The sequence below is a fragment of the Nocardioides sp. NBC_00850 genome, assembly GCF_045207335.1.
Classification (GTDB): domain Bacteria; phylum Actinomycetota; class Actinomycetes; order Propionibacteriales; family Nocardioidaceae; genus Nocardioides.
Map to the genome: position 1 here is coordinate 1,574,275 of NZ_CP108845.1, position 56,753 is coordinate 1,631,027.

General features: G+C 69.5%; 50 protein-coding genes and 3 tRNA genes (2 of these 53 only partly in view). 30 read left to right on the forward strand and 23 right to left on the reverse strand.

Annotation, left to right across the window (positions count from 1 at the left end; translation table 11 throughout):
- A protein-coding gene (locus OH802_RS07685) for a hypothetical protein (RefSeq protein WP_406026679.1) crosses the window boundary here: on the forward strand, positions 1 to 155 show its final stretch. 742 nt of this gene lie to the left of the window's left edge; 155 of the gene's 897 nt are visible here — the last part of the coding sequence; the start codon falls outside the window, past its left edge; it ends in the stop codon at positions 153 to 155.
- Here the strand turns inward: OH802_RS07685 and OH802_RS07690 are convergent.
- Positions 139 to 1,125 carry a sulfotransferase family protein gene (locus OH802_RS07690; RefSeq protein ID WP_406026681.1) on the reverse strand — a complete coding sequence of 329 codons (987 nt, stop codon included), beginning with the start codon at positions 1,123 to 1,125 and terminating at the stop codon, positions 139 to 141. The two genes, OH802_RS07685 and OH802_RS07690, sit on opposite strands and share 17 nt — an antisense overlap.
- Before the next feature lie 83 nt (positions 1,126 to 1,208).
- Here OH802_RS07690 and OH802_RS07695 point away from each other — a divergent pair, with 83 nt between their 5' ends.
- Both OH802_RS07695 and OH802_RS07700 read left to right on the forward strand, forming a co-directional pair.
- Entirely contained in the window at positions 1,209 to 2,117 is a 909-nt protein-coding gene (locus tag OH802_RS07695) for a phosphoribosylaminoimidazolesuccinocarboxamide synthase (protein ID WP_406026683.1), read from the forward strand.
- A gap of 117 nt (positions 2,118 to 2,234) precedes the next feature.
- Positions 2,235 to 3,797, forward strand: a complete 1,563-nt coding sequence (locus tag OH802_RS07700; RefSeq protein WP_406026685.1) for a long-chain-fatty-acid--CoA ligase — start codon at positions 2,235 to 2,237, stop codon at positions 3,795 to 3,797.
- 43 nt (positions 3,798 to 3,840) lie between these two features.
- Here OH802_RS07700 and OH802_RS07705 read toward each other — a convergent pair whose 3' ends face one another.
- On the reverse strand, positions 3,841 to 5,091 hold the full coding sequence (locus OH802_RS07705; RefSeq protein ID WP_406026687.1) for an MFS transporter: 1,251 nt from the start codon (positions 5,089 to 5,091) through the stop codon (positions 3,841 to 3,843).
- Between the two features lie 80 nt (positions 5,092 to 5,171).
- Between OH802_RS07705 and purS the strand changes: the two genes are divergently transcribed.
- Positions 5,172 to 5,423 (forward strand): phosphoribosylformylglycinamidine synthase subunit PurS, encoded by a 252-nt coding sequence (gene purS / locus OH802_RS07710; RefSeq protein ID WP_160026681.1) that lies wholly within the window; start codon positions 5,172 to 5,174, stop codon positions 5,421 to 5,423.
- Complete coding sequence (purQ, locus tag OH802_RS07715) at positions 5,420 to 6,088, forward strand: phosphoribosylformylglycinamidine synthase subunit PurQ (protein ID WP_406026690.1); 669 nt, start codon at positions 5,420 to 5,422, stop codon at positions 6,086 to 6,088. Before purS ends, purQ begins: the two co-directional genes overlap by 4 nt.
- A gap of 182 nt (positions 6,089 to 6,270) precedes the next feature.
- Here the strand turns inward: purQ and OH802_RS07720 are convergent, their stop codons facing one another.
- Positions 6,271 to 7,713, reverse strand: coding sequence for an MFS transporter (locus OH802_RS07720; RefSeq protein WP_406026692.1), 1,443 nt, complete (start codon positions 7,711 to 7,713; stop codon positions 6,271 to 6,273).
- A gap of 187 nt (positions 7,714 to 7,900) precedes the next feature.
- Here OH802_RS07720 and OH802_RS07725 point away from each other — a divergent pair, with 187 nt between their 5' ends.
- The 5 genes from OH802_RS07725 to OH802_RS07745 all read left to right on the forward strand — a co-directional run bounded on the left by OH802_RS07725 (position 7,901) and on the right by OH802_RS07745 (position 11,911).
- On the forward strand, positions 7,901 to 8,452 hold the full coding sequence (locus OH802_RS07725; protein ID WP_378830207.1) for a TetR/AcrR family transcriptional regulator: 552 nt from the start codon (positions 7,901 to 7,903) through the stop codon (positions 8,450 to 8,452).
- Positions 8,453 to 8,476: 24 nt separating this feature from the next.
- Complete coding sequence (locus OH802_RS07730) at positions 8,477 to 8,983, forward strand: general stress protein (protein WP_350661163.1); 507 nt, start codon at positions 8,477 to 8,479, stop codon at positions 8,981 to 8,983.
- A gap of 102 nt (positions 8,984 to 9,085) precedes the next feature.
- Positions 9,086 to 9,505 (forward strand): hypothetical protein, encoded by a 420-nt coding sequence (locus OH802_RS07735; protein ID WP_406026695.1) that lies wholly within the window; start codon positions 9,086 to 9,088, stop codon positions 9,503 to 9,505.
- Positions 9,506 to 9,516: 11 nt separating this feature from the next.
- Positions 9,517 to 11,313 carry a M91 family zinc metallopeptidase gene (locus tag OH802_RS07740; protein ID WP_406026697.1) on the forward strand — a complete coding sequence of 599 codons (1,797 nt, stop codon included), beginning with the start codon at positions 9,517 to 9,519 and terminating at the stop codon, positions 11,311 to 11,313.
- A 4-nt stretch (positions 11,314 to 11,317) separates the two neighbouring features.
- Positions 11,318 to 11,911, forward strand: coding sequence for a hypothetical protein (locus OH802_RS07745; protein WP_406026699.1), 594 nt, complete (start codon positions 11,318 to 11,320; stop codon positions 11,909 to 11,911).
- On the opposite strand, the gene OH802_RS07750 is transcribed toward OH802_RS07745, so the two are convergent.
- Both OH802_RS07750 and OH802_RS07755 read right to left on the reverse strand, forming a co-directional pair.
- Positions 11,894 to 13,246, reverse strand: coding sequence for a glycoside hydrolase domain-containing protein (locus OH802_RS07750; RefSeq protein WP_406026701.1), 1,353 nt, complete (start codon positions 13,244 to 13,246; stop codon positions 11,894 to 11,896). The two genes, OH802_RS07745 and OH802_RS07750, sit on opposite strands and share 18 nt — an antisense overlap.
- A gap of 59 nt (positions 13,247 to 13,305) precedes the next feature.
- Complete coding sequence (locus tag OH802_RS07755) at positions 13,306 to 14,697, reverse strand: sulfatase-like hydrolase/transferase (RefSeq protein ID WP_406026703.1); 1,392 nt, start codon at positions 14,695 to 14,697, stop codon at positions 13,306 to 13,308.
- Positions 14,698 to 14,879: 182 nt separating this feature from the next.
- On the opposite strand from OH802_RS07755, the gene OH802_RS07760 reads away from it, so the two are divergent.
- Together OH802_RS07760 and purL are read left to right on the forward strand one after the other, a co-directional pair.
- Positions 14,880 to 15,524, forward strand: a complete 645-nt coding sequence (locus tag OH802_RS07760) for a hypothetical protein (protein ID WP_406026705.1) — start codon at positions 14,880 to 14,882, stop codon at positions 15,522 to 15,524.
- A 41-nt stretch (positions 15,525 to 15,565) separates the two neighbouring features.
- Positions 15,566 to 17,854, forward strand: a complete 2,289-nt coding sequence (gene purL, locus OH802_RS07765) for a phosphoribosylformylglycinamidine synthase subunit PurL (RefSeq protein WP_406026707.1) — start codon at positions 15,566 to 15,568, stop codon at positions 17,852 to 17,854.
- Here the strand turns inward: purL and OH802_RS07770 are convergent.
- Complete coding sequence (locus OH802_RS07770; protein ID WP_406026709.1) at positions 17,773 to 18,522, reverse strand: DUF2306 domain-containing protein; 750 nt, start codon at positions 18,520 to 18,522, stop codon at positions 17,773 to 17,775. The genes purL and OH802_RS07770 overlap by 82 nt on opposite strands.
- A gap of 103 nt (positions 18,523 to 18,625) precedes the next feature.
- Between OH802_RS07770 and OH802_RS07775 the strand changes: the two genes are divergently transcribed.
- Positions 18,626 to 19,357 carry a TetR/AcrR family transcriptional regulator gene (locus OH802_RS07775; RefSeq protein ID WP_406026712.1) on the forward strand — a complete coding sequence of 244 codons (732 nt, stop codon included), beginning with the start codon at positions 18,626 to 18,628 and terminating at the stop codon, positions 19,355 to 19,357.
- Between the two features lie 20 nt (positions 19,358 to 19,377).
- Positions 19,378 to 20,418 (forward strand): CAP domain-containing protein, encoded by a 1,041-nt coding sequence (locus tag OH802_RS07780; protein WP_406026714.1) that lies wholly within the window; start codon positions 19,378 to 19,380, stop codon positions 20,416 to 20,418.
- Positions 20,419 to 20,421: 3 nt separating this feature from the next.
- On the opposite strand, the gene OH802_RS07785 is transcribed toward OH802_RS07780, so the two are convergent.
- The 3 genes from OH802_RS07785 to OH802_RS07795 are packed head-to-tail and all read right to left on the reverse strand — an operon-like array spanning position 20,422 to position 23,807.
- Positions 20,422 to 21,924 (reverse strand): DHA2 family efflux MFS transporter permease subunit, encoded by a 1,503-nt coding sequence (locus OH802_RS07785; protein WP_406026716.1) that lies wholly within the window; start codon positions 21,922 to 21,924, stop codon positions 20,422 to 20,424.
- A gap of 54 nt (positions 21,925 to 21,978) precedes the next feature.
- The gene (locus OH802_RS07790) at positions 21,979 to 22,785 is read right to left on the reverse strand and encodes an ABC transporter permease (RefSeq protein WP_406026718.1); all 807 of its coding nucleotides are present in this window, start codon (positions 22,783 to 22,785) and stop codon (positions 21,979 to 21,981) included.
- A complete protein-coding gene (locus tag OH802_RS07795) occupies positions 22,782 to 23,807 on the reverse strand; it encodes an ATP-binding cassette domain-containing protein (protein WP_406026721.1) in 1,026 nt (341 codons plus the stop codon). The genes OH802_RS07790 and OH802_RS07795 overlap by 4 nt, the downstream gene beginning before the upstream one ends.
- A 209-nt stretch (positions 23,808 to 24,016) precedes the next feature.
- On the opposite strand from OH802_RS07795, the gene OH802_RS07800 reads away from it, so the two are divergent.
- On the forward strand, positions 24,017 to 24,973 hold the full coding sequence (locus OH802_RS07800) for a helix-turn-helix transcriptional regulator (protein WP_406026723.1): 957 nt from the start codon (positions 24,017 to 24,019) through the stop codon (positions 24,971 to 24,973).
- Here the strand turns inward: OH802_RS07800 and OH802_RS07805 are convergent.
- The 3 genes from OH802_RS07805 to OH802_RS07815 are packed head-to-tail and all read right to left on the reverse strand — an operon-like array spanning position 24,953 to position 27,048.
- On the reverse strand, positions 24,953 to 25,513 hold the full coding sequence (locus tag OH802_RS07805; protein WP_406026725.1) for a GNAT family N-acetyltransferase: 561 nt from the start codon (positions 25,511 to 25,513) through the stop codon (positions 24,953 to 24,955). The two genes, OH802_RS07800 and OH802_RS07805, sit on opposite strands and share 21 nt — an antisense overlap.
- 8 nt (positions 25,514 to 25,521) lie before the next feature.
- Complete coding sequence (locus OH802_RS07810) at positions 25,522 to 26,310, reverse strand: serine hydrolase (RefSeq protein ID WP_406026727.1); 789 nt, start codon at positions 26,308 to 26,310, stop codon at positions 25,522 to 25,524.
- Positions 26,311 to 26,319: 9 nt separating this feature from the next.
- Positions 26,320 to 27,048, reverse strand: a complete 729-nt coding sequence (locus tag OH802_RS07815; protein ID WP_406026729.1) for a hypothetical protein — start codon at positions 27,046 to 27,048, stop codon at positions 26,320 to 26,322.
- A gap of 63 nt (positions 27,049 to 27,111) precedes the next feature.
- Here OH802_RS07815 and OH802_RS07820 point away from each other — a divergent pair, with 63 nt between their 5' ends.
- Complete coding sequence (locus tag OH802_RS07820; protein ID WP_378819404.1) at positions 27,112 to 27,468, forward strand: sterol carrier family protein; 357 nt, start codon at positions 27,112 to 27,114, stop codon at positions 27,466 to 27,468.
- A 9-nt stretch (positions 27,469 to 27,477) separates the two neighbouring features.
- Positions 27,478 to 28,842, forward strand: a complete 1,365-nt coding sequence (locus OH802_RS07825) for a dipeptidase (protein ID WP_406026731.1) — start codon at positions 27,478 to 27,480, stop codon at positions 28,840 to 28,842.
- Between the two features lie 99 nt (positions 28,843 to 28,941).
- Here the strand turns inward: OH802_RS07825 and OH802_RS07830 are convergent, their stop codons facing one another.
- The 3 genes from OH802_RS07830 to OH802_RS07840 form a co-directional block, all read right to left on the reverse strand.
- The gene (locus tag OH802_RS07830) at positions 28,942 to 30,714 is read right to left on the reverse strand and encodes a sensor histidine kinase (RefSeq protein ID WP_406026733.1); all 1,773 of its coding nucleotides are present in this window, start codon (positions 30,712 to 30,714) and stop codon (positions 28,942 to 28,944) included.
- Positions 30,715 to 30,887: 173 nt separating this feature from the next.
- The gene (locus OH802_RS07835; RefSeq protein WP_406026735.1) at positions 30,888 to 32,729 is read right to left on the reverse strand and encodes an ATP-binding protein; all 1,842 of its coding nucleotides are present in this window, start codon (positions 32,727 to 32,729) and stop codon (positions 30,888 to 30,890) included.
- A 47-nt stretch (positions 32,730 to 32,776) separates the two neighbouring features.
- Positions 32,777 to 34,666, reverse strand: coding sequence for an ATP-binding protein (locus tag OH802_RS07840; protein WP_406026737.1), 1,890 nt, complete (start codon positions 34,664 to 34,666; stop codon positions 32,777 to 32,779).
- A 179-nt stretch (positions 34,667 to 34,845) separates the two neighbouring features.
- Between OH802_RS07840 and purF the strand changes: the two genes are divergently transcribed.
- Both purF and purM read left to right on the forward strand, forming a co-directional pair.
- Positions 34,846 to 36,363: an amidophosphoribosyltransferase gene (gene purF, locus OH802_RS07845; protein WP_350661121.1), complete on the forward strand. Its 1,518-nt coding sequence runs from the start codon at positions 34,846 to 34,848 to the stop codon at positions 36,361 to 36,363.
- 14 nt (positions 36,364 to 36,377) lie between these two features.
- Positions 36,378 to 37,439, forward strand: a complete 1,062-nt coding sequence (gene purM, locus OH802_RS07850) for a phosphoribosylformylglycinamidine cyclo-ligase (protein WP_406026740.1) — start codon at positions 36,378 to 36,380, stop codon at positions 37,437 to 37,439.
- A 108-nt stretch (positions 37,440 to 37,547) separates the two neighbouring features.
- On the opposite strand, the gene OH802_RS07855 is transcribed toward purM, so the two are convergent.
- Positions 37,548 to 39,680, reverse strand: a complete 2,133-nt coding sequence (locus OH802_RS07855; protein ID WP_406026742.1) for a PhoX family protein — start codon at positions 39,678 to 39,680, stop codon at positions 37,548 to 37,550.
- Between the two features lie 288 nt (positions 39,681 to 39,968).
- On the opposite strand from OH802_RS07855, the gene OH802_RS07860 reads away from it, so the two are divergent.
- On the forward strand, positions 39,969 to 40,160 hold the full coding sequence (locus tag OH802_RS07860; protein ID WP_160026710.1) for a DUF3073 family protein: 192 nt from the start codon (positions 39,969 to 39,971) through the stop codon (positions 40,158 to 40,160).
- Positions 40,161 to 40,202: 42 nt separating this feature from the next.
- Here the strand turns inward: OH802_RS07860 and OH802_RS07865 are convergent, their stop codons facing one another.
- The 3 genes from OH802_RS07865 to OH802_RS07875 form a co-directional block, all read right to left on the reverse strand.
- Positions 40,203 to 41,582, reverse strand: coding sequence for a hypothetical protein (locus OH802_RS07865; protein ID WP_406026745.1), 1,380 nt, complete (start codon positions 41,580 to 41,582; stop codon positions 40,203 to 40,205).
- A 33-nt stretch (positions 41,583 to 41,615) separates the two neighbouring features.
- Positions 41,616 to 45,035 carry an SCO7613 C-terminal domain-containing membrane protein gene (locus OH802_RS07870; protein ID WP_406026747.1) on the reverse strand — a complete coding sequence of 1,140 codons (3,420 nt, stop codon included), beginning with the start codon at positions 45,033 to 45,035 and terminating at the stop codon, positions 41,616 to 41,618.
- Between the two features lie 125 nt (positions 45,036 to 45,160).
- Positions 45,161 to 45,234, reverse strand: a tRNA-Phe gene (locus OH802_RS07875).
- 115 nt (positions 45,235 to 45,349) lie between these two features.
- On the opposite strand from OH802_RS07875, the gene OH802_RS07880 reads away from it, so the two are divergent.
- The 6 genes from OH802_RS07880 to OH802_RS07905 all read left to right on the forward strand — a co-directional run bounded on the left by OH802_RS07880 (position 45,350) and on the right by OH802_RS07905 (position 50,556).
- Positions 45,350 to 45,422 (forward strand) — tRNA-Glu (locus tag OH802_RS07880).
- 108 nt (positions 45,423 to 45,530) lie between these two features.
- On the forward strand, positions 45,531 to 46,664 hold the full coding sequence (macS, locus tag OH802_RS07885; protein ID WP_406026749.1) for a MacS family sensor histidine kinase: 1,134 nt from the start codon (positions 45,531 to 45,533) through the stop codon (positions 46,662 to 46,664).
- Positions 46,661 to 47,302 (forward strand): response regulator, encoded by a 642-nt coding sequence (locus OH802_RS07890; RefSeq protein WP_406026751.1) that lies wholly within the window; start codon positions 46,661 to 46,663, stop codon positions 47,300 to 47,302. Before macS ends, OH802_RS07890 begins: the two co-directional genes overlap by 4 nt.
- Positions 47,303 to 47,336: 34 nt before the next feature.
- Positions 47,337 to 49,148 carry a hypothetical protein gene (locus OH802_RS07895; RefSeq protein ID WP_406026753.1) on the forward strand — a complete coding sequence of 604 codons (1,812 nt, stop codon included), beginning with the start codon at positions 47,337 to 47,339 and terminating at the stop codon, positions 49,146 to 49,148.
- Between the two features lie 77 nt (positions 49,149 to 49,225).
- Positions 49,226 to 49,299: transfer RNA gene (locus OH802_RS07900), tRNA-Asp, on the forward strand.
- A 522-nt stretch (positions 49,300 to 49,821) separates the two neighbouring features.
- Positions 49,822 to 50,556, forward strand: a complete 735-nt coding sequence (locus tag OH802_RS07905; RefSeq protein ID WP_355019591.1) for a hypothetical protein — start codon at positions 49,822 to 49,824, stop codon at positions 50,554 to 50,556.
- Positions 50,557 to 50,740: 184 nt separating this feature from the next.
- On the opposite strand, the gene OH802_RS07910 is transcribed toward OH802_RS07905, so the two are convergent.
- Positions 50,741 to 51,787, reverse strand: a complete 1,047-nt coding sequence (locus OH802_RS07910) for a hypothetical protein (protein WP_406026756.1) — start codon at positions 51,785 to 51,787, stop codon at positions 50,741 to 50,743.
- Positions 51,788 to 52,084: 297 nt separating this feature from the next.
- Between OH802_RS07910 and OH802_RS07915 the strand changes: the two genes are divergently transcribed.
- On the forward strand, positions 52,085 to 52,417 hold the full coding sequence (locus tag OH802_RS07915) for a WhiB family transcriptional regulator (RefSeq protein WP_406026758.1): 333 nt from the start codon (positions 52,085 to 52,087) through the stop codon (positions 52,415 to 52,417).
- 21 nt (positions 52,418 to 52,438) lie between these two features.
- Positions 52,439 to 52,804 carry a metallopeptidase family protein gene (locus OH802_RS07920; protein WP_406026760.1) on the forward strand — a complete coding sequence of 122 codons (366 nt, stop codon included), beginning with the start codon at positions 52,439 to 52,441 and terminating at the stop codon, positions 52,802 to 52,804.
- Here OH802_RS07920 and crcB read toward each other — a convergent pair.
- From crcB to OH802_RS07935, 3 genes are read right to left on the reverse strand one after another with little or no spacing between them, the layout of a single operon-like run.
- Entirely contained in the window at positions 52,801 to 53,169 is a 369-nt protein-coding gene (crcB, locus tag OH802_RS07925; RefSeq protein ID WP_406026762.1) for a fluoride efflux transporter CrcB, read from the reverse strand. The two genes, OH802_RS07920 and crcB, sit on opposite strands and share 4 nt — an antisense overlap.
- The gene (locus tag OH802_RS07930; protein ID WP_406026764.1) at positions 53,166 to 53,666 is read right to left on the reverse strand and encodes a fluoride efflux transporter FluC; all 501 of its coding nucleotides are present in this window, start codon (positions 53,664 to 53,666) and stop codon (positions 53,166 to 53,168) included. The genes crcB and OH802_RS07930 overlap by 4 nt, the downstream gene beginning before the upstream one ends.
- 18 nt (positions 53,667 to 53,684) lie before the next feature.
- Positions 53,685 to 54,626, reverse strand: a complete 942-nt coding sequence (locus OH802_RS07935) for an ATP-binding protein (protein WP_406026766.1) — start codon at positions 54,624 to 54,626, stop codon at positions 53,685 to 53,687.
- 313 nt (positions 54,627 to 54,939) lie between these two features.
- Between OH802_RS07935 and OH802_RS07940 the strand changes: the two genes are divergently transcribed.
- Both OH802_RS07940 and OH802_RS07945 read left to right on the forward strand, forming a co-directional pair.
- Positions 54,940 to 56,382, forward strand: coding sequence for an NAD(P)/FAD-dependent oxidoreductase (locus tag OH802_RS07940; protein ID WP_406026768.1), 1,443 nt, complete (start codon positions 54,940 to 54,942; stop codon positions 56,380 to 56,382).
- Positions 56,383 to 56,611: 229 nt separating this feature from the next.
- Positions 56,612 to 56,753, forward strand: the 5' portion of a protein-coding gene (locus OH802_RS07945; RefSeq protein WP_406026770.1) for an alpha/beta fold hydrolase. 689 nt of this gene lie beyond the right edge of the window; only the first 142 of its 831 coding nucleotides appear in the window; the start codon lies at positions 56,612 to 56,614; its stop codon lies off the right edge, out of view.

Consider the following 56,753-nt stretch of genomic DNA (forward strand, 5'->3'; position numbering starts at 1 on the left):
TCGCCGATCCCGACGCGGCCCCGGTCGCCAGCCCCCACTCCGACGGCGCCTTCCGCTACGCCAGCGCGGTGGTGCTGCCCGACGGCCGGATCCGCTACTACGTGGAGGCCGCCCGTGAGGACGGCGCCCACGACCTGATCACGCTGGTTCGCTGAGGTTCTCCGCGAGTCTCGCGCGCTCCTGGAACGATCCCCGGCTCGAGGTGGACAGCCAGTCGGAGAAGTCCTGCCCGCTCACCTTGGTGAGCAGCTCGATGTCCTCGGCGAAGGCGGGCAGGAGCTGCTCGCGCTGCTCCGGAGTCAGCCGGGGCCGGTGGTGGTCGCCCGGTCCCGCCAGCTGGCGCAGCAACGGCGGGTAGCTCCTGCGCCAGACCTCCGGCGGCGCGAACTGGGCGAGCCAGGCGCCGCCCCTGACCACGGGACCGAGCACCTTCGGGCGCCAGCCGGGTTCGACGTACGTCCTGCTGTTGTCCTTCGGGATGTGATCGACATGGCCCTGCTCGATGCCGAGGAAGCGGCAGGCGCGGTCGACGGTCGCGGCGGGTTCGTCGACGATGTCTCGGTAGCGCACCACCAGCACACGGTCCTCGCCGACCAGCCCGTAGAGGTGGTCGAGCTGCCGGCCGTAGAGCCCGAGCTCGCGGTAGCGCCAGAACGGCGCCCAGCCGTCGTGGGCGCGCCGGTCCTGGAGCCGGAACGCCGTGGGGAAGTCGGCGACCGGCTCCAGCCCGTCGCACCACAGATGCATCCAGTTGGAGTAGGCGCGGTCGATCGGGTCGCGCACGACCGCGATCAGCTTCACGTCCGGAAGCTCCTGGGCGATCCGCCGCTGGGCGCTGGTGGACCAGAGGTAGAACGGCGTGCTCTCGCCCCTGATCGCGTGCTCGGGGGCGGCGGCGAAGAGCCGGTCGTAGTCCGTACGCCGCCAGACCCACTCCTGCTGGGAGTGCTTGTCCCCGGGGCCGCGCCAGTGCGGCGGCGGAGCGTCGTCGCAGAGCCAGTACTTCGGCTCCTTCGGTGTGGTGGCGAACACCTGCGGGTGCCTCGCCAGTGCCGAGTGCAGTGCCGTGGTCCCGGCCTTCGGTGCCCCGATGATCAAGAAGTCTGGCTGTGGTCGTCGCTCCATGGGCGGCCCTTCCGCTTAAATCGCTCGAAACAGTCTACTTAAGCGAGAAACGGTTCGGGAGGACTATCTCTTAGGCTGATCCCGTGGCTGAACTCAACATCCCGCCGGCGCCGGCGATCCCGGGCGCGAAGCACCTCCACTCCGGCAAGGTGCGCGACCTCTACGAGCTGGAGGAGGGTCCGTACGCCGGCCAGCTCCTGATGGTCGCCAGCGACCGCATCTCGGCCTTCGACCACGTCTTCGACACGGTCATCCCGGACAAGGGCGAGATCCTCACCCGGCTGTCGCTGTGGTGGTTCGAGCAGTTCGAGGACCTGGTGCCGACCCATGTGCTCTCGACCGACGTCCCGGAGTCGGTGGCCGGTCGGGCGGTGGTCGCTCAGAAGCTCCACATGCTGCCCGTCGAGTGCGTCGCGCGCGGCTACCTGACCGGGTCGGGCCTGCGTGAGTACGAGACCACCGGCGAGGTCTGCGGCATCCGGCTGCCGGCCGGTCTGGTCGACGGCTCCCGGCTCACCCCGCCGATCTTCACCCCGGCCACGAAGGCGGAGCTCGGTGACCACGACGAGAACGTCACCTACGAATACATCTCCAAGCTGATCGGCGAGGACGACGCCGCCGCGGTGCGCCGGCTGACCCTGGCGGTCTACCAGCGCGCCGACGAGATCGCCCGTGGCTGTGGCCTCATCCTGGCCGACACGAAGTTCGAGTTCGGCGTACGCCAGGACGACCTGGGCATCCGCACCATCGTGCTCGCCGACGAGGTGCTCACCCCGGACTCCTCCCGCTACTGGGATGCGAGCCAGTGGCACCCCGGCGCCGCGATCCCCAGCTTCGACAAGGACGTGATCCGGCGCTGGCTGCTCTCGCCCGAGTCCGGCTGGGACCGCGCCGCCGGTGGTCCGCCGCCGGAGCTGCCCGAGGAGATCGTCGCGCGCACGCGGGCGAAGTACGTCGAGGCGTACGAGAAGCTCACCGGCCACCGCTTCTGATCGAACTCCAGGCGAAGTTTCAGGGACACGTGTCGCAGTAAAAACCGAGACCGTGTTCCGCGAGAAGCTACGCGCGGGTAGGTTGTGACGCGTAACACGCACACCACTGGAGGCCATGTGTCCACGTACAACCTCGCTTCGCTGCTCGAAGACTCCGCGGCGAACTTTCCCGAGCGCACCGCGATCGTGCTGGGAGACATCCGTCTGAACTACGCCCAGATCAACGGTGCCGCCAACCAGGTCGCGAACCTGCTGGCGAGCAAGGGCATCGGCGCGGGTGACCGGGTCGCTCTGATGAGCCCGAACCTGCCCTACTTCACGATGGTCTACTTCGGCATCCTCAAGGCCGGCGCCACCGTCGTGCCGCTCAACGTGCTGCTCAAGGGGCGCGAGGTGGCCTACCACCTCAAGGACTCCGACGCGAAGGCCCTCTTCGCCTTCGAGGGCACGCCGGAGCTCGCCATCGGCGCCGAGGCGCACGCCGGCGCGCAGGAGGCGGGGGTTGAGAACCTCTTCCTGATCACCGCCGACCCGACCGCCGCGTCGCCGATCGAGGGCGTGACCACGCTCGGCCAGGGCATCGGGACCCAGCCGCCGACCTTCGAGACCGTGGCCACCGACGAGGACGACACCGCGGTCATCCTCTACACCTCCGGCACCACCGGGCAGCCCAAGGGCGCCGAGCTGCGTCACCGCAACATGCGCGACAACGCGCTGGCCGGCGCCGACCTCTTCGGTGCCTCGGCCGAGCGGCCCGACACCTATCTCGCCGTGCTGCCCCTCTTCCACGCCTTCGGCCAGACCGTTGTGCAGAACGGCGCGATCGCCTTCGGTGGCACCATCGTGCTGCTGCCCCGCTTCGACGCCGCTGCCGCGCTGGCGACGATGCTCAAGGAGAGCGTCACGTTCTTCGCCGGCGTGCCGACGATGTACTGGGGCCTGCTCGGTGCCCTCTCCGAGGACACCGACGTGGACACGCTCGCCAAGAACCTGCGCGTCGCCGCCGCCGGTGGCTCGGCCCTCCCGGTCGAGATCCACAAGGAGTTCGAGAAGCGCTTCGGGGTCACCATCCTCGAGGGCTACGGCCTCTCCGAGACCTCGCCGGTCGCGTCGTTCTCGCTCTACGGCCAGCCGGTGCGCCCGGGCTCGATCGGTGTCCCGATCCCCGGTGTCGAGATGCGCCTGATCGACCCGGCGTCGTGGGACGACATCGAGTGGACCGCCGACGCGATCGGCGAGATCGCGATCAAGGGCCACAACATCTTCAAGGGCTACTACAACCGCCCCGAGGCCACCGCCGAGGTGCTCACCTCGGAAGGCTGGTTCCGCTCGGGCGACCTCGCCAAGCGCGACGAGGACGGGTGGTACTACATCGTCGACCGCGCCAAGGAGCTCATCATCCGCGGCGGCTTCAACGTCTACCCGCGCGAGATCGAAGAGGTCCTGCTGACCCATCCTTCGGTTTCTCTCGCTGCGGTGATCGGCGTCCCGCACGACTCGCACGGTGAGGAGATCAAGGCGGTCCTCGTGCTCAAGCCCGGCGCCTCCGCGACCTCCGAGGAGATCGTCGCCTGGAGCAAGGAGCAGATGGCGGCCTACAAGTACCCGCGCATCGTCGAGATCGTCGACGCCCTCCCGATGACCGCCACCGGCAAGATCCTCAAGCGCGAGCTCAAGTAGCCGATTCTGTACGCCGGCAGCAGCCGTAGCTCGAAGATCGCAGTCACTGGGTGGCTGCGATCTTCGAGTTTGTGGGCCCCGTCCGGAAGGTGAGCATCTGCCGGGAGGTGGCGCCGACGGCGGCAAGGGCGAGCAGGCAGGTGATGCCCCCGCTGACCAGGGCGAACGAGCCCGAGGTGAGCTGGGCGACGGCGCCGCCGCGGAGGTTGCCGACCTCCGGGCCGCCGGCGCCGACGATCATCTCGATCGCGGCGGTCCGGCCGCGCAGGTCGTCGGGCACGGCGAGCTGGATCAGCGTCCCGCGGGTGACGACGCTGACCGAGTCGGCGGCTCCGGCGACGGCGAGCAGGGCGAGGCACAGCCAGGGTGAGGTGACGAGCCCGACGGCACCCAGGCTGGCGCCCCACACGGCTGCGGCGCCGATCGTGATCGGGCCCGGGCGGCTGCGTCTGGTGAACGAGCCCGAGACGAGCGAGGCCGTTACGCCGCCGACCGCGATCGCGGTCAGGAACAGCCCGAGGGTGCGTGGGTCGCCGCCGAAGCGGGCCTCGTTGACCAGCGGAAACAGGCTCACGGGCATGGCCAGGACGGTGGCCGCCAGATCGATGAGGAGCACACCGCGTACGACCGGCTGGGTGGCCGCGAAGCGCAGGCCTTCGAGGACGCCGCCGCCGCTCGTCCTCGTCGCGGGCGCGAGAGCCGGGAGGCCGACGACCCCGAGGAACCCGGCGGCGAAGGAGGCCGCGTCGACGGCGTACGCGATCTCGAGACCGGCATAGCCGATGATCAGCCCGCCCAGCGCCGGGCCGAGGAGCATCGATCCCTGGAAGCTCAGCCGGTTGAGGGCGAGCCCGGCGGCGACCTGGTCGGTGGCGAGGAGCCGCGGGATCACGCCCATGCCCGCAGGGGCGGCGACCGAGCCCGCGGCGGCCATCAGCGCGACCAGCACCAGGACGAGCCCGATCGAGGACGGCGAGGTTCCCAGCCAGAGGGCCTGCACCATCAGCAGCAGCGCCAGCACGAGCTGGGTGAGGGTGGTGGCCAGCAGGATCGAGCGGCGGTCCGCGCGGTCCGCGACCGCGCCGCCCCAGAGCCCGATCGTGAGCATCGGGACGAGCTGCGCGAGCGCGACGCTGCCGGACCAGAACGGGCTGTGGGTCGCCTCCCAGACCTGGTACATGACCGCGACCACCGAGATCTGCCCACCGAGCCCCGACACCGCCCGCCCGATGAAGAACCGGCGGAAAGCAGGAGACGTACGCAGCGGGGTGATGTCGATCAGCAGATGGCGCACGAGGAGCGATCGTAAAGACCGGGCCGGGAGGGGTGCCAACGGTTTAGGTGAGCGGCGTATGGCCCACCTAGACTGCAGCCATGCCTCGCGTTGTCGTCGACGTCATGCCCAAGCCCGAGATTCTCGACCCGCAGGGGAAAGCCGTACTCGGCGCCCTGCCGCGGCTCGGGTTCACCGGGGTCACCGAGGTCCGTCAGGGCAAGCGGTTCGAGCTGGAGATCCCCGAGGTCACCGACGACGCGCTCGCCCAGATCGAGAAGCTGGCCGAGACCTTCCTGGCCAACACGGTGATCGAGAACTACGTCGTGCGCGTGGAAGAGACCGCCAAGTGAAGATCGGCGTCATCACCTTCCCGGGCACGCTCGACGACGTCGACGCGCAGCGCGCCGTCCGTGTCGGCGGCAACGAGGCCGTGGCGCTGTGGCACGGCGACCACGACCTGCAGGGTGTCGACGCGGTGATCCTGCCGGGCGGCTTCTCCTACGGCGACTACCTGCGCTGCGGTGCCATCTCCCGCTTCGCGCCGATCATGACCGAGGTCATCGAGGGCGCCCAGAAGGGCCTTCCGGTGCTCGGCATCTGCAACGGCTTCCAGATGCTCGTCGAGTCCCACCTGCTCCCCGGCGGCCTGCTGCGCAACGACCACCTCAAGTTCATCTGCCGCGACCAGAAGCTGCGCATCGAGAACGCCTCGACCGCCTGGACCTCCGCCTTCACCCAGGACCAGGAGATCGTGGTCCCGCTGAAGAACGGTGAGGGGCAGTACGTCGCCGACGCCGACACGATCAAGCGGCTCGAGGACGACGGCCGCGTCGTCGCGCGCTACCTCGACGTGAACCCCAACGGCTCGGTCAACGACATCGCCGGCATCACCAACGAGGCCGGCAACGTCGTCGGCCTGATGCCCCACCCCGAGCACGCCGTGGAGACCCTCACCGGCTCCGGCACGGACGGGCTCGGCTTCTTCACCTCGCTGGCCGAGAAGGCCTTCGCCTGACCCAGGCGTACGAATCGGCCCGGCTCGTGCTCGCGAGCCGGGCCGTTCTCGTTCGGGGCGGGTCCTCCGTCAAGGAGATGCCCTGAGCTTGTCGAAGGGTATGCAGGTCAGCGCACGCATCCCGTGCGGAACTCCGCTAGGGATGTGTTCCTTCGGCTGCATACCTTGACGGAGGAACACACTCACTTCGCGCTGGGTGCGACCTGCCCGGCAGCGTACGAACGCATCCCGGACGGTCGCCGGAGCACCACGCTCAGCGAGGCGATGATGCCGAGCGCGCCCAAGGCGGCCGCGGCGTAGAAGGCCTCGCGCATTCCCGGGACGACCTCGCCCGGGGTGCCGTTGGCGACATAGACCGAGGCGATCACGGCCAGCCCGATCGAGCCGCCGAGCTGCTGCATGGTCTGCACCAGACCCGAGGCCGAGCCGGCGTGGGCGGCGTCGACACCCTCCAGGCCGAGAGCCGTGGTGGAGGTGAAGACGAGCGAGGCGAAGGCGCCGTTGAGCAGGAACGGAGCCAGGACGGCGCCGGCGTACGTGTTGCTCTCCGAGAGCGTGCTCAGCCACAGGAACGACACCGTGAGGCCGGTGGCACCCAGGACCAGCACCCGCGACATCCCGATCCGGGCCGCGATCCGAGGCGCCACCCGGGACATCGCGAAGATCATCAGGGTGAGCGGCAGGAACGCTAGTCCGGAGGCGAGCGGCCCCATGCCCAGCACGCCCTGCAGGTAGATCACGGTCAGATAGAAGGTCGCGAACTGAGCCCCCACCAGCCCGACCGCGGCGATGAAGGCAGCGACGCGGCGGTGGCTGTTGAAGAGGTGGAGCTGCAGCAGCGGGTGGGCGACTCTGCGCTCGGTGAGCACGAGGGTGACCAGCAGGAGCAGGCCGATCGCGATCCCGCCGATGGTGCGCGCAGAGGTCCAGCCGTGCTCCGGGGCGCCGATCAGCGACCAGACGATCGCTGCCGCACCACCGGTGGCGGCCACGGCGCCGACGATGTCGAAGCGCCCCGGTCGCGGGGCCGTCTCGGCGACGAGGCGGCCGACGAGGGCGAGCACGACGAGCCCGATCGGTACGTTGATGAACAGCGTCCAGCGCCACGACGCGATGTCGGTCAGGATGCCGCCGAGGATCAGCCCGATCGAGGCACCGCTGGAGGAGACGGCCGCGAAGAGCGCGATCGCCCGGGCACGGCCGGCCTCGTCCTTCGCCGACGTGGTCAGCAGGGCGAGCACCTGAGGCGCGGCGATCGCGGCACCGAAGCCCTGCAGGGCGCGGGCGATGACGAGCAGGTCGTCGGTCGGCGCGAGCCCGCCGGCCAGGGAGAAGAGGGTGAAGACGGAGAGACCGACGACGAACATACGCCGCCTGCCGAAGACGTCGCCGAGGCGACCGCCGAGCAGCAGCAGGCCGCCGAAGGCGAGGGTGTAGCCGTTGAGCACCCAGGTGAGTGCCGCCGGGGTGAACTCGAGGTCGTCGGCGATCCGGGGGAGCGCGACGTTCACGACCGCTGCGTCGAGCACGATCATCAGCTGGGCGACCAGGACCAGTGCGATCCCGGCGCCGGCGGCGGCCTTGGTGGCCGCGGGTGGCTTGGGTGGTGCCACGGTGGATGTCATTCGAGAGCTCCTGTTGGAGGCGGAAGAGGAGTACAGTGAAGCGGAGGAAGTCTCCGCTTGATTGGAACACTACCGGAGAGTGTCTCCGGTTAGCAACGCCTTTTGGACGAGTGCAGTGATGATGTGGCGGAGGCTGCTGTTAACGTGAGGCCCCCGCAGCCCTGCGGGAGCCACTGAGGAGGTCCGGATGAGAGCCGACGCGCAGCGCAACCGCGAGCGGCTGATCGAGGTCGCCCATGCGGTGTTCAAGGAGCGCGGTCTCGACGCGCCTCTGGACGAGGTGGCTCGGCGTGCGGGTGTCGGTCCCGGCACCCTCTACCGCCACTTCCCCACGCGCGAGGCGCTCCACGAGGCGATCATGGCCACCTGGATCGAGGAGGTCGCCGCCCATGTCGAGAAGGCGATGGCGACCGAGGGCGGGTGCCGGGAGAAACTGCTCGCCTGGTTCGAGGAGTACGTCTCGCTGCTGACCCGCCACCAGGGTGCCGCCGCCAAGATCACCGCCTCCCTGGGCTGCCAGGACTCCCCGCTGCGCACCAAGTGCCAGACCTACGCCGACGCCAACGAGAGCGTCCTGACGGAGATGGCCGAGCACGGCGCGCTGCGCGAGGGTGTCGACAACCTCGACGTGTGCCGCCTCCTCGGCGGCGTCGCGACCATGGCCGACCACTCCTCGCTCGAGGCCAAGGACGTACGTCCCATGCTCGATGTCATCGCGAACGGCGTCCTCAAGAACTGACCCCGCCTGGGGCACACTGGGCGTATGTCCTTCACCTCGCCGGTCAGCGGCCCGCAGAGCCCGCTGAAGCTGGAGTTTCCCCAGTCGCTCGCGACCTATGACGACTACGCCGCCGCGCAGAAGACGGTCGACTTCCTCTCCGACAAGGAGTTCCCGGTCGAGAACTGCATGATCGTCGGCACCGAGCTGAAGCAGATCGAGCGGATCACGGGCCGCCTCACCTGGAGCAAGGTCGCCCTCGCCGGCGTGCTCTCCGGAGCCTGGCTCGGTGTCTTCGTCGGCCTGATCATGTCGCTCTTCGGCAACGAGAACTTCCTCTTCATCCTGCTGTCGACGGTGCTCCTCGGCGTCGTCTTCGGCCTCATCTGGTCGCTGATCGGCTACGCCGCCACCCGCGGCACCCGCGACTTCTCGAGCGTCAAGGTCATCGTGCCGACCAAGTACGAGGTCCTCGTCGAGCACAAGGTCGCCGGCCGTGCCCGCGAGCTCCTCGCCGACCTCCCGGGTGCCCTCCCCAACCCCTTCTCCTGACGGGCCGCCACTCACCGGCGTCTCGGATCGTGAGATAGGCGCGGCGTTCGCGTGTAGTCACGCGTGTTCCGGGGAAGAACTCCGCTGGAGAAGGAGGCCCCGATGTCATCTCAGATCAACGTACGTCCCGCCGAGCTCGTCAAGCTCGCCGACCGCTGCATCGACTGGGCGATGGACCTGACCGGCGCGACCACGGACAACGCCGGCGCACTCGTGGTCGCCTCACGCGATGCCGGCAACACCCAGGGCGGCTACGACACCACGGCTGCCCACGGGCCGCTGGTCGAGGCCGCGTCCAGCGCGCTCGAGTCGTTCGCGGCCGTCTTCGAGGCGGACGCCGACGCCCTCATGCTGTGCGCGTTCGACATCTCCGCGACCGACGAGGAGGTCGCCCGGGCCGCCCGGTCGAGCAACTCGCTGGAGCCGGGTCCGACGCCGCGGCCTCCGGAGCCGACTCCGGGGCCGCCGCCGCCTTCGCCCACTCCGAGCCCGTCCCCGGGCCCGACACCGACCCCGCGCTGAGAGGCACCGAGATGTCTGAAGGCACCTGGAAGCTGTGGGACGACGCGGCGTCGATCGATGATGCGTCGCGAGGCTGGACCTCGATCGCGAAGGCGCTCGACGGCGTCACCGAGGCGTTCATCAGCGGATCCAAGGACGTCGTCGCCGACTGGGAGGGACAGACGGCCGAGTCCTACGAAGGGCATCGCAAGACGCTCCTGACCGACCTCGACAATGCACGCGACCTCGCCGACAAGGCCGCCTCGGCGACGGCTCGGATCGCCGGCACCGTACGCATCGCCCAAGGCCATCTCGACCAGTCCTGGGCGACCGTGGCCCACATCCCGCACCAGGGCAGCCCGTCGGGTGACATCCGGTTCGAGCCCGAGAGCCCCGAGGACAGCAAGCTGGTCACCGACGCCATCGCGCGTGCCTCCGAGATCCGGACCGGCCTCGACCGCGACCTCAACGCCGACCGGCAGGTGCTGGTCGACACCACCGCTGCCTGGCAGGGGCTGTCGACGAGCATGGCGGCGATCGCCGAGTCCGGACAGGACCCGTTCCACCTCCCCGCCGACGTGGACTCGGTCGGCATGATCAACGTCGACGGAAAGACCTACATCAACACCGGCAGCGGCGACGACGTGGTCACGGTCGGGATCAACCCGTTGACCGGCAGGCAGGTCGTCACCGTCAACGGTCAGATGTACGACGTGCCTCCCGGCAACGAGATCGTCATCCGCGCCGGCGAGGGCAACGACGAGATCAACGTCCCACAGGGCACCAACGTCAATCTCTCGCTGCTTGGCGGCAGAGGTGACGACCGGCTCAACGGCGGCAGCGGGAGCGACCGCATCCTCGGTGGCCAGGGCCGCGACCACGTCTTCGCCGGCGACGGCGACGACCGGGTCTCGGGCGGCACCGATCGCGACTACATCGACGCCCAGGGTGGCAACGACCTCGCCACCGGGGCGGGCGGCGACGACACCGTCTACGGCATGGCCGGAAACGACCGGATCAGCGGTGGTCGCGGCCAGGACTACCTCGAAGGGGCCGATGGCGATGACCTGCTCGTCGGCGGCGACGGCAACGACATCGCCTCCGGCGGAGACGACAACGACCGGATCCACGGCGGAGCCGGAGACGACGTGACGTACGCCGGGCGGGGGACCGACACCACCTACGGTGGCTCGGGTGACGACAAGGCCCACAGCGAGTCCGGCGACACCGACGAGGACGTCGAGAAGCACGTGACGGTCCAGATCACCGAGGTCCCGGAGTGGATCAAGATCGAGGGTTCGCCGGAGTTCGTCGCCCGGACCCGCGCCGACCTCGAGATGCTGGCCGCGTCGCCGACGGGCCAGCAGATGCTCGCCGCGTTGGACCGGAGGCACGACGACTCAGGTGTGTTCGGGATCGGGCAGGAGAACCTGACCATCCGCGAGTACGTCGGTGACACCCCGAACAGCTCGGCGTCCAACGGACCGATGGGCGGCAACGAGATCGAGTACATGCCGGACATCGACACGATGAACACCGGCAACCGTGCTCCTCAGACGCCCGTCGACGGCCCGCCGGTCGCGGTGCTCTACCACGAGATGGCGCACGTCTACGACTACATGCACGACACGCTCGAGCCCGGCGAATATCACGGCGACGACCCCGAGAACCAGGGGACGAACAACCGTGAGCGCGAGGCTGCCGGTCTTCCCGTCGATCACGACAACGACCCCAGCACCCCGGAGCAGATCGACCCGGACCACCCGTACGTCTACACCGAGAACGGGCTCCGCGACGAGATGGGAGCTCCGCACCGTGACCACTACTAGGTTGATGCTCCTGGCATCGCTGCTGACGGCGGGAGGCCTGGTGATGAGCGGCTGCGCGAAGGTGCCGGACGGGGAGCGCGAGATCGAGGGTGTCCGGTTCGAGTCCGAGATCGCCCAGACGGGCGGAGCACTCGAGGTCAGCTATCGGGTGGTCAACGACGCGGACACCGACGTCTACGTGGTCGACTCGGTGCCGACATACGCCAACGGGGCGCTGCAGCCGGCGTCGGCCGACACCGTCTACGTCCTGGGCAGCGGCGGGAGCCGGGCGGAGGTCAGCAAGCGGGTCTTCTCGCTGCCGGACGACAAGTCGTTCGCGCAGATGCCGGCGGTCGGTTGGGTCAAGTTGGCGGCGGGCGAGGAGATGAAGCGGGACGTACGCGTGCCGTTGCCGCTCGAGGAATACCGACCGTTCGACGACGACTCCGTCCCGGAGCTCCCGTACCCGGTAGAAGAGGTCATCTTCTGCGTCGGTGTCCTCGACCTCCGCGACCTCTACCCCGACGGCGTCCCGGCCGAGGTGACCGGGCTCGCCCACTCCGACTCGGCCGCGGAGTCCCAGCAGATCTTCTGCTCGGACTCAGCGGCCGTGGGCTAGGTCGTACCAGGTCACCTCGGTGGCCATGCCGTTCGCGGTGCGGCCGAGGCGCTTCTGGTAGGCGACGAGGGCGACCTGGGTGTTCCAGTCCATGACGCCGGTGATCTTCGGGCGCTCCGGCGCGGAGGTGGCGCTGAGGGCGCGCTGGAGGTCGCGGACGCTCTCGCCTGCGGAGCCACGCTTCAGGAGCGGGCGGCTGTTGGCCGCCCACAGCGTCTTCCAGGCACCCTGGGTCCAGGTCTTGCGCACCGTCATGCCGTGCGAGCGCTGCCAGGCGTTGACCGAGCTCACCAGCCCCCGGTCGTACGTCCCGTCGATGGGGCCGCCGAAGTTCCCGCGCTCGCGGAGCATGCACTCGAGCGCCTTGGTGTAGATCGGCGAGGGGGTGTAGGAGCTGGTGCGCGGCTTGAGGGCGGGATAGCTGGTGAAGCTGACGGGCACGCCGCCGCAATGCGTCACCGGCCGCGCGTAGGAGCCCCGGCCGAGGTCGACGAAGTTGGAGTCGATCTCGATGGTGGCGCCGCCGTGGGTCTCCTTGTGCGGGCCGCGGTACTGCTTGACGCGCTTGTGCGGGTTCCAGGGGGAGTCGGGGATGTAGCGGGTCGAGGTGCCGGCGCGGCCGTCCCAGTCGGCGATCCACAGGTCCGCGGGGTAGACGAACCCGCGCGGCTGCGCGTGCCAGACCGCGTACATCGCCTTGATCCCCGACGACGCGCTCGAGTACAGCCCCGGGCGGTAGCCGAGCTTCTTGATCCGGTAGTTCCAGGCCGAGACGAACCACATCGCCGACTCACGGCAGCGCTCGTTGCCGATGTCGAAACCCTCGAGGTCGTAGAACATCGTGCTGCCGGCGGCGATGCCGTAGCGCTTGGCGGCGTCCACGGTCGCGTTGGCCTGGTTGATGCCCTGGCGCTTGGCGGTGGCGTACTGGTCGGTCGAGCGGGCGCTGATCCGCGGGTCGTCGCGGTAGCGCGGGAAGTGCGGGTTGCACGAGGCCTGCGGGCCGAGCGTGATCGGCAGCAGGCGCCAGCCACGGGCCTGCTGCTTGCGCACCCAGGTGGCGCTGAGGTTGGTCTGGCTGCGGCAGCCGCGCGAGTTGCCGGCGATGTAGATGCCGACCGCGCCGAAGTTGGAGTGCTTCCACCAGCGGTCCATCGCCGCCTGCGACGGCGCCTGGCACTGGTCGAAGCCATAGCCGGTGAAGTTGCCCGGAGTGACCGGGTTCGCGGCCGCCGCGGGGCTGGGTGTTGCCAGCCCCGCGACGCCGACGACGCCCGAGATCAAGCCCGCGCCGAGCGCCCGTCTGACGTACTTGAACCTGGTGAAGTCCCCCATATTTCGTCACGGTAGTCACAACCGTCACTTAGTTACCAGTGGACTCGCCCAGCCGTCGGTCAGGAGTACGCCAGCAGGGTCTGGTCGATCTTCTCCCAGGCCGCGCGGAGCTCCGCCAGGTCCTCGGGCCGCTTCCGGGCCAGGTCGGCCTGCTCGCGTACGTCCTCGCTCAGGTCGTAGAGGTGGTCGGTGCCGTCGAGCTGCAGGTACTTCAGCGAGCCGCGGCGCAGCGCCCGCTGTCCGCGCATGCGCCAGAAGAGGTCCTGGGTCTCGCGCGGCCGGCCCCCGAAGAGGAGCGGCACCAGGCTGGTGCCGTCCAGCGGGTAGTCCGGCGACGGCGTCGCGCCGGCGAGCTCCAGGAAGGTCGCGGTCCAGTCGGTCGTGACGGCCGGCTCGTCGCTGACCTGGCGGCCGGGCAGGGTGCCGGGCCAGCTCAGGATGGTAGGAACCCGGATGCCGCCCTCGTTGAGGCTCGACTTCGCTCCGGTGAACGGCCACACGTTGGAGAACCGCTCGCCGCCGTTGTCGCTGGCGAAGAAGACGACGGTGTCGCGGAGCTGGCCGGTCCGCTCGAGCGCCCGGATGACCTGGCCGATCGACTGGTCGAGGTCCTCGACCATGGTCTTGTACGTCGCCAGCGAGCCGCCGTCGTTGTGGAACAGCACGCCCTTCTCGCCGGCCTCGATCCGGGCGGTCAGCTCATCGCTCACCGCCTTGTCCTCGGGTCCCTCCCAGGGCCAGTGCGGGGTGGTGAAGTTGAGGTTGAGGAGCCAGGGGGCGTCGTGGTCGCGCTCGATGAAGCTGACGGCCTTCTCGGTGACGATCTCGGTGTAGTAGCGAAGGTCCTCGACCTCCACCTCGTCCTCGTAGAGGTCGTACGCCCCGTTGTGGCTGAACTTCGAGAAGTAGTCGATCCCGCCGGAGAAGTTGCCGAAGAACTCGTCCCAGCCGACCCGGGTCGGGCTGTACCAGGGCAGGAAGCCGCAGTGCCACTTGCCGAAGAGCGCCGTCGCATAGCCCTGCTCCTTGAGCAGCGAGGCCAGCGTCGGGTGGTCGAGCGGGATCCCGTGCAGCTCGTTGGGGGACGCGATCGGCTCCGGCAGCCCGCCGGCGAGGCGACCGGGGTAGCGCCCGGTGTAGAGGCCGAAGCGGGTCGGGGAGCAGACCGAGGAGGCGGAGTACGCATCGGTGAACCGCACGCCCGAGGCCGCGAGCCGGTCCAGGTTGGGCGTCTTGATGTCGGGGGAACCGTAGGCGGACAGATCGGCCCAGCCGAGGTCGTCGCCCAGGATGACCAGGAGGTTGGGCTTGCGCTTGGGTCGGTTGACCTTACGGGCCTTGAACGGCGCTTCGGTGGCTGCGGTGGCGGGGGTGGCGAGGCCGGTGGCGGCGACCGCGCCGGCCCCGGTGGCGAGCAGGCTGCGTCGGCTGAACGTGCTGGGGGAGGACACCGTATGGCCTTTCTTTAGTGAATAACTACGAATAGAAGACTAGGTGTTGGTCCAGCCGGCGGGCAGAGGTCTCGGTCGGCGGACACGACGGGACGTTGGTCCTGGTGCATATGGGCCCTAACCAAACCCGCTCGGCGGCGTTACTTTGGTAAAGGAATGGATCGCCAAGGGGGTGGGGACCTGTGCAGCAGCGACGCGATCGGGTGACGCCGGTCCTCTTCGCGATCACGGTCATGCTCGCGCTGACGGTCGCCGGGATCATCCATGTCGCGCACGGCGGCGAGGTGATCGGGCCGTTCGCGGTCGCCGACCAGGTCAGCTCGACCACCAAGCAGGTCAACACGCCCTACGTCTGCTGGGACGGCAACGGCTCCGGTTCCCTGACCCGGTGCCCGGACCCGCGCGGCACGGACGGCATGAAGTGGGTCTTCCCCGGCTACGAGGACGCTGCCCGGAGCGCTGAGTGCGCCCCTGGTGAGACCGGCCCGCGCGATCTCTTCGTCGAGTGCTCGATGTCCTGGCGCGGCAGTCAGGTCTACCTCCACTACGCCTACTGGAGCGAGTGGCGCACCGGTCAGAGGAAGTACGCCGCCACCGGCTCGACCCCGAGGATCCAGCAGCGCCTCGACGGCGCGATGTCGCTCTCCTGGCGCCCGCGCCGGTTGCCCACCCCGCACGGCGAGGCCTCCTGGGTCGCCGCCGAGATGGTGGAGGGTCACGGCTGGAGTGTCGCCGCCTACGCCGGGGACGGCGAGGTCGCCCGGCAGGCGCTCGAAAAGTTCGGTGAGATCCGCGACCTGCGGGAGTGGCGCGGGCTGCCCCGCTGAGGACTCGGGGGATTGGGCACTTCTGACGTAGATTTCTGCCCGTGACCGAGACTTCGTCCGCTGCCGTTGCGTCCGATCTTCCGCTCCTGGACACCGTGCACCACGCTGCCGGTGACCCCGACCGCGAGCAGCCCTGGGCCGAGCTCGGCCTGAAGGAGGACGAGTACGCCGAGATCAAGCGCATCCTCGGCCGCCGGCCGACCGGCGCGGAGCTGGCGATGTACTCGGTGATGTGGTCGGAGCACTGCTCCTACAAGTCCTCCAAGGTGCACCTGAAGCAGTTCGGCGAGATCCCGCAGGAGACCCCGGCCGGCAAGATGCTCGCCGGCATCGGTGAGAACGCGGGCGTGCTCGACGTCGGGCAGGGCTACGCGGTCACCTTCAAGGTCGAGTCCCACAACCACCCCTCCTACGTCGAGCCCCACCAGGGCGCCGCGACCGGCGTCGGCGGCATCGTCCGCGACATCCTCGCGATGGGCGCGCGGCCGGTCGCCGTCATGGACCCGCTCCGCTTCGGACCGCTGTCCGAGGAGGACACCCACCGGGTGCTGCCCGGGATCGTCTCCGGCATCGGTCACTACGGCAACTGCCTGGGTCTGCCCAACATCGGTGGTGAGGCCGTCTTCGACGCCTCCTACCTCGGCAATCCGCTGGTCAACGCGCTCTGCGTCGGCGTACTGCGTCACGAGGACCTCCACCTCGCCAAGGCATCGGGCGCCGGCAACCTGGTGATCATGTACGGCGCGCGCACCGGTGGCGACGGCATCGGCGGCGCCTCGATCCTCGCGAGCGTCGAGTTCGACGAGGACGGTCCGGCCAAGCGCCCGAGCGTCCAGGTCGGCGACCCGTTCATGGAGAAGCTGCTGATCGAGTGCACCCTCGAGCTCTTCGCCGCCGGCATCGTCCGCGGCATCCAGGACTTCGGTGCGGCCGGCATCTCGTGTGCCACCTCCGAGCTCGCCGCTGCCGGTGACGGCGGCATGCACGTGCACCTCGAGCGGGTGCCGCTGCGCGACTCGACGCTCGCTCCGGAGGAGATCCTGATGAGCGAGTCGCAGGAGCGGATGATGGCCGTCATCGCGCCCGAGGACGAGGCGACCTTCATGGACATCTGCGCCAAGTGGGACGTCGAGGCGGCCGTGATCGGCACCGTGACCGGCGAGGGCCGGCTGCGTGTCGACTGGCACGGCGAGACCATCGTCGACGTCGACCCGACCACCGTGGCCCACGACGGCCCCGTCTACGAGCGCCCCTACGCCCGCCCGTCGTGGCAGGACACGCTGCAGGCCGACGTGGCCGAGAAGCTCCCGCGTGCGGCCTCGGCCGACGAGCTCCGCTCGACCGTCCTCCAGCTGGTCGCCTCGGAGAACCTGTGCGACAAGTCCTGGATCACCGAGCAGTACGACCGCTACGTGCGCGGCAACACCGTCCTGTCCCAGCCCGCCGACGGCGGCATGATCCGCGTCGACGAGTCGACCAACCTCGGGGTCGCGCTCGCCACCGACGCCAACGGGCGCTTCGCCAAGCTGGACCCGTACGCCGGTGCCCAGCTGGCACTGTCGGAGTCCTACCGCAACGTCGCCTCCGTCGGTGCCAAGCCGCTGGCCATCTCCGACTGCCTAAACTTCGGCTCCCCGGAGGACCCCGACGTGATGTGGCAGTTCGCCGAGGCCACCCGCGGCCTGAAGGACGCCTGCCTCGAGCTCGGTATCCCGGTCACCGGCGGCAACGTCTCCCTCTACAACCAGACCGGCGAGACAGCCATCCACCCCACGCCGGTGGTCGCGACGCTCGGTGTGATCGAGGACGTCACCACGCGTACGCCTTCGGACTTCCAGGCGGCCGACGAGGTCGTCGTCCTGCTCGGTGAGACCCACGAGGAGCTCTCCGGCTCGGAGTGGGCCCACGTCGTGCACGGCCACCTCGGTGGGCTGCCGCCCAAGGTGAACCTGGCGGCCGAGAAGGCGCTCGCCGAGCTGCTGCTGGAGGCGCGGTTCGTCACCTCCGCCCACGACCTCTCCGACGGTGGCCTGATGCAGGCGCTGGCCGAGCCGGCGATGTCGTCGGGGATCGGCGTCTCGGTCACCCTCGCCGGCGACCCGTTCGTCGCGCTCTTCTCGGAGTCGGTCGCCCGCGCGGTCGTCACCGTCAAGGCCGCCGACGTCGAGCGGCTCACCTCGCTGGCCGAGCGCCACGGGGTCGCGGCGACCCAGCTCGGTGTGACGGGTGGTGCGGCGTACTCGATCTCCTATGACGGCGGCAGCGTCGACATCCCGCTCGAGGAGCTCACCGGCGTCTGGCGCTCGACCCTGCGGGACGCGCTGGCCTGATCGGTGCGTCGCCGGCGCGGCTTGCGGTGGATGATCCACTCGGCGATCAGCAGGTTCACGACCCAGCTGACCCACGCTGAGGCCGCGGCGGCGCTGGCGAGGGTGGGATCGTCGGTGCCGAGGTCGGCGCCGGTCATGAGGTCCGGCACGAAGATCATGATCAGGACGGTGCCCCAGAAGCGGTTGGCGATGATCGAGAACGCCATCGCATAGCTGCGGTACATCCACTCGCGGTGGTCCTTGAAGCGACGCTGCCGCGCGGCCCGGTAGCCCTGCACGGTGAACAGCAGGAACAGCACGGCCAGGAACGTGTTGCCGACCTGCTGCGACGGGCCGGCGGCGGGGAACTGGCTGGTGACCAGCGCCCCCACGCCGGTGGGGATCGCGGTGACGACATAGGTGCGCCCGGTCCAGCGGTGCACCTTCGGATGGTTGGCGCGCAGCCACGGCCACAGTTGGAGTACGCCGCAGCAGAGCATCACCGAGCCGAAGAAGATGTGTGTCACCAGGGCCGGGTAAAAGGCCGGCCCGCGGTCGGTCTCGACGAGCGACTGCGACGGGTCCAGGCCGACATATCGCGGTAGCGCCGTCACCAGGAAGATCACCGTCGCGGCGGCCAGCGGGAAGACCCACCACTGGCGCGCCAGAGGTCGTTTCGAAGTGCCCATGAGCCATCCGATCTAATAGCGTATGTGATTAACAGTTTATAGAGTACGCAGAAGAAAGGACCGGTCAACCCATTTCTGGAGGGAGCAGGGCATGATGGAGGCGATGAGTTCCGACCTGATCCCTCGTCTGTGGGGCAAGTCCCCGCCCGGCCGACGCGGCCCCAAGCCTGCGCTGAGCGCCGCCCAGATCGTCGAGGCCGCGTACGTCATCGCTGATGAGCAGGGTCTTGCTGCCGTCTCGATGGCTCGGGTCGCCGAGGCGGTGGGCTGCTCGCCGATGGCGCTCTATCGGCACGTGAAGAACAAGGACGAGCTGCTCATTCTGCTCGCCGACCGGCTCTGTGCGGAGCTGTCGACCCCGGCGCGCGACCTGGGGTGGCGCGATGGTCTGGCGGCCTGGATGCGCGCGCAGGTCGACCTGTCGCTGAGTCGGCCGTGGTTCCTCGACCTGCCCCTCGTGGGCACGCTTCCCGGGCCGAACCGCCTCGCCTGGATCGATCTCGGGTTCTACTACCTCCGAGAGGTGACGCTGCCTCCGGAGGAGAAGATGGCGATCCTGGGCATCATCTCGCAGTACGCCGTGGGTGAGGCGAGGATCGAGGTCGAGTCTGCCCGGTTCGAGGAGAACCCCTACGCGAGGTTCGAGGAGATGCTCGTGACGTACGCGGATCCGGAGCGTTTCCCGAACCTGATGGAGTCGATGGCCACCTGGCGGCCTGCTGGGCCTGGCGAGGAGTCCGACTCCGACGACCCGTCGGCTTTCGGGCAGGGCCTGCTGATGGCCGGGATCGCGGCCCACATCGAGCGCCACATGGGGCGCAGCACTCCCAAGTAAAGGTAGATACCCTGGCGGGGATGTTCCCCCACCTGCATCGCCCCGTGTCCTATGTCCTCGCTCTGCTGTTGGCTGCTGCCGCGCTGCTCGTCAGCGCTGGTCCGGCGTCCGCGGGGGAGGGCGGAACGATCAAGCGGCTGGCGAATTCCGCTCGCGCCCAAGCGGGCCTGGACCCGCTGACGCGCGACTCCGCCCTCGACGGTCTGGCGCGGAAGTGGGCCTACAAGATCGCCGCCGACGGGGCGCTCTCGCACAACCCCGACCTCGCCGAGCAGGTGCCGGAGGGGTGGCAGGGGGTCGGGGAGAACGTCGCCATGGGCTACCCGACCGGCGCGGAGATGCACCGCGGCTGGATGAACTCCGACGGGCACCGGGCCAACATCCTGGGCGACTACACCCACATCGGGATCGCCTTCGTGGAGGTCGACGGCACCAGCTGGGGCGTCCAGGTCTTCGCGAAGTACCCGCCGGGCGTGCGGCCGACCGAGAAGCCGAAGGCCACCACCGCGCCGGCGCCGACCACCCCAGCGGAGACCAAGGCCCCGACCCCTCGGCAGACCGCGAAGCCCAAGAAGTCGGCGACGGCGTCGCCGACCCCGTCGCGTACGCCCTCCGCCTCCGTTTCCGCGTCGCCGTCGACGTCGCCCTCGGCTTCAGCCTCCGAGTCGGAGTCTTCCTCGGCCCCGCCCGTGGGCGACTCGGAGACGGCGGGCCCGGTGACGTTCACCGACGCCTCGGGCGGTCCGACCCCTGGCTCGAGCGGGCTGTTCGGGGTCGGCTACGTCGAGATCGCCGTCGGGCTGCTCGCGCTGTCGGGTCTGGGGCTGCTCATCGCACTGCTCCTGGCCCGGCGCCGGCGCCGCGAACCACCCCGGCCTGACCTGCAGGGCCCTCGGCACGTCCGGCCCGTCGGGCCGTACCCCGGCGGCGGACCGGTCTATCGGGGCCAGGTCCATCCCGCCGGACCCGGTCCCGGTCACCCCAATCCGGGTTACCCGAACCCTGGTCGTCCCAACCCGGGCGGCCCCAAGCAGTATCCGGGCGACCGCCGCCCCTGGTAGGACCTAGTCGGCGACCGTCGCGGCGACAGGCCGGCGGCTGTCGATGGAGACGCTCCGAGCCGACGGCGTACGCCGGAAGACGAGGAACGCGACCACGCCCGAGATCGCCATCATCGTGACCGGCAGCCAGAACGCGACCTGCAGGGCCTCGGCGGCCAGCGGCGCGACGGCTGCTCGCTCGGCGGGAGCGAGGGAGCTGAGCGCTCCGATGCCATCGCTGCCCAGTCCGGGAAGGCGAGACGAGAGTGCGGCGGCCAGGAGCACCGAGACGCCGGCGGTGCACAGGGCGGTGGCGACCTGGTTCAGCACGTTGATCATCGTCGAGCCGGCCGGGATGGCGCTGTCCTCGAGGTAGCGGGTGGCGATGGTCATGGTCGGCAGCATCACGAACCCGGCGCCCGCGGTCGCGATGGCGTGGGTCGTGGCCAGGGCCAGCATCGGCGCGTCCGCGCTCAGCTGGAGCGCCAGGGCGCCGAAGCCCAGGGTGGAGATCACGATGCCCGCGCCGATCACCGGCAGCGGCGGGAAGCGGTCGATGAGGCGGCCAGAGACCTGAATCATGATCCCGGCCGCGATGCCGGCGGGAGCCATCAGCAGTCCTGCGGTGGTCGCGGACTCGCCGCGTACGACCTGCCAGTAGAGCGGCACCAGGATCATCGAGCCGAAGTAGCCGCCGGCGAAGCAGACCAGCAGCGCGGCGCTGCCGCCGGTCAGGGGCCGGCCGAGGAGCCGGATGTCGAGCAGGGGAGCGGCGGCGCGGAGCGCGTGCCGGACGAAGACCGCCACCAGGACGATCCCGGCTCCGATCGGGACCAGCACCTGAGCCTCGAACAGCGTGCCCTCGGCGAACGAGGTTCCCAGCACGAGGAGCGCCATCGCGGGCGGAAGCAGGAGCAGGCCGCGTACGTCCAGGCGGGCGCTCGGACCGCGCTCCAGGCGCGGTAGGTTGCGCATCCCGAGGACGAGGCCGATCAGGCCCAGCGGCAGATTGATCAGGAACATCCACCGCCACGACATCGTGTCGAGCAGCCAGCCGCCGAGCACCGGTCCGAAGACGGGACCGACCAGCACCGGCAGGCCCATCAGGGCCATCAGCCGGCCACGCTCCTCAGGCGGCGCCGAGCGGAGCGTCAGGGTCATCGCGGCCGGCATGACGAAGCCGCCGCCGAGCCCCTGGAGCACCCGGAACGCGATCAGCGACTCGACGTTCCACGACGCCGCGACGAGGCCGGATCCGATCGTGAAGACGCCGATCGCGGTCAGGAAGACCTGGCGGGCGCCGAATCGGCTGATCGCCCAGGCCGCGGCCGGGATGACCGTTGCCAGGGCGAGCGTGTAGCCGGTGGCGACCCACTGGATCACCGGCAGCGAAGCGCCCGTCTCCTGGGAGAGACGGGCGATCGCGACCGCGACGATCGTGATGTCGATCGGGATCATCACCGTGCCGGTGATGACGGTGAGCACGATCGTTGTCGGGCTCGGGGCCGCGCGGAGTCGGGGTGTCATGCGTACAGTCTGGAAGCTAAAGTGAACTTGAGGTCAAGGGGTTTCGGCCCGACTTCAGCTCGACCTCTCCATCGTCCGTACGCCGACGAGCACCCCGCCCACCGCGACGGCAGCGGCCGCGACGAACCCGCCGATGACGACATCGGCCGGGAACTGGCCGGCGAAGAGCGCCCGCTCGGCCTCCACGACGTACGTCATCGGGTTGATGTCGCTGAGGAACCGCAGCCAGCCGGGGGCGCCGTCGAGGGGGAGAAGGACGCCGGAGAGGAGCAGCAGCGGGAAGATCAGCATCTGCTGGACCGTCCAGAAGACCCAGTCCTGCTCCTTCGCCGCGGTGGCCAGGGCGAAGCTGAGCGCACCCAGTCCGATCGCGAAGAGCGAGACGATGACGGCGCCGACCAGGACCCCGCCGAGGTGGAGGTCGAAGCTGAACGGGGTCACCACGGCGAGGATGACGACCGTCTGGAACAGCACCGGCACGACCTCCTTCAGGGCCCGCCCGACCAGGAGGGATGGCCGGGAGAGGGGTGAGACCAGCAGCCGCTCGTGGGAGCCGGAGCGGATCTCGGCGGTCAGGTCCGCGCCGGTCATCGAGGCGCCCATCAGCGCGGTCATGACGACGATGCCCGGCACGAACCACTGCAGCGCGCTGCCGCTCTCTACGGCGGGCAGGAGCGGCGCGAAGAGGCCCAGGAAGACCAGCGGCTGCATCATCGCGAAGAGCATCGAGGCGGGCTGGCGCAGCTTGGGCGTGAGCTCGCGGAGCAGCACGGTCCAGGTGTCGGTGAGGAAGCCGGTCGGGCGGCTCGGCACTCGGGTGGTGCTCCGGACCTGTGCGGTCGGGATGGTGAGGGTGGTCATGCTGCAGCTCCTTCGGTCTGGGTGGTGGCGGACTGGGAGGTGGACTGGGCCGACTCGCGCAGGCTGCGGCCGGTCAGGTCGAGGAAGACGTCGTCGAGGGTGGGGGTGTGGACCTCCATGCGGACCGCTGGGGTGCCATGGGCAGCCAGGTCGATGGCCATCGCCGGCGCGCTGTCGGCGCCGCGCGGAGTGCGGATCGAGACCTGCGTCCCGGCGCGCTCGATGACGGTCGGGCCGGACAGCGCCGACTCGGCGCGGGCCGCGGCGGCCGTGGCGTCCGCCTCGGTGCCGAAGCCGAGGAGCACCAGGTCGCCTAGCCGCTCCTTGAGCCGGGTGGCGGTGTCGTCGGCGATCACCACGCCGTGGTCGATGACGATCACCCGTCCGGCGAGCGCGTCGGCCTCCTCGAGGTAGTGAGTGGTGAGCACGATCGTGGTGCCGTCCTCGTGGAGGCGGCGTATCTGCTCCTGCAGGTTGGCGCGGTTCTGCGGATCGAGGCCGGTCGACGGCTCGTCGAGGAACAGCACCTCCGGGTGGTTGAGCAGCCCGATCGCGATGTCGAGCCGCCGCCGCTGGCCCCCGCTGAGCGTCTGGACCGGGCGGTCGGCGTACTCCTGGAGGTCGAAGGCCACGAGCAGCTCCTCGATGCGCGCCTTCGCGGCGGCGCGCGGGATGCCGTGGGCGCGAGCCTGGGACATCAGCTCGTCGCGGCCGCGCTGGATGAACGCGGCGGCGTTACCCTGGCCGACGTAGCCGATCGAGCGCCGGACGGCGCCGCGCGAGCGGACGACGTCATGGCCGGCGACCTCGGCGGTGCCCGAGGTGGGCGGGATGAGGGTGGTCAGCATCCGCAAGGTGGTCGACTTGCCCGCTCCGTTGGGGCCGAGGAAGGCGACGAGCTCACCTTGGTGGATCTCGAGATCGAGCCCGCGTACGGCCTCGACGGTCTTCTTGCTTCGGGTGAAGTGCCTGGTCAGCGCCTGAGTGCGGATCACCGGCCGCTGGTTGCTGTGGTTCGTCATGTCTTCAGCCTCTGACCTCATCCGGTCAGCTTCTGTCCGCTTTCGAAACTTTCTTCCGGGATCCGGTTTAGAAGTCCGGCGAATGGGTAAGAGAGGGGTAGCGCGGCGTCGGTCGGCTCGAGGAGGGGGCGAGCCGACCGACGCGCGGGCTCCAGGTTGGCGAGGAATCAGGCCACGAACTGACCGCAATGGCATCTATGGTCGGATTCATGAGCACGAGCGCCCGGATGCTGCAGCTCCTCTCCCTGCTGCAGACCCACCGTTTCTGGCCCGGCACGGAGCTGTCCGTACGCCTCGAGGTCAGCGACCGTACGCTGCGGCGCGACATCGAGCGGCTGCGCGATCTCGGCTATGACGTGGACGCCACGCGAGGGGTGGCCGGCGGCTACCAGCTCCGGGCCGGCAACGCGCTGCCGCCGTTGCTGCTCGACGACGAGGAGGCGGTCGCGATCGCCGTCGGGCTGCGCACCGCGGCCGCCGGCATGGTCGCGGGGATGGGGGACATCTCCGCCCAAGCGCTGGGGAAGGTCGTCGCGCTGATGCCGCCGCGGCTGCGGCGGCGGATGGACGCGGTCACCTCGCAGACCGACTCCATCCCCTGGGGCGGCCGGGTGCCGCTGGACGCCGGCGTGCTCGGGATCCTGGCGCAGGCCTGCCGCGACGATGAGGCGCTCACCTTCACCTATCAGGCGCCCGAGGCCGAGCCGACCCAGCGCCGCGTCGAGCCCCACCGGCTGGTGACGCTCGGCAACCGCTGGTATCTCCTCGCCTACGACCGGGTACGCCAGGACTGGCGCTCCTTCCGCGTCGACCGGGTCAGCGACCCGATGACCACCGGCCAGATGTTCCGCCCCCGCGAGATCCCGGGCGGGGACGCGGCGGCGTACGTGCAGGCGGGGATCCGCTCCCGCCCGGCGGCCTTCGACGTCTGCGTCCTCTTCGGCGTCGAGCCCGACGTGGTAGCGCGTCGGGTGGGGCGCTGGGGCGAGGTCGAGCCCGCCGAGGGTGGCTGCCGGCTGCGGATGCAGGTCGACGATCTGAGCTGGCCGATGATGATCCTCGCCGGCGTCGAGGCCGACTTCACGGTCGAGCAGCCCGCCGAGCTGGCCGAGCTGGTCAAGCGGGCGGGGGAGCGGTTCGTCCGCTCAGGCGCCGTCACGTCCTGATCGGGCCAGCCACTCCTCGCGCAGGAGCCCGTAGACCACCAGGTCCCGGCGTTCGCCCGGATAGGCCTGCGCGCCGCGCATGGTGCCCTCGTGGGTGAAGCCGAGACGCTCGGCGACCGCACGGCTGCGCTTGTTCATGACCGAGGTGTCGATGATCGCCCGGGCGATGTCGTACTCGTTGAAGAGGGTGTCCAGCAGCGCCGAGACGGCCCGGGTGATCAGCCCGCGGCCCTCGTACGCCTCGCCCAGCCAGTAGCCGATCGTGGCCGACTTCTCGTAGAGGTTGATCCGCGCGGTCGTGGCCCCGGCGACCTGGCCGTCCTGGCGGATGACGCACGGGATCGCCTCGCCCTTGACCCACTGGCCCAGCAGGTAGGTGCCGAACCCGGCGACGCTGAGCATGGTCTGCTGCCCGTGAGCCCACGGCTCCCATTCGCGGAGGTGGTCGAGGTTGGCGTTGATGAGCTTGTGGACGGCGAAGTCGGTCGATCGGTCACGCAGGACCATCTCCGCGCCGTTCCCGAGGTCGATGCTGAACAACTGATCTCCTACCGTGCCGGACCGGGACCTGGAGCGTAGCCGCCCTGCAACGCATCCAGGATCAGCGTGCCGTACGCCCGCATCTGGGCCAGCACCGGGATGACCTCACCCCGGAAACGGCAGATGACCGCGTACGCCGCCTGCCGGCCGCCGACGTCGAGCAGCCCGACCTCGGCGCGGACACCGTCGTCGGTGCCGGTCTTGCCCCACACCCGCAGGCCGCCCAGATCGGTAGGGGAAGGATCGGTGTGGGCCAGCGGGTCCAGGCCGAAGGCCGCGGAGACCATCGACAGGTCCGTCGACGGCGCCAGCCAGGACATGACGGTCGGGTGCGGCTTACGGAAGTAGGCGACCCAGTCGGCGGCACAGCCGATGGAGAGCATCGGCGGGTCCTCGGGCCTGCGTACGTCCCGGACCGAGTCGTTCAGCATCGACCCGCCCGCGGCCAGCCGCCGCGCGACGGCCTGGACCGGAGCCAGACCTACGTGGTCGAGGAGCACGTTGGTGGCCAGGTTGTCCGAGACTGCGCCGATCAGCCGGGCGCAGTCGGTCATGGTCAGCGCGGGGGCGTCGAGGTGTTGCCACAGGCCGCTGTCGGCGACCGGCGCGACGCTGTCCTTGCGCAGCATCAGCTCTCCCAGCGACGGGTCCTCGTCGAGCAGCTCGGCGAGGTGGTGCAGCAGGAAGATCTTGGCGACGCTGGCGGTCGGCAGCAGCAGGTCCGGGGCGGACTCGACGAGGGTCTCACCGGAGCCGGTGTCGACCGCGAGGATCGACCATTCCGTCCGTGAACTCATACAACGGACCTAAACAGATGAGGAGGACTGGTCCTCACGCAGCTCGCCGACGACCTGGATCTTCTGCCAGATCTTGCGGGAGAGATCGACGGTGAGGCCCTCGACGGTGCTGACCGTGTCCAGGACGACGTTGTCCTGGGAGTCCTCGGCACACAGTGCGGCCGTCTTGCCGACGAGGCTGAGCAGCTCGGAGCAGTACTCCAGGTAGTGGATCAGCTGGTCGGCGTCGAGGTTGAGGTGGACGCTGGCCGAGGTCTCCTTGAACCCGGTACGCAGCCGCTCGGGGTCCTTGGTGAGCTGGTGCATGTCGATGATGTGGGCCAGCGAGCGCAGCCGGTGCAACAGCTTCAGCGCCCGCGACCGCAGCAGCCGCTCCGGGATCGTGTAGAGGAAGAAGACTGCCACCGCTGCGAAGATGAGGTCGTTGACGGTGCTCTCCATCAGCGGCAACCACTGGACGCCGGTGAGCGTCTCGTCGCCGAACGCCGTCGCCAGGCCCCAGATGATGGCGGCCAGCGTCAGCGCGAAGACGGCCAGGATGAGCACGCGGGAGACCGCACGCGTCCACACCAACCGTTGCCGGAGCCGGTCCCCGACACCGGAGGACTCCCTGATCTGGCCGGCCAGCTCCTCGGCGACCTTCACCAGGCCCCGGTCGGGGAAGCGCGCCGCGATCCGTCCGTGCAGCGTCTCGACGGTCTTCAGCACCATCTCCGACTCGAGTCTCTCCAGTCCCACGTCAACGGAGCGTAGTGGTCGCGCGCCGCCGCGGTGGGCAACTGCCGCAGATAGGGTGGCGACGTGCCAGCTCGACTCAAGCCCGCGGCCGCCGCCGACGTGGCCGATGCCCTGGATCGCGTACGCGCCGAGGAGCCCGCCAAAGCCGACCTGCGGCTGTTGACCAAGCACTTCCTCGCCGTGCTCGAGGAGCGCGCGCCGGGCAGGAGCGTCGAGGTGCGCGTCCCGCCGTACGCCGCGGTGCAGTGCGTCGAAGGGGTTCGGCACACCCGTGGCACTCCGCCGGCGGTGATCGAGACCGACGCGGTCACCTGGATCGCCCTCGCCACCGGGGCGATGACCTGGTCCGATGCGGTCGATCAGGCCCGGGTCAGGGCCTCGGGAGAACGCACCGACCTGTCCGCGTACCTGCCCTTGTAATCTCACCCTATGAGCCACTCCACCGAAGACATCAAGGCCCGTGTAGACGACCTCTTCCCCGGGATCCGCAAGGACCTCGAGGACCTGGTGCGGATCGAGTCGGTCAGCGCGGACCCCGAGCGCCTGAGCGAGGTCGAGAAGAGCGCGGAGAAGACCCGCGACCTCTTCGCGGCCGAGGGCTTCGACGTGGAGATCGTGCGCGCCTTCGACGGCGCCCCGCCGGCCATCGTCGGTGAGAAGAAGGGCCCGGAGGGTGCCCCGACGGTGCTGCTCTACGCCCACCACGACGTCCAGCCGGAGAACGACCACGCCGACTGGGACACCCCGCCGTTCGAGCCCACCGAGGTCGGTGACCGGCTCTACGGGCGCGGTGCGGCCGACGACAAGGCCGGCATCGCGGCCCACATCGGCGCCGTCCGGGCTCTTGCCAGCCTCGACGAGAACGGTGACCTCCCGGTCACCGTGCGCCTCTTCATCGAGGGCGAGGAGGAGGTCGCCTCCGCGACGCTCCCCGAGCTGCTCGGGAAGTACCAGGACAAGCTGAGGGCCGACGTCATCGTCATCGCCGACTCCGGCAACTGGGACATCGGCGTCCCCGCGCTGACGACGTCGCTGCGCGGTCTGATCCGCGTCGACGTCGAGCTCCGCACCCTGGGTCACGCCGTCCACTCCGGTATGTGGGGCGGTCTGGCTCCCGACGCGATCATGGCCCTCGTACGCCTCCTCAACAGCCTCTGGGACGAGGACGGCGCTCCCGCGGTGGAGGGGCTCGTCTCCGGTCCGGCAGCCGACGTCGACTACCCCGAGGAGCGGCTCCGCGCCGAGTCCGGGGCTCTCGCCGGCCTGCAGTGGGTCGGCAAGGGCAGCGCCGTCGAGCGGATGTGGACGCAGCCGGCGATCACGATCACCGGCCTGGACGCCCCCAAGGTCGACGGCGCCTCCAACACGCTGTCCCCGACCGCGCGCGCCAAGGTCACCATCCGGATCGCCCCCGGCGACACCGGTGAGAACGCCGTCGCCGCCCTCACCCAGCACCTGGAGAAGCACGTCCCGTGGGGCGCCGAGCTGACCACCAAGGTCGTCGACACCGGTGAGCCGATCGCCCTGGACGCGACCGGCCCGGCCTACGACGCGGCCCGTGCCGCCTTCACCGAGGCCTGGGACGGCACCGCCCCCATCGACATGGGTGTGGGCGGCTCGATCCCGTTCATCGCGGAGTTCCTCGAGGCGTTCCCGCGGGCCAGCGTGCTGGTCACGGGCGTCGAGGACCCCGACACCCGCGCCCACGGCGCCAACGAGGGGCTCCACCTCGCCGAGTTCCGGAGGGTCGTCGTCGCCGAGGCGCTGCTGCTCCAGAAGCTGGGCCGTCCCTGACCGTTCACCGAGGTAGCTTGGTCGAGTGGCACTGTCTTCGTGGAGTTCGACGAAGGCAGTGCGCGCTCACCGAGTTACCTCGGTGAGCATCCGCGCCCGCTACGCGACCCCAGGCAGCGTCAGCGCCACCCGGGTGCCCTCACCAGGGTGTGAGTCGAGCTCGACCAACCCGTGGTGGCGCTTGGTGATCTGCTCGACCAGTGTCAGCCCGAGCCCAGCTCCGCGCGAACCACCCAGCGCGGAGTTGGAGCCTCGGTAGAACGGGTCGAAGACCTCAGGCTGCTCCTCGTAGGCGATGCCGACACCGGCGTCGGCGACGATGATCGTGACCTCGCTGCCGGCGCTGTAGAGCATCACCTGCACCCGCGAGCCGCGGTAGCTGTAGGTCAGCGCGTTCTTCACCAGGTGCAGGAAGGCCGCGCGCAGCTCGCGCGGGTCACCGACGACGTACGCAGGTCCGGTCGGGGTCGTCAGGACGCACTCGATGTCCTTCTGCGCTGCGTCGGGATCGAGCTCGTCGAGCACGTCATCGAGCATCTCGGAGACCTCGATCGTGGTCTCGCCGGGGGCATTGGCTGGGTCGCGGATCCGGGAGAGGAGCAGCAGGTCGCTGACGATGCCCTCGATCTGCGCGCTGCGTACGGTCAGCGTCTCCACCTGGACGATCCACGGCAGGGTGTTGGTCTGCTCGCCGGCCAGCGCGTTGAGCGAGGTGCCGAGCGCGTTCACCGGGATCCGGAGCTCGCGGGCGACAGCCTCGATCAGCCGGTTGCGCTCGCGGTCGGCGCGGGCGAGCTGCTGGGCGAGGTCGCGCTCCTGCGTGTAGGCGTTGGCGGTGAGCACGATGCGTCCGAAGTCGCGGCCCAGCTCCATCGCCAGCCGGCCCTCCGCGTCGGTCCAGGTGGGCCGCCCGGGCGAACGGAGCAGGACGATGTGGCCGAGCCACTCGTGGTCGGCGCCGACCGGTACGACCAGGGCGCTCCCCGCTCCCAGGGTCTCGAAGAACTCGTTGACGACGGCGGCCTGCTCGTTCCACTCCGAGGAGTCCGTGATCCGCTCGCGGCACAGGATCGAGTAGGTGCCATCCGCCCAGTAGCGGGAGGTGTTCCGTGAGGTGAGCGCGGCCAGGCCCGGGTCGGGATCCCAGCTGAGGCCCGGGGTCGCGTGCACGACCATCTCGTTGTGGGGACCCTTGGTCGCCATCCAGATCCCGTCGGCGCCCAGGCCGCGGATCAGCGCGTCGTGGCTGGCGTCGAGCACGTCGGCGAGGCTGAGCTTGGAGCTGGCGTCGCGCAGGAACTCCTTGGCGGTCTCGAGGTTCGCGGCGCGCTCGTAGAGCCGCTCGCGCTCGAGGTAGCCCCGCACGACCCGCTGGGCGCGCTTCGCGAACCGGTTGAGCACCCGGCGCTGGGTGAAGTCGGGCCGGCGCCCGCTGACCGGCATGTCCACCGAGAGGCAGCCCTGGATGGAGCCGTCGTCACCGAGGATCGGCGCGATCAGCATGTCGTGGGGGTGCCACGCGTCGGGGGCGTCGATCATGTTGGTGGTGGAGACCCAGCTGCCCTCGTGGAGGTTCACCCGCTCCTGGGGGATGAACCGCCAGGAGCCCCAGTTCTCGCCGCGGGAGAGATTGTCACGCAGGTCGGAGAGGGCCCACCGGGTGCCGAGGATCTCCTCGGCCGTCTGCCGTCGCCCGTGCGCGTTCAGGCCGCTGGTGAAACCGTGGACCGCGACCACCTCGAGCTCGTCGCCGCGGACGACGTTGATCGCGGAGATGCCGAAGCCGAGCAGCTCGCAGATGCCTTCGGAGATCATCTGGAGCGCGGGATCCGCCACCGGCAGCGACGTCCTGCTCGGCGTGCTCGTGGGCACGTCGAGGGCATCGACTGACTGTGGTGGGGGCATCCTTGCTCTCGGGTAGGTCGGTCAGGGAGGGTGTTGCAACTGCGTGGCAGTCCTGAGGACCTGGGCACCACGGAGTGTTGCACGAAACGCGCGCGCTGTGCAGCCGTAGGTGTCCGTCTCGACCAGATTGTGACGTTTGGTTAACCGAGCGAGGTGGCGTCGTTGGCCAACGGAAGGACGAGGGAGACGCGGGTGCCGGTGCCGGGCTCCGAGCGCAGCGTGACGCGGCCGTCGTGGCGGCGCGCGACCCGGTCGACGATGCTGAGGCCGAGGCCGACGCCCTTCCGGCCGCCGATCGCCTGGCTGGACCCACGGTAGAACTCGGTGAAGACCTGGATCTGCTCGGCCGCGGGGATGCCGACGCCGTTGTCGGTCACCGAGATGGCCGCCTCGCTCGCGCTCTCCACGATGTAGAGCCGTACGTGGCCGCCGCGGTGGGTGTAGACCAGCGCGTTGTCGACCAGCCGGAGGATCGCCGCCTTGATCTCACTGCGGTCGCCCAGCACATAGACGCTGCGCGGGGGCACGTCGATGCTGACCTCGATGCCACGCTTCTCGGACTCGTACGTCCTCTGCTCGAAGATCTCCTGCAGGAGCGAGGTCAGGTCGACGTGGGTCAGGGACGGCCGCGACGAGGGGTCGGAGAAGCGGGAGAACAGCAGCAGGTCGTCGACCATCGCGACCAGCTGGTCGGACCGGCTGATCAGGTTGCCGACCTGCTGGAACCAGGTCGGCGATCCGCGGTCCTCGTGACGCATCGCGTCGATGCCGGTGGTGAGGGCGGTCAGCGGGTTGTGCAGCTCCTGCGCGACGGCCTCGATGAGCCGGCTGTGCACCTTGTCGGCGGTGGCCAGCCGCTGGGCGAGGTCACGCTCCTGGGTGTAGGCGTTGGAGGTGAGCACGATGCGCCCGAAGTCGCGACCGAACTCCATCGCGAGGCGCCCCTCGGCGTCGGTCCAGCGCGGCCGACCCGAGCCACGCACCAGCACGAGATGACCCAGCGCCGTGGTCTCCACACCGATCGGCACGACCAGGAGCGAGTCGGCCCCGACGGCATCGAGGAACTCGATGCCGATCTTGGCGAACTTCCTTCGCTCGGCACCACCGTGATGCAGCGTATGGAGGAGCAGCTCGCGGTTGACGATGGCGTGCTGGCCCTCGTGCCACAGCCGAGTGCTCTGGTAGGCCTGACCGGCCGCGATGTTGCTCTCGGTGGCGTTCCACCCCAGGCCGGGCGAGGCGTACGCCACGGACCCGCCCTCGCCGTCCTGGGCCTGCACGTAGAGACCGTCGGCGTCGAGACCGCGGCTCATCGCCTCCTGGGTGGCCTCGAGCACCCCGGTGAGACCGAGCTGGGAGTTGGCCTCGCGCAGGAAGCTCTGTGCCTCGATCAGGTTGTTGGCCCGCTCCTCGAGGTACTCGCGCTGCAGGCTCAGCAGCACCGCTCGCCGCGCCTGGCGGGCGAACCGGTTGAGGATCCGCTGCTGGCGCCGGCCGGGCCGGCGGCCGTTGGTCGGACGGTCGATCGAGAGTACGCCGACGAGCTCGCCGTTCTCGTCGTAGAAGGGCGCCAGGAGCTCGTCGAGCCGGTGCCAGTCCTGCGGGTCCTTCAGGATGTCCTCGTCGGTGTCGGGGACCCAGTAGCCCTCCGCCTCACCGATGGTGTTCTTCTCGTGGGGGACGAACTTGATGTCGCCCCAGTCCACGGACATGTCCAGCAGGTCGGTGACCACCGAGACCGGGAACCGGGTGCCGAGCATCTCGGCGACGGTCATCTCGCCCTCGACGGTGTGGCCGGTCTCGTCCCCGTACGCCGCGACGATCTCGAACTCGTCCCCGCGGCGGATGTTGATCACGGCGGCGCCGAAGCCGACGAGCTCGGTGACCCCCTCCGCGATCAGCTGCAGACCGGGATCCGGGCTCGGGTACGCCTCGGAGGCGCCGCTTGGCGCGTCCGGACCCTCTGAGGGCGTACTGGTCATGAGTTCTCCGCCGAGATGGAAATGCAACCCGTTACCGGTGCGTAAGGTTAAACAATGGGCAGCGTCACACGGAATGTGCTTCCCACGCCAGGGGTCGAGTCGACGGATATCAGTCCGCCGCGTCGACTGACGATTCGGGACACGATCGTCAGGCCGAGTCCGGTGCCTGGCTGTTTGAGGGCTGTGGGGTTGGTCGAACGGAAGAACTCGGTGAAGAGCCGGTCCTGGTCCTCCGGCGAGATCCCGAGGCCGTGGTCGGTCACCCGGAGCTCGAACCAGCCGGGGCTGGTGCGCGTGCTCACGATGACCTGACCGCCCTCGGGGCTGTACTTGATCGCGTTGGTGACCAGGTTGATCACCACCCGGTCCAGATCGCCCGGAGCCAGGGTCACGTAGACGTCGTCGGACGGCATCTCGAAGACGAGCTCGTGCGCGTCGCTGGTGGGCATCTCGGCGCTGAGCTGGCTGTGGACCTCCTCGAGCACGGGCGCGACCTGGATCGGCACCGTGGTCGGCAGGTGGTCGGGGTCGGAGACCTTCGACAGCATCGCCAGGTCGGCCACGATCTTCTCGGTGCGGTCGCGGTTGCGCGTCAGTGCGGTCAGCACCTCGGCGTACTCCTCCTCGGACTCCGCGTAGGGCAGCGACTCGATGTTCCACCGGAACGCGGAGAGCGGGTTCTTCAGCTCGTGGGCGACCGTCGCGATCAGCCGGCTCTTGTGGGCCTCGAGCTCACGCAGGGAGTCGACCGCCGCCTTCTGGCGCAGGTAGGCCCTGGAGTTGTGGACCACACGGCCGAAGTCGCGGCCGAGGTCGGCGGCGGTGATCAGCTCGAGCTCGCTCCAGTGGGGCTTGTCGGGACCGCGGCCGAGGAGCATCGCGCCGTACCACGTCTGGCCCGAGCCGATCGGGACCCCGACGATCGAGCCGACCTTGTAGTGGCGGATCCACTCGGTGATCAGCTGCTGCGTCTCCGGGTCGGGGTGGGGGAGCCGCTCGGCGCCGTCGGGGGTCTGCACGGTGATGCTGCGCTGGTCCCAGAGGTATTGCCCGTAGTCGACCATGAACGGGCTGGTCAGGTCCTCGATCGGGAGCTTGAAGTCCTCCCGGTAGACCTTGGTGCGGATGCCGCGGCCGCCCGGCTTGGACATGTGTAGCCAGAAGTCGGTCAGGTCGAGCACGTCGACCAGGCCGGTGCTCAGCGAGTTGAGGATCTCGTCGGGGTCCAGCTCGCGCCCGGCGCGGCGGATCACGTCGCGGGCGGCCTCGGCGAGGCGTACCTGCTCGGAGAGCTCCTCACGCTCCAGGGCGAGCAGGATGGCGCGCTGGGCCTGGGCTGCGTGCCGGCTGAGCACCGCCCGCTTCTCCATGTCCGGTCGGCGGCCGTCGGTCGGCAGGTCGACCATGAGTGCCCCGCGCAGCCGGCCGAGCGTATCGCGCAGCGGCGCGAAGAGCAGGTCGTGCGGGTCCCAGGAGTTGGGGTGGGGGCCGCGGGCGATGTCCGGGGTCCAGCCGAGGGCCTGGGAATCGGCGTCGCGGCGTTCGGCGGGCACGAACTTGAACGAGCCCCAGTCGTCGGCTCGGGCCAGCTCCTTGTCCAGCTGGGCCACCGGGGTGGCGATGCCGAGGCTCCCGCTGCGTACGGACTCAGGCCCGGAGACCACCGCGATGTGGATATGGTCATCGGGCCTCGCGATGCTGATCGAGGCCACCTCGAAGCCCGCCAGCGCGGTCAGGCTGTCGGCGATGAGCTGGAGGTCGGAGAGATCCTCACCAGGAGTGAGCAGACCACCGATCTCGGCCAGATCGGTCGTGATCGTTGTCATCGTCGTGGTGAGGTCGCTTCTGGCGCGTTTCCCGCCCAACGGTGGTGGGGCGAATCCCGGTGGCACCGTCAGTCGGTGACCGCCGGCGGGCTTGGGCGCTGGAGAAGTCATCGGATCGATTATCCGGGATGTCGGTCCCGGGCGGTAGGGCAGACGTGGATCGTTCTTTACATTCATGAATCCGAGACGTTCATGTGACCACCCTTACAGGACTGTCAAGGGTTCGGTGATCGCCTGCGTACGCCCTTACACTCGATGCCGTGGTCAACCTCACCAGCTCAGGTAGGCACGTGTCCCGACGCAAGGGTGGCGACGGCCGGCTCACCGCCGCCCTCGACCCCCACGACCAGGGTCCCCAGGACCACTGCGGTGTCTTCGGTGTGTGGGCGCCGGGCGAGGACGTCGCGAAGCTGACGTACTTCGGCCTGTACGCGCTGCAGCACCGTGGCCAGGAGTCGGCGGGTATCGCGGTCAGCAACGGACGCCAGATCCTGGTCTACAAGGACATGGGCCTGGTCAGCCAGGTCTTCGACGAGCCGACCCTGGAGTCGCTCAAGGGCCACGTCGCCATCGGCCACGCCCGCTACTCCACCACCGGCGCCTCGGTGTGGGAGAACGCGCAGCCGATCTTCAAGCCGACGCCGGACGGCTCCGTCGCCCTCGGCCACAACGGCAACCTGATCAACGTCGCAGAGATGCGCTCGGCCGTCGAGGCGCTGCCCGAGCACTCCGAGGGCCGCCACGCCCCGGTCTCGACCAACGACACCTCGCTGCTCACCGAGCTGCTCGCCTTCCACCCCGACTCCTCGCTGGAGGCTCGCGCGCTGGAGGTGCTGCCGACGATCAACGGCGCCTTCTCGCTGGTGTGGATGAACGAGGACACCCTGTTCGCCGCGCGTGACCCGCAGGGCATCCGCCCGCTGGTGCTCGGCCGCCTCGACCGCGGCTGGGTGATCGCGTCTGAGGACGCCGCGCTGGCCACCGTCGGCGCGAGCGTGGTCCGCGAGGTCGAGCCCGGCGAGATGATCATCATCGACGAGTCCGGTCTGCGCTCGGTGCGGTTCGCCGAGGCCGACCGCAAGGGCTGCGTCTTCGAATACGTCTACCTCGCCCGCCCCGACGCCAACATCGCCGGCCGCAACGTCCACGAGTCCCGCGTCGAGATGGGCCGCGAGCTGGCTCGCGAGTTCCCGGTCGACGCCGACCTGGTCATCCCCGTGCCCGAGTCCGGCATCCCCGCCGCGACCGGCTACGCGCTGGAGAGCGGCCTGCCCTTCGGTCAGGCGTTCGTGAAGAACGGCTACGTGGGGCGCACCTTCATCCAGCCCTCCCAGACCCTGCGCCAGCTCGGCATCCGGCTCAAGCTGAACGTGCTCGAGCACATGGTGCGCGGCAAGAAGGTCGTCGTGGTCGACGACTCGATCGTGCGCGGCAACACCCAGCGCGCCCAGGTGCGGATGCTGCGTGAGGCAGGCGCCCTGGAGGTCCACGTGCGGATCTCGTCGCCGCCCGTCAAGTGGCCATGCTTCTACGGCATCGACTTCGCCACCCGCGCCGAGCTGATCGCCAACGGCCTCTCCGTCGACGAGATCGCCGCCTCGGTCGGTGCGGACTCGCTCGGATACATCTCCCTCGACGGGATGATCTCGGCGACCCGCCAGGAGCGCACCTCGCTCTGCACCGCCTGCTTCACCGGCGAATACCCCGTAGAGCTGCCCGACGAGAGCATGCTCGGCAAGCACCTCCTCGAGGTCTCGCTGCAGTCCCCGACCGAGGGCAAGGCCCTGCCGGTCCTGAACAACCCGTGATCGGAGATCCACCAGTGAGCCAGAGCCAGAACGCGTACGCCGCAGCAGGTGTCGACATCCACGCCGGCGACCGCGCCGTGGATCTGATGAAGGTCTGGATCGAGAAGTCCCGGCGCCCCGAGGTGCTCGGCGGGGTCGGTGGCTTCGCGGGTCTCTTCGACGCGAGTGCCCTGAAGGCGTACGAGCGCCCGCTGCTGGCCACCTCCACCGACGGTGTCGGCACCAAGGTCGCGATCGCGCAGGCGCTGGACAAGCACGACACGATCGGCTTCGACCTGGTCGGCATGGTCGTCGACGACCTGGTCGTCTGCGGCGCCGAGCCGCTGTTCATGACCGACTACATCGCCACCGGGAAGGTCGTCCCGGAGCGGGTCGCGGCGATCGTCAAGGGCATCGCGGAGGCCTGTGTCGAGGCCGGCTGCGCGCTGGTCGGCGGCGAGACCGCGGAGCACCCGGGGCTGCTCGCGGTCGACGAGTACGACGTGGCCGGTGCGGCCACGGGCGTCGTCGAGGCCGACAACCTGCTCGGTGCGAACCTGGTCAAGGACGGCGACGTCGTCCTCGCCATGGAGGCCTCCGGCCTGCACTCCAACGGCTACTCCCTGGTCCGCCACGTGCTGCTCAACTCCGGCGCCTACACGCTCGACGCGCAGGTCGCCGAGTTCGGCCGTACGCTCGGCGAGGAGCTCCTCACCCCGACCCGCGTCTACGCCAAGGCATGCCTGGACCTGGCCCGCGGGACCCGGACCCACGCCATGTCCCACGTCACCGGGGGCGGCCTCGCCGCCAACCTGGAGCGGGTCATGCCGCCGGAGCTCTCCGCGCGCATCGACCGCACCACCTGGACCCCGGCGCCCGTCTTCGACCTCGTCCGTCGCACCGGCTCCGTGGCGCTGGAGGACCTGGAGATGACCCTCAACTGCGGCGTCGGCATGGTCGCGCTGATCGACCCCGAGGACGTCGACGAAGCCGTACGCATCCTCGCGGGCTACGACATCCGCGCCTGGGCTGCCGGTGAGGTCACCGCCACCCCCGGCGGCAAGGTCGAGCTCAGCGGGGCGTACGCGGGCTGGTGAGCTTGTAGGAATACCCGGTTAACCGGGTATTCCTGCACTTCTCTGGCATTGCAACACCTGAGAAGTGCAGGTTTCACCGGTTAACCGGGTATCCCGTCCCGAGGACGATCAGCCCTTGAGCACCTGCACGACAGACGGCCGCGGGCCGGCGAACTCGCCCTCACCGGCGGTGCCCTCGACGTAGTCGGGGAAGAGGGAGTTCGGCGCGTCCCAGGTGCCTTCCTCGCCCGGGTGCTGGACGGCGACGAAGACCGACCCGTCGCGATCGTGGATGACCGGACCACAGGTCTCGGCGTCGCGAGGCACCGCGAGGAACTGCTGTACGTGGCCGCGCTCGCGACCCTCCAGCGGGACCTTGAACAGTCCGTCGAGCTTCTGGATCGAGCTCGGCTGGCCGTCGGTGGAGATCCAGAGGTTGCCCTCGGAGTCGAAGGCCAGGTTGTCCGGGCAGGAGATCGGCGAGACCTTGTCCTTCGGGTAGCCCGCGAAGTAGGTGGACGCGTTGGTGGCCGGGTCGCCGGCGACGATCACGAGGTTCCACCGGAAGACGCGCGAGGTGTGGTCGCCGTCGTCCTCGGTGATCTCGATGACGTGGCCGTCGCGGTTGGTGTTGCGCGGGTTCGCCTCGTCCACACCGGCCTTGCCGGTGGTGCCGCGCTGGGAGTTGTTGGTGCAGGCGACGTACACCTTGCCGGTCTTCGGCGAGGGCTGTACGTCCTCGCAGCGGTCCATCTTGGTGGCGCCGGCCTTGTCGGCAGCCAGGCGCGTGTGGACGAGGACCTCCTCGACGCTCATCCCCGAGACCTTGCTGCGGCCGTTGACCACGAGCGGGATCCACTGGCCGTAGCCGTCGAACTTGCCGTCGCTGGGCAGCTTGCCGGTGCCGTCGATCTCGGTGGCGGGGGAGTCGCCGTGGAAGCGGGCGACGTAGAGGTCGCCCTCGGTGAGGAGCTCGAGGTTCTTGCGACGGTTGCGCTTGTCGTAGCGGCCCTTGGAGACGAACTTGTAGAGGTAGTCGAACCGCTCGTCGTCGCCGGTGTAGGCCACCACGTGACCGTTGTCGGCGATGACGATGTTCGCGCCCTCGTGCTTGAGGCGGCCGAGCATGGTGTGCTTGCGCGGGGTCGAGGTGGGGTCGGTCGGGTCGATCTCGACGATGTAGCCGAACCGGTTCGGCTCATTGGCGTAGTCGGCCGAGCGCGCGTCGAAGCGCGGCTCGATGGCCTCCCAGCCGTACGTCGAGGCAGCATCGGTCAGGCCGTAGCGCTTCTCCGCCGCCGAGGTGCCGGTGGCCCGGAAGTAGCCGTTGAAGTTCTCCTCGCCCGACAGGATCGTGCCCCAGGGCGTAGTGCCGCCGGAGCAGTTGCCGATGGTGCCCAGCGCGACGGTGCCGGTCGGGTCGGCCGCGGTCTTGAGCAGGTCGCTGCCGGCAGCGGGACCGGTGAACTCGAACGGGGTCGAGGCCGTGATGCGGCGGTTCTTCGGAGCCGACGGCACGTAGTTCCACTTCTTGCCCGGCGCGGAGCGCTCGAGCTCGACGATCCCGAACCCGTGGGCGGCCATCGCGATCTCGAGCTGCTCGGTGGCGTCGAGGTCCGGCGGGAACATGATGTCGGGGTTGACGTACTCGTGGTTGCAGCACAGCAGGCCCTTGGTGCCGGCCCTGTTGGTCACGATGACGTCGGTGTAGTCGTTGTTGTAGCCCCAGGCGAGCGCCTGCTTCTCGGCGGTCTGGTTGTTGACGTCGAAGGGAACGCCGCCGGGCAGGATCGGGTCGCCCCAGCGGATGATCGGCTCCCAGGTGTAGCCCTGGGGCACCACGAAGGTGTCCTCGGTGGCCGCGACGGGGGTGATCGCCTTGAACGGCAGGTTCGTACGCCCACTGTGGCCGCGCCCGGCGGCGAGACCCGCCTGGACGGGGCTGGCGGCGGCCGCCAGGCCGCTGCTGCCGACCGCGAGAGCAACCGCGCCCGCACCGGCGAGACCGAGCGCGTGGCGGCGGCTGAGCGCCTTACCGGCGATGTCACGGAAGTAGCCGTTGTCGGAGGTGTTGGGGGCGGGCTTGGCGCAAGCGCTGTCGCACTTGAGGGCGCAGGTCACCGCGCTGCGCTTGCCGCGCGTGTGTCCGGCCATGGGAAGCAGGGACAACATGGAGCGCCGGCCGTCGGTGACGGCGGGCGCAGCCTCGTCGCTGCACGAGGGACAGGCGGTGTCGGTCTGGATGTCGCTCAGTTCGGTCACTGCATTTCCGTTCAAGACGCGTTGTTGTCAGGTCTCCCAAGAATCGGAAGGGAGGCTATGCGCGGCGAGACAACCGTCCGACCCCTCAATCTGTCGTCAGGGTGAACGGCGAATGACGAGTCATCAGGCTCAGATTCATGTGACCTCAGTAACATTCGCTCCTAGCGAACGGATTTTCGACACCCCGGCGTGCGGATTCTTGGCATGAACCGGTAGCGTTATCCCTACGAGAAACCTGTGAACAGCCCGGGACTATCCCGGCCAAGTGCGACGAGGGGGCTGGACCCTATGGGGCGCGGCCGAGCGAAAGCCAAGCAGACGAAGGTCGCACGCGACCTGAAGTACCGGACCTATGAGACGGACTTCGGGGCCCTTGCGCGCGAACTTCATGGTGATGAAGACACCAGTCAGAAGTCCGATCCGAAGCCGGACGACTACGACGACTGGTCGGATTACGACGCGGGATCCTCGCGCGACTAGGGCTTGTCGGCCAACGGCGGCAACGTCCTGGTCGACATCCCCTCAGACTGATCGGCTGATCACTACCTCCCCGTGAGTGCCGTAGCCGGGTAGCCGGCCGCCGTGAGGCGTGCCGTCGAAGGCGACGTGCAACCACTCGTCCCCCACCGGGATCAGAGTGGGCCACGGAAGGTTCGTGACGTACGCCGATCGGAGCTCTGCGACCTCGTTGAGGTCCAGGTCGAAGATCGGGTAGCGAGCACGGACGCGACGCGGGTTGTCGCGTCCGTCGCTGGCGCCGACGACGACTGTGCCGCCCAGCGGGACAAGTGTGGTGCCCTCGGTGGCCGTCCGGTCGGTTCGCGCTGCCCGGAGGTTGAGCGCGTCCAGACTCGGTCCGCTGGCGAGCACCGTATGGAAGTCGAAGTACTTCCTGGCGCTGACGTAGCCGACCAGCCACTCGTCGTCGCGGCGTAGGACATGGGGATCCCAGACGCCGACCGACATGAGCCCGTCTGTCGGCAGCGCGAGCGGGGTCGAGTCGAGGACGTGCTCGCCACGGGTCAGGTCCGCGCGTGAGCGGGCGATCGTGACTCCGACCGGGCTCCACGGCTTGCTGGGGTCGGTCTTGTCGGGCGCCTTGAAGCCGCCCCACGTGCTCGTGGTGACCAGCCACTCGTCGCCGTCGCGCACGAGGTGGGTGGCGTGGTCGCCATAGACCAGCCCGTCCCTGCGGAAGTAGAGCGCCCCGCGACGGACGAGGTCGTACGTCACCGGGTCCAACGCCCACACCGACGTGTGCGCCGTGGGGAAGAACCCCGGCCCGGCGCTGGTGGCGGTGAGCAGCAGGGTGCCGTCGTCCTCGCGGAACGGCGACCCGTCGGCGTACGTCACCAGTCGGATGTCGCGCAGGCCGAGCTGTCCGAAGGCGCCGCTGCGTACGTCCTCGGCGGAGCCCTCGTGGCCGGCGGTCAGGCCGGCGAGCCACGACTCGTCTCGCGGCTCGATCCCGACCTCGGTGAGATCGACGCGTGCTCTGGCCACCCACGCGCCGCCCTCATAGGTCAGCGCGGTCAACATCGTCCCGGTCAGCGTCAGCGCGAACCGGCCGACCCCGCGTCCGACCCTGCCGTGGCGCCGGCTCGCGTGGGACGTACGCCCCGACCCGGTCGTCACCTCCGCGCTTCGCGCGGTCACTCCCTCGCTCGGCGCGAGCGGACGAGCAAGCTCGCCGCTCGACCTCGCTCGGGTCGTCTCGAGCCACACCCGCCGCCCGTCGTACTTCCCGGTGAGCACATCCCCACCAGAGGTGAGGCTCAGCGAGACCGGGCCGTCGCAGGCGGCCTCGATCGCGGCGTTGGCCGCTGGCCGGGAGAATCTGCTGGACTCGACCGCGATCGTGACGGGGCGCTGGCGACGTACGATCTTGAATTCGGGGAACATCGGCTCCAGTCTTCCGGGTGCGTGGGCGTCCGCCTAACGGAGCCCCCGCACATAGGCGGTGGCCCGGCGCAGGTCGTGGAGCCGCGCCTCCCAGGTGATGCCGAGGAAGAGCAGCAGGAGTCCGGCCGCACCGAGCACCCACCACTGCTGCAGCGCCTGCGCCGACGGCATCTGTGCCAGAGCCAGGACCGAGGCGACCAGGGCGCCACCGACCAACGGTGCTGCCCAGCGCAGCCAGGCGCCGCCGAGGATGAAGGCCAGGCAGGCGATGCCGAGCACGGCGGTCCGCATCGAGACCGGGTCCTGGAGGGCTGCCGGGACGGACGGGATGAGCGCGAGGAAGACGCCCGGCCCGAGCACCGGCAGTGAGGCGACCTCTCTGTCGAGGCGGAGCTTGACCACGCCGAAGACGACCAGCGCGATCGCGGGCGGCAGGGTGTAGTACTCCCAGGTCGTGACCGAGGTGTCGGCCAGCCGGATCCACAGCGCGATAGTCGCCAGGCCGGCGCCGGCCCAGCCCAGCCAGCGACGCTCGTGGTGGGCGATCGCGTGCGCGGAGACGGCGGCGCCGGCCAGGGTCAGCAGGATGCTCAGCCAGGGGAGATCGACGCCGCTCGATCCGACCGCGGTCGGCCCGTCCGGGGTCAGGACGATCTCGGGACCGAAGCTGACAGTGCCGACGACGATCGTGACGCCCGCGGCGACCGCGGCGGTGATCTCGGCCGAGGGGAGCAGCCGGAAGATGGTGACGACGGCCAGGATGACGATGATCCCCGCTGCGGCGTACGGCTTGGGGATGTCGTTGAGGTTGGCGAACATCCAGCAGAACGCGGTCAGCGTGATGATCCAGTAGGGCGCGGTGACGGCCTTGGTCTGCAGCTCCTGGGTGAGCCGGTCGACGGCGACGGCCGCGGCGGTGAGCACCCCGGCCACGACCAGTGCCAGCAGCTCGTTGGTGAAGGCGGCGCCGAGCGATCCCAGACCGAGCAGACCGGCGACCGTGAGCCGGGGCCCGGACTGCTGCGGCTCGTGTCGCAGGATCGTCGCGATGCACATGACACCGGCGATCAGCAGCAGGATCGCCAGCCAGTCGGTGTCGAGCGTCCCGGCCTCGAAGGCACCCAGGCCGATCGACACCGCGGCACCGGTGGCAGCCGCGGCCTCGATCGCGGGGCTGCGGCGTACGAGAACGATGACGCCCATCGCCACGACGACCACCACCGCGGTGTAGGGACGCTCGATGTCGGCCAGCCGGGCCGCCTGCCACACGGTGGCGGTCAGGGCGAGGATCCAGTAGGCGGTCGCGACCTCCCGGGTCGTGCCGGACTGGACGCGGTCGACGATGATGCCCAGGGCGGTGAGGATGAGGGTCACGGCCAGCGCGAGCACGTCGTTGGAGAGGACCGCGGCCGTGGCCGCGCCGAGCCCGACAGTGCCTGCCACGGCCAGCGCGGGAGGCTGGCGGTGGTGCAGGCCGATGGCCGCAGCGAGGATGGTGGCGATGGTCAGCAAGACCGCCGCCCAGGTCACGTCGACGGCGCCGATCCCGATCGAGATCGCGGCGCAGGCCACGGCCGCCCACCAGCCCGACCCGCGGAAGCGGAAGAGCGTGATCAGTCCGAGGACCGTGACGATCACGCACGCGGCCCACTGCCGCTCCACGTCGATCAGCGGCGCGAGCGACCACAGACCGAGGGTGAGCGTCGTGACCGAGTAGCTCGCGGCGACCTCGCGGTCGGCGCCGAGCAGACCCTGACCCGCGTACGCAGCCACCGCCGCCAGCGCGAGCGCGACGACCACGGTGAGCAGGTCGCTGGGCAGCGCCGCGGCGAGCGCGACCAGCCCGAAGATGCCGGCGGCGAGGAGCCGTGGCCACCGCTCCGCCCACCAGGCCAGCGCGACGGCGACACCGAGCAGCAACAGCGCCGGGAAGAGCAGCGGAGCGCCGTAGCAGGCGGCCGTGATCGCGAACCCGGAGACGCCGCCGGAGAAGGTGATCCAGCCGATCGTGGGTCGGTAGGTGCGGAACGCGGGCGGGTTGTACCGGTAGAACCAGGCGGTCCCGAAGGCGAGGATCGCGAGCATCGCCGGCAGCGTCAGCCAGCCCGGCAGCAACGGCTCCGGACCGGTGACCGGGGAGAACGCGGACTCGGTCCAGGGCACGGCCGCGAGCCGGACGGCGGCCGAGACCGCCAGGATGAGGACCGTGATGCCCAGGCCCACGGCGTACGGCGTCAACGCGGTGGCGGCCCAACGCCAGGGCCGGGGGAGCGCGACGAGCGCGCCGGCGGCGACCAGGGTGACCACCACGGCCACGACCGTCAGGGTGACAGCGCCGTCATCGAGAGCGGGCTGGGTGAAGGTGTAGGCGGCGATCAGGAGAGACACCCCGACCATCGCGACCTTGGCGTCCTTGGGCAGCGGGAACAGCAGCGCCACGACCGTCAGCACCGCGGCGGCACCGAGCAGCAGCGGCAGGGTGCCGCCGCGCAGCAGCTCGGAACCGGTCAGGGCGGGATCGGCCAGGCCACGGACGAGCAGCATCAACCAGAAGCCCGCCATCACGACCATCGAGCCGAGGGTCAGCGCCTGGAGGTCGGTCTTGCTCGCCACGATCACCACGAGGAGGGCGATGACCGCTGCGATCAGCGGGAACCAGATCAGGTCGGAGATGAGCTCGAGACCGATCAGGGCGCTGAGTACGCCGGCGGCGGCCGCCACCTGTGGCCCGATCACCGCGGTGAGCTTCTCGCTGCGCGCGCCGATCAGGGACATCGCGGTGCCGGCCAGGAAGACGACCACGCCGACGATGACCAGGAAGCCACGGTCCCAGACGACTCCGTCGAGCCAACCGGCGTACTTCATGCCCGCTATGTCCAGAGCGAGCAGTCCCAGCGCGAGCGTCCAGACGCCTTCGGTGCCGGCGCGCAGCTCGAGATGCATCAGCACCGCGCCACCGATCGTGAAGAGCGCGGTGAAGACGACCAGCATCGTGGTGCGGCCGCCGACGCCCATCGTGGCCCAGGCGACGGCGAGGAAGACGACGCCCGCGACCAGCAGGAACAGCACGCCGACGCCGACCAGGATCAGCGGCACCGTGATCGGCGCCCGCCGGGCGACCGGAGCACCGGGGAACGGCGCCGGTCCGGCCATCGCGGTCGCGGCCGGGTCCGCGAGCGGCGTGGCCTCGGGCTCCGGCTGGATCTGCGGCGGCGCCGAGACCGGCGCCGAGACCGGCAGGGGAACGGGCGGCGGGGTCCGTCGCGCGGCTCGGCTCGCCTCCTCCCGGATCGAGCGCAACCGCGTCATGAGTACGTCGGCCCGCAGCAGGGTGCCGTAGAGCTCTTGCGCGACGGCGTTCTCCAGCGGCAGCCCGCAGTGCGGGCAGGGGCTGGTGCCGGGCTCGAAGGCCTCCCGGCAGTCGGGGCAGCGACCAGGATCGGCGTACTTCACAGCCCACCATCCTTGCGTAGTTCCGCCGAAGCGCGTGCGGGAAACGCAGGGTGTGCGCTGAGACTTGATCCAGAATGACAACCGGCTTCGACCCATAACTGCAGGTCGAAGCCGGTTGTTGCTTGTGGGCAGGGGCGGGGTCGAACCGCCGACCTATCACTTTTCAGGCGATCGCTCGTACCAACTGAGCTACCTGCCCAAGCGAGGTGAAACATTACCGGAAGCGACCGCGACGTTCCGAATCGGGACCCGAAACCGGACGTACGGCCTCGCTTTGGCGGCCTCGGACGCAGACCTCTAGGATGTCCCGGCAGGCCCCCTTCGTCTAGCGGCCCAGGACCCCGCCCTTTCACGGCGGTAGCGCCGGTTCGAATCCGGTAGGGGGTACACAGTCTTTCCATGTCTCGAGTCTCGCGGCGCGACGGCCCGGCCGGCATCCGCACGGATACTCATATCCAGGACGCACCGGGTCGTGCGGATGCAACACTTCCGACTGTGAGTGCGTGGACGTCGCCAGCGGCGATCGAGGTCGAGAACCGGCTCTTCCGGGCGCTGGCGGTGTTGCGCGTGGTCGTGCTCATCAACGCGGTCGGCCTGACCATCTACCGCGCCGCCAATTTCGACCCGCCCGCGGCCGCGCTGGTCTGCGCGCTGGTCATGGTGGGATGGACGGCCTTCGCCGTCTGGGCGTACGCAGCACCCGCCCGCCGCACGGCGGTGCTCGTCGGCGCCGACCTGGCGATCGCGCTCGGACTCCTGCTCGTGACTCCGCTGCTGAAGGGGCCGGGGTTCCAGGCGAGCGTGCCGGGGTTCTGGGTGAGCGGCGCGCTGCTCGCCTGCGCGATCCACTACCGCTGGATCGGCGGCCTGCTGGCCGGGCTGGCGTTGGCGGCCGTCGACCTGGTGCTGCGGCAGGAGATCGACCAGTCGATATACGGGAACGCGTTCCTGCTGGTCATCGGGGGCCCGGTGGTCGGCTACATGTGCGAGTCGGTGCAGCGGATGGCGCAGGAACGGGACGAGGCCGAGCGCGCCGCGGCGCGGGCCGAGGAGCGGGCACGGCTCGCTCGGGCGGTCCACGACGGGGTGCTCCAGGTCCTGGCCCTGGTCCAGCGCCGCGGTGGCGAGCTGGGTGGTGACGCCGCCGAGCTGGGGAGGCTGGCGGGCGAGCAGGAGCGGGAGCTGCGAGCACTGATCCGCGGCGAACAGCCCGGCCGGGGCCCGGCCGTCGGGATGGTCGACCTCGCCGCCGCTCTCGCCGAGCTCGAGACCAGCACCGTGACCGTGTCCGGACCGGCGACCGCCGTCGAGATGCCCGCACACCCGGCCGAGGAGATCGTCGCGGCGACCCGCGCGGCCCTCGACAACGTACGCCGCCACGTCGGTGAGGACGCTCGTGCCTGGGTGCTCCTGCTGGCCTTCCCCGACCATGTCGAGGTCTCGGTGCGTGACGACGGGCCGGGCATCGCGGATGGCCGGGTCGTCGAGGCCGGGGCGCAGGGCAGGCTCGGCATCAGCGAGTCGATCCGTGGCCGGATCGAGGACCTCGGCGGCAAGGCAGAACTGATCACCGGAGCAACCGGGACCGAGTGGGAGCTCACGGTCCCCCGAACAGGAGGGCAAGCATGAGCAGAGTGATGGTCGTCGACGACCACCCGATGTGGCGTGACGCGGTCGAGCGCGACCTGGCCGGTGCGGGCTTCGAGGTCGTCGCCACCGCCAGCACCGGCCGTGAGGCGATCACCCGGTTCGCGGCGACCCGGCCGGAGGTGGTGGTGCTCGACCTGCACATCCCCGAGCCCGACGGCGTCCAGGTCACCACCGAGATCATGGCGCTGCACCCGGTGGCCAAGGTCCTCATCCTCTCCGCCTCCGGCGAGCAGAACGACGTTCTCGCCGCGGTCAAGGCCGGCGCGACCGGCTACCTGGTCAAGTCGGCCTCCCGCGACGAGCTCCTGGAGGCCGTACGCCGCGTCGCCGCCGGCGACCCCGTCTTCACCCCAGGCCTCGCCGGTCTGGTCCTGGGCGAGTTCCAGCACAGCGCCGCCACCGAGGTGCGCGGCGACAAGCCCACGCTCACCGACCGCGAGACCGAGATCCTCAAGCTCGTCGCCAAGGGGCTGAGCTACCGCCAGATCGCCGACCGTCTCGTGCTCTCCCATCGCACGGTCCAGAACCACGTACAGAACACCCTGCGCAAGCTCCAGATGCACAACCGCGTCGAGCTCACCCGCTACGCCATCGAGCAGGGCCTGGACGCCGACTGAACCCGTCCGCCAAATAGGCGGAGCTGCTTCCGGCATGGGAGAGAATCGAGAGGTGGTCTCGCTTCTCTACCTTCACGGCGTCGGCAACGGCGACCCCCGCGACGCCTGGCGCCGCGCGCTGGACAGCTCGCTGCAGGCTGCCGGCTACCCGGGGCTCGACGAGGTCGAGGTGATCGCGCCGAAGTATCCCGACGTGCTGCGCACCGACGACGGCGACAAGACCATCAAGATCCCGCCGGTCACCACGCCGAGGCTGAGCGCCGCCGACCAGCGGGACGTACGCCGCCGGGTCGAGCGCGCGACCGCCGAGCTCGAGTCGATCCTCGGCGAACCGGTGCCCGCCTCGCCGGTCGGCGTCACCGACTCGCTGGCGCCGATCGTGCTGCGCGTGCTCCGCCAGGCCCACAACTACGTGACCAAGCCCGGCATCCGGGCGCGGACGCTGCGCATGGTCCTCGACGAGCTCCCCGAGGAAGGGGAGATCGTCATCGTCGGCCACAGTCTCGGCTCGATCATCGCGATCGACCTGCTGCGCCGGCTCCCGCCGAAGCTGACGGTCACCGGGCTGGTGACGATCGGCAGCCCGGCCGCCCACCCGAACCTCCACGAGGACTCCGACCGCCTGGAGATGAAGGCGCCGGTCGACCACGTCGGCTGGTGGGTCAACGTCTGGAGCAACGGCGACGCGGTGACCGGCCTGCGCGGCATCTGGCGCCACTTCCCGTGGGCGCTCGACCTCCAGGTCGGGCTCGGCCTCGACCACCGCACCACCACCTACCTCCGTTCCAAGCCGGTCGCCACCGCGATCGGGCGCGGCCTGTTCGGCTCCCTCACCAAGGAGCTCGCGATCGTCGAGGGCACCCCCGACGTCGCCCTGAACTCGCTCGAGGTCCGCCTGGCCCTGTGGCTCGCCTACGCCCAGTTCCTGCGCGACCACCTCAAGGGAGCCACCCAGGAGCGCTTCGGCGCCGCCCTACGTGTCGTCCAGCACGAGGTCCTGGAGCGGTTGATCGAGAACTACCGGACAGACGGAGTACGCATCCCCCAACAGCTCCTCGACCTGCGCGTCTCGCCGGACACACCCAGTGATCGGGACCTTCCCCGGCCCAAGCCGCTGACCCAGCTCTCCAAGGAGGAGGCCGTCCTCGCCCTGGTCGCGCTGGCGACCGCCAACCCGGTGCGACCCTATGAGATCGACGTCCCCGACGACGTACGCCGCCAGGCATTCCACGACCTGACGGTCTGGATGGGGCTAGGGGGCGGGCTCGGCGAGAACCTGCACATCGCGATGCAGTCCGCCTCGAAGGCCGTCTACCCGGTCGACCAGTGGAAGCTGTGGGTCGGCATCGGGATCGGCGCCGCCGTGCTGGTCGCCGGTCCGATCGGGCTCGCCCTCGCCGCCCCCGCCGGGCTCGCCGGGGGAGCGGCGATCATCGGCGCGCTCTCCGCCTTCGGCCCTGGCGGGATGGTCGGCGGACTCGTCACCGCCGGTGCGATCACCACCACCGGCGCCGGCACGATCGCCGCCACCCTCGTCTCGAGCTCGTCCACCGCCGAGGACGTCGAGGTCACCGTCATCCAGCTCCTCACCGCCGCGATCCTGCGCTCCCGCGAAGGCCTCGAGCAGGACCTCGGCGTCTGGCTCGCGATGTCCGAGATCCAGCGTCAGACCGGGCGCGAGGTCGCCCGGCTCGCGGCCTACAGCGACGAGAAGGCGCCCGGTGTCGAGGCCCTCCGGCGCAAGGCTCGCGCGGCCGAACGAGCCATGGCCTACATGGTCAAGAACCGGCTCGTGGAGGGCCTCACCGACGAGGAACCGAAGGGCGAGGAGCCCTTCGAGGAGTAGGACCCCTCCCCGATTGTGAATCCCCCTCACCCATGGGCTATGTTTTTCCCGTTGCCGCACACAGCGGAAACAAACAAGGCCCTGTAGCGCAGTTGGTTAGCGCGCCGCCCTGTCACGGCGGAGGTCGCGAGTTCAAGTCTCGTCAGGGTCGCGGAACGAATCAGAGAGGGCGTGTGTCGCAGAAATGCGACCACGTCCTCTTCGTTATTTACATGGCGGCCTTCGGCCGCGGCGGGGGATATCCCCCGCACCCCCTTAGTTTCTCTGGGGATCGTTCGCTCTGCTGCGGTCGTGCGCGTTGGTGTGGTCGGGCTTGTCTGGCTGCGGCTGTTTGGCGGCGTTGTGGTGTGGCTGGAGGGTCTTGTTTCTTCACGTGTGACTTGTGGGTCGGGTGTTGTTCCCGGAGCGGGGGACACGCCGGGGTGTGGCGAGCGCGGGAGACGTCGAGCGTGGGAGGGTGGTCGTCCTGCTTCGGCAGGAGTCTCGGGCCAGAGATCCCTCGATCTCACCCCCGGTTCGGGCCGTTCGTCCCTGTGGGATATAAGCCGATTTGGCGGTAACGTGCGGGCTGCTGTCCTCTCGTGAGAGGATTCTGCCGCTTGTGTCGACGTCGCAATTCGGCAGGGCACGGGGGAACGACTAAGACGTTCGGTATTCAGGAGGCAACACCACCATGTCGTCGTACTACCCGCATCGGCCGCCCCATGCGGCGAGTGCGGACGAGCTTGCGTCACGGATGCAGACGAACGGTGCCTACCGCACCCCGGCCGCCCCCGCGCAGCAGCAGCCCCCCGCCCTTGGTTGGGACCAGCGTCCGCAGCAGTCCCAGGCCCAGCCGCAGTACCAGGAGCCGGCGATCCAGCAGCCGGCCGTGATGGCGCAGACGACCGGTACGCACTGGCCGCAGTTCGTCAACAACAACCGTCTGATCGGTGCTCTCGTCGCCGGCTTCGGTGCCACCCAGCTCGCCACGATGTTCGGCTACTGGATCTACGGCCTCGGCATCATGGAGGGCCCGCTGGACTTCGCGTTCTTCAACGGCGTCATCCTGACCCCGAACGCCACCGCCAACGAGGCCGGCTTCGCCGTCTCGCAGTGGTTCGCCGGTATGGGCTTCCACTACTTCAACGGCATGGTCTTCGCGCTCGCCTACGCTCTGGTGATCTTCCCGTGGCTCGGCAAGACCCACACCACCTCGAGCAACCTCGCGCGCTCGCTCGGCATGGGTATGTTCCTCGCCACCGCTTCCTGCGGTTGGTGGATCCCGGCCCTGCACCCGGAGGATGTCATCGGCATCGACCCGGGCTTCTTCTCGATCAACCTCGGGTGGGGCACCGTCCTGGGTGTCTACCTGTGGCACCTCGTCTGGGCGGTCGCACTCGGTCTGTTCTTCAACCCGCAGGACTGACGCGACCAGCCGACTCCACGACGAAGGAGTGGAGTCGGCGCGGGAGCGGCAGATCGAGCAGCGGCGCGGCTGAGCTTGCGAAGCCGCGACCCGCGTGTCGAGATCTCAGCAGCAAAGACGGAGCCCCAGCCACGTGGCTGGGGCTCTCGTCGTATGTAGAAGCAGATCTCGTACGCCGCGGCGACTACTCAGGCCAGGCGTCGAAGACCTGGCCACCGTTGGTGGTCAGGTGGTTGTGCAGCTGCTCGCCGGCAGCGGCGTCGCGCAGCGTACGAAGCACGAGGCGGCGCCGGTCGGACGGGTTGGCCGTCGGCGGTCCCGGGGTCAGCGCCATGGTCTCGGTGACCCGTTCGGCCAGCAGGCGCAGGTGGCTGCGCTCGCCGCCGGCGTAGATGACGTGGGTGTGCTCGAGCGGGGAGGCCCACAGGATGTTGCCCTCGACGACGATCAGGCGTGACTCGGTGGCCATCACCTTCATCTCGACGTCGGTCATGTTCTGGATCATGTCGGCCCCGGCGACGATCGACTCGCCCTCGTGCAGGAAGGCGGGCAGCGCATGGGCGAGGTTGGCCTCGATCAGCGCGGCCTCCTCACGGGCACGCTGCTGGGCTCCCTGCTGTCCGACGTACGGGCCGTTGCCGACGGTGCGCTGGGCACCGGTGTTCGGCGCCTGGCCGTAGGAGCCGGTGTTGGTTCCGTACGGACCCTGGTTGGGGTAGTAGGAGCCGGTGTTCGGGTAGGAACCCGGGTTCGGGTAGGACCCCGGGGCCGGCGCGACGCCGTAGCTGTTCGGGGAGGGCTGACCGTAGGGGTTCCCGGTGCCGTACTCGCCGCCCCAGCTGGCGTCGACGTTCACCTGCGCGCCGGCGGCTCGCGCGGCGTAGTCGAGGGTCGGGAAGAAGTCGTGGAAGGCGTCCTTGTCCCGGATCTTCATCGTCGTGGAGTAGGACGATCCGGGGACCAGCGCCTCGATGATGAAGTCGCCCAGGCTGGGTGGGGGAGGAACGCCGATGAAGGTGAGGACGGCCAGGTTGACTGAGAAGACGCGCTCGTGGAACTCGAACATCACCCGGCGGTCGGTCAGGAAGGCGTGACCCGAGGCATTCCCCTCGTGGGGGAACTTGACCGCGACCCGCGCCCACTGGACCTCACCGGGCTGCAGCAGGGACTTCACCAGAAGCCAGTCGCGGGTCTCCGAGGCGATGGCCCGGCTGTTGGGATCATGCGCCATCCGTCGGTGGAAATCCTCCACCGGTCGGTGGCCCACGGTGATGGACGCCGAGGCCCTTTTCATTGAGCGCATGTTCGCAAACCCTAGCCCTTCCTCCCTCTAGTGTGGACAGTTTGTACCAGCAGGGTCGCGATGTTGTGGAATCCCCTGATGTAGATGACATCTCAACTCTGCGTGACCGCTCCAAGCACCTGCCTATTGACAGAAAACTGACAGGCCATCCGACCACCCTCTTCAGTGGGTATCCCTGACGACGGGGATCAGCGAGGGGATGGGGCTGTGATGACTGGTTCGCCTGTGGCGACGGCAAGAGAGACGACCGGCGTGCACTGGAGCGAGCTGCCGTGCGCGATCGAGGACGGCGATCTGTGGTTCGCCGCGACCAGCGTGGACGCGGACCGCGCGAAGGAGCTGTGTCGTACGTGTCCGCTGCAGCGCTCCTGTCTGCAGGGTGCGATCGCCCGGCAGGAGCCGCACGGTGTGTGGGGAGGCGAGGTCTTCTACGAGGGGATCGTCGTCGCTCGCAAGCGCACCCGCGGTCGCCCGCGCAACGGAGAGCTCCATCAGCGGGACCTGGAGCGCCAGGCTCGCGCAAACCTTCGGAAAAATACTTCGGAAGCAGTTGCGTAGCGGTAACTGTCACCCGGCAGAATGTCTTCTGTGGGGATTGAGATAAGCCCAGAGCGCTTCGACGAACTCGTGGACCAGGCGCTCGACGCCATTCCGGACGAGCTGGCCGCGCAGGTGCACAACCTCGTCGTGCTCGTCGAGGAGTGGCCGCCCGAGGGCGAGCCCCAAGACACCCTCGGTCTCTACGACGGTGTGGCGCTGACCGACCGTAACGACCTCTACGGCCTCACACTGCCGGACCGGATCTTCATCTTCCGCCAGCCTCTCCAGCAGATGTGCGTGGACGAGATCGACCTGGCCGCCGAGATCCGCATCACCGTCGTCCACGAGATCGCCCACCACTTCGGCATCGACGACGAGAAGCTCCACCAGCTCGGCTGGGCCTAGACCGCTGAGCCGACGAGCCAGCCGAGGCTGACCGCGGCGGTCCCGACGGCGAGGGAGCCGAGGACGTTCAGCGCGGCCGATCGCCACCGGCCGTTCTCGGCCAGGCGGACGGTCTCGTAGGAGAAGGTCGAGAACGTCGTCAGGGCTCCGCAGAAGCCGGTGCCGGCCAGGGTGAGCACCCACCCGGGAAGTACGCCGCTCGCGGCCGCCCCGGCCAGCAGGCCGAGCACGAGCGAGCCGACGGCGTTGACCGCCATCGTCCCCCAAGGGAAGTCCGTGCCGGTCCACTCCCGGACGTAGAGGTCGGTCAGGTAGCGCGCCGGCGCGCCGATCGCGCCGCCGAGCAGGACCAGGAGCGCGGTCATCGCTCGTCTCCTCGGCCCGGATCCGGGGCAGAGTCGGGGGCAGGGTCGGGATCGAGGTCGGGGTCGATGCCGGCGACCACGACCTTCCGGCCGCTGTCGAGCACGACCACCCGGCCGAGCGTCAGCCCGAGCCAGGCGGCACCGATCCCGGAGACCACCGAGGCGAGCAGGTAGAGCATCGCGAGTGCGGGCGCGTGCCCGCCCAGGACGTACGTCTCGAGCTCGTAGGTCGAGAAGGTGGTGTAGCCACCGAGCACGCCGACCCCGAGGAACGGGCGCAGGTAGCGGCCCCAGAACGGGACAGTGGACCACGGGCCCAGGACGAATGCCATCAGCGCGCCCAGCAGCAGGCAGCCGGAGACGTTGGTGAGGAAGGTCGCCCACGGCCAGGAGTGGCCGCCGTGGGGGAGGGCGGTGGTGAGGCCCCAGCGGGCCAGCGAGCCGAGTGCTCCGCCGGCAGCGATGGGGGCGAGCAGGTCGCCATGCTCACGCAGCACGCCGAAAGCGTACGGCTTCTAACGGAGCCCGGTCATCTGCGCCGCGCTCCACCTGGTGGGGCGGCCGCCGGCGGCCTGGGTGAGGTATTCGCCGAGGAACCAGCGCTGGAAAGTGACCTGCTCGGGCGAGCGGGCCAGGACGAGCAGCCGCTCCTGGCGGCAGAACTCGTCGATGAGGTCGAGCATGTCGAGGAAGCGGCGCATCGTCTCGGCGGCGGACCGCGGCATGCGTACGTGCAGGTCCGCCGTCTCCCGGTCGCGGCCCGAGCTCGACCCGATCACTCCGGAGAGCTGGCCGTGGCCGAGGCCGTCGAGGAGTTGGCGCTCCAGCGAGCCGAACAGGGCCGAGAGGCTGGCGGCGAGCGGGTAGTCGTTGGCGTGGGCGAGGGAGAGGAGGCGTACTTCGCGCCGCAGCTCCCGGAAGTGGTGCTGGAAGCCCTTGTAGAGGGCGAGAGGGACGCCGAGGATGCTGACCTCGACCGCATCGGTGCCGAGGCGCTCGGGCTTCGGGGGAGCGCCGGGAGGTCCGGTGATCACGCCCTCGACGCCGTCACCCTCGTCGATCTCGGCCGCGGGGGTGAACCAGACGGTCTTGCCGGACGCGTCGATGTCGGCGCCCCAGGCCTCCGAGACGCTGGCCACGATCGAGAGGCCGCGACCGACCGTCAGCAGGACCTCGTCCTCGTCGTCGAGGGCGAGCGGGACCGGCAGCAGGGGCGGCTCGGTCGAGCCGTCACGGATCTCGACGCGGGGGTGGTCGACGGTGCCGCGCATCCGGATCGTGACCGGGGCGGTGCCGTGGAAGAGCGCGTTGGAGACGAGCTCGGAGACGCCGAACTCAGCGCAGTCGACGAGGTCGGTGCGCTCGATCTCCTCGCAGGCCGCTCGGACCCAGACGCGAGCGTCCTGGACGGCGCGGGAACCGGTGCGGAGCAGGAGAGCTGGCCGGCTCAACGGCATGTTCTCCTCCTCCGATCTCGCGGGTCGGGATCCACACGGTCTCGTTGTGTGCTGTTCGTTGAAAGAATTTTCCGCACTTGAAGGTGTCTGATCCGGGCCATGGACCACTAGGGCACAAGGTCCCGGTCGCCCTCACAGATTAAAGTCAAGGGGTTCCGACGGGGTAACGGACACGCGGTCGGAGCGCATACTCGGCGGCCGCCCGGCGACTGTGACGAAGTAGTCGCGCCCGGGAATGAACAGATCCGCCGGAATGGTTCAGAATATGAGGTGGAACGTTCAAAAGATCTCGTTTGAGGTAGGGGATTAGTCAATGTCAGCGGACCAGGCAAAGCACCGGGTCGTCATCATCGGTTCCGGTTTCGGGGGTCTTTTCTCCGCGAAGGCGTTCAAGGGCCGCGACGACGTCGAGGTGACCTTGATCGCGAAGACGACCCATCACCTGTTCCAGCCGCTGCTCTACCAGGTGGCGACCGGGATCCTCTCGCAGGGCGAGATCGCCCCGCCGACCCGAGACATCCTGCACCGGCAGAAGAACGCCACGGTGCTGCTCGGCGAGGTGACCGAGATCGACACCGAGGCCAAGCAGGTCACGGCGCAGATCCTCAACCAGGAGATCAACGTCGAGTACGACTCGCTGATCGTCGCCGCCGGCGCCGGACAGTCCTACTTCGGCAACGACCACTTCGCCGAGTTCGCCCCCGGCATGAAGTCGATCGACGACGCGCTCGAGTTGCGTGGGCGCATCTTCGGTGCCTTCGAGATCGCCGAGCTGACCGCCTCGCGCGGCGAGCCGATCGGCGACCTGCTCACCTTCGTCGTCGTGGGTGCCGGCCCGACCGGTGTGGAGATGGCCGGCCAGATCGCTGAGCTGTCCAACCGGGTGCTGAAGAACGACTTCACCCACATCTCCTCGGAGAAGGCGCGAGTCGTGCTCGTCGACGCGGCCCCGCAGGTGCTGCCGCCGTTCGGGGAGAAGCTCGGCGCCAAGGCGGAGCAGGCGCTGGAGAAGGCCGGTGTCGAGGTGGTCCTCGGTGCGATGGTCACTCACGTCGACGAGTTCGGCATCGAGATGAAGTTCAAGGACGGCAGGACCGAGCGGATCGGGTCGATCGCGAAGATCTGGGCCGCCGGCGTCCAGGCCTCTGAGCTGGGCAAGACGCTCTCGAAGCAGACCGGTGCCGAGCTCGACCGCGCAGGTCGGATCGCCGTCAACCCCGACCTGACCTTGCCGGATCACCCCGAGATCTTCGTGGTCGGCGACATGATCAGCCTCGACCACCTTCCCGGTGTCGCGCAGGTCGCGATCCAGGGCGGCAAGCACTCGGCCAAGACGATCAAGGCCCGTCTGAAGAACAAGCCGGAGCCCGGCAACTTCAAGTACTTCGACAAGGGCTCGATGGCCACCATCTCCCGCTTCAACGCGGTCCTGATGATGGGCAACTTCAAGCTGACCGGCATTCTCGCCTGGTTCGGCTGGCTGGTCGTCCACCTGGCCTACATGACCGGGTTCCGCAACCGGCTCACCGCGACCCTGCACTGGATGATGTCGTTCATCGGCAAGGACCGCTCCGAGCGCACCACCACCATGCAGCAGATCTTCGCCCGGGAGGCGCTCGAACGCGTCCCAGGCGGCATGGCCGCTCTCATCGACGACCCTGCCGAGGTCGCTCTGCAGGTCGAACGCCGCCGCAAGGAGCTCGAGGAGCAAGCCGCCGAGGAGTCGCGCCTGGCCGACTCTCACAGCGCCTCGTAGCCACTGCTTCCTGACCGACCCGCCGCAGACCGTGTCTGCGGCGGGTCGTTCTGTTCTACCCGGGTCTCTGAGATCGGTGCTTGCTATTGTATGCGGACACGGTGTCTCATTAATCTGTTGGTGAGGTACCCGATCGAGGAGGACACGTGAACGAGCGTCAGCGAGTGAGCCAGATGATCAACACGCCACCGCGTCCGTATTCTGGCGCTTGCGCTACGGAGGTGGTGGCGTGACCACACGGCAGGTCGAGACGACCGACGGACTGACGCTCGCTGTCTACGAGCAGGGGCCGGCCGATGCCGAGACCGTGGTGCTCGTCCACGGCTACCCCGACAACCACTCCGTCTGGGACGGGGTCGCAAAGGTGCTCG

What these genes read in the sequence shown, in the direction of transcription:
- OH802_RS07940 (WP_406026768.1), top strand. Translation starts at nt 54,940, where the DNA reads ATGTCAGCGGACCAGGCAAAGCACCGGGTCGTCATCATCGGTTCCGGT.
- OH802_RS07735 (WP_406026695.1), top strand. Translation starts at nt 9,086, where the DNA reads ATGTCATCTCAGATCAACGTACGTCCCGCCGAGCTCGTCAAGCTCGCC.
- OH802_RS07770 (WP_406026709.1), bottom strand. Translation starts at nt 18,522, where the DNA reads ATGGGCACTTCGAAACGACCTCTGGCGCGCCAGTGGTGGGTCTTCCCG.
- OH802_RS07935 (WP_406026766.1), bottom strand. Translation starts at nt 54,626, where the DNA reads ATGCCGTTGAGCCGGCCAGCTCTCCTGCTCCGCACCGGTTCCCGCGCC.
- OH802_RS07910 (WP_406026756.1), bottom strand. Translation starts at nt 51,787, where the DNA reads ATGGCGCATGATCCCAACAGCCGGGCCATCGCCTCGGAGACCCGCGAC.
- OH802_RS07745 (WP_406026699.1), top strand. Translation starts at nt 11,318, where the DNA reads ATGCTCCTGGCATCGCTGCTGACGGCGGGAGGCCTGGTGATGAGCGGC.
- OH802_RS07775 (WP_406026712.1), top strand. Translation starts at nt 18,626, where the DNA reads ATGAGTTCCGACCTGATCCCTCGTCTGTGGGGCAAGTCCCCGCCCGGC.
- OH802_RS07690 (WP_406026681.1), bottom strand. Translation starts at nt 1,125, where the DNA reads ATGGAGCGACGACCACAGCCAGACTTCTTGATCATCGGGGCACCGAAG.
- OH802_RS07795 (WP_406026721.1), bottom strand. Translation starts at nt 23,807, where the DNA reads ATGACGAACCACAGCAACCAGCGGCCGGTGATCCGCACTCAGGCGCTG.
- OH802_RS07780 (WP_406026714.1), top strand. Translation starts at nt 19,378, where the DNA reads ATGTTCCCCCACCTGCATCGCCCCGTGTCCTATGTCCTCGCTCTGCTG.
- OH802_RS07790 (WP_406026718.1), bottom strand. Translation starts at nt 22,785, where the DNA reads ATGACCACCCTCACCATCCCGACCGCACAGGTCCGGAGCACCACCCGA.
- OH802_RS07750 (WP_406026701.1), bottom strand. Translation starts at nt 13,246, where the DNA reads ATGGGGGACTTCACCAGGTTCAAGTACGTCAGACGGGCGCTCGGCGCG.
- OH802_RS07800 (WP_406026723.1), top strand. Translation starts at nt 24,017, where the DNA reads ATGAGCACGAGCGCCCGGATGCTGCAGCTCCTCTCCCTGCTGCAGACC.
- OH802_RS07895 (WP_406026753.1), top strand. Translation starts at nt 47,337, where the DNA reads ATGGGAGAGAATCGAGAGGTGGTCTCGCTTCTCTACCTTCACGGCGTC.
- OH802_RS07835 (WP_406026735.1), bottom strand. Translation starts at nt 32,729, where the DNA reads ATGACCAGTACGCCCTCAGAGGGTCCGGACGCGCCAAGCGGCGCCTCC.
- OH802_RS07730 (WP_350661163.1), top strand. Translation starts at nt 8,477, where the DNA reads ATGTCCTTCACCTCGCCGGTCAGCGGCCCGCAGAGCCCGCTGAAGCTG.
- OH802_RS07865 (WP_406026745.1), bottom strand. Translation starts at nt 41,582, where the DNA reads ATGTTCCCCGAATTCAAGATCGTACGTCGCCAGCGCCCCGTCACGATC.
- OH802_RS07725 (WP_378830207.1), top strand. Translation starts at nt 7,901, where the DNA reads ATGAGAGCCGACGCGCAGCGCAACCGCGAGCGGCTGATCGAGGTCGCC.
- purS (WP_160026681.1), top strand. Translation starts at nt 5,172, where the DNA reads ATGCCTCGCGTTGTCGTCGACGTCATGCCCAAGCCCGAGATTCTCGAC.
- crcB (WP_406026762.1), bottom strand. Translation starts at nt 53,169, where the DNA reads ATGACCGCGCTCCTGGTCCTGCTCGGCGGCGCGATCGGCGCGCCGGCG.
- OH802_RS07720 (WP_406026692.1), bottom strand. Translation starts at nt 7,713, where the DNA reads ATGACATCCACCGTGGCACCACCCAAGCCACCCGCGGCCACCAAGGCC.
- OH802_RS07920 (WP_406026760.1), top strand. Translation starts at nt 52,439, where the DNA reads ATGTCTTCTGTGGGGATTGAGATAAGCCCAGAGCGCTTCGACGAACTC.
- OH802_RS07740 (WP_406026697.1), top strand. Translation starts at nt 9,517, where the DNA reads ATGTCTGAAGGCACCTGGAAGCTGTGGGACGACGCGGCGTCGATCGAT.
- OH802_RS07860 (WP_160026710.1), top strand. Translation starts at nt 39,969, where the DNA reads ATGGGGCGCGGCCGAGCGAAAGCCAAGCAGACGAAGGTCGCACGCGAC.
- OH802_RS07840 (WP_406026737.1), bottom strand. Translation starts at nt 34,666, where the DNA reads ATGACTTCTCCAGCGCCCAAGCCCGCCGGCGGTCACCGACTGACGGTG.
- OH802_RS07810 (WP_406026727.1), bottom strand. Translation starts at nt 26,310, where the DNA reads ATGAGTTCACGGACGGAATGGTCGATCCTCGCGGTCGACACCGGCTCC.
- OH802_RS07825 (WP_406026731.1), top strand. Translation starts at nt 27,478, where the DNA reads ATGAGCCACTCCACCGAAGACATCAAGGCCCGTGTAGACGACCTCTTC.
- OH802_RS07890 (WP_406026751.1), top strand. Translation starts at nt 46,661, where the DNA reads ATGAGCAGAGTGATGGTCGTCGACGACCACCCGATGTGGCGTGACGCG.
- OH802_RS07785 (WP_406026716.1), bottom strand. Translation starts at nt 21,924, where the DNA reads ATGACACCCCGACTCCGCGCGGCCCCGAGCCCGACAACGATCGTGCTC.
- OH802_RS07905 (WP_355019591.1), top strand. Translation starts at nt 49,822, where the DNA reads ATGTCGTCGTACTACCCGCATCGGCCGCCCCATGCGGCGAGTGCGGAC.